Raw genomic sequence first — 57671 nt, forward strand, 5'->3', positions numbered from 1 at the left:
GCCCATTTGTTCAAGCAGCAGGCACATTTCCGAGCGGATGTCTTGCAGACTGTCAACCGGGGGCACCGGGAAATAGCCGCCCTTCACCGACGGGCGGTGGCCCATATTGCCGCCTTCCATCTTATCGCCGGTGGCCCAGGCGGCTTCGTTGGAGTCGATCTTGACGAAGCAGCCCGACATGTCCACATTCCAGCGGACCTGGTCGAAAATGAAAAACTCGGGTTCCGGACCGAAATAGGCGGTATCGCCGATGCCCGATGCTTTCAGATAAGCCTCGGCTTTTTTGGCGATGGAGCGCGGATCGCGGTCGTAGGGTTTGCCGTCACCGGGTTCGAGCACATCGCAGCTCAGCAGCAGCGTGGTTTCTTCGTAGAACGGGTCGATATTGGCGGTGTTCGGGTCGGGCATGAGCAGCATGTCCGAGGCTTCGATGCCCTTCCAGCCAGCGATGGACGAGCCGTCGAAGGCGTGGCCATCGGAGAACTTGCCTTCATCGAAATGCGAGACAGGCACCGTGACGTGCTGCTCTTTGCCGCGGGTGTCGGTGAAACGGAAATCCACGAATTTGACATCGTGCTCTTTCACCAGGCCCATCACGTCGGCGACTGTTTTGCTCATAAAAATCTCCTGTCAGGTTGAAATGCGTTGGGGGTGGTCATCGGCCGTGCTGAAGACGCCACTTGACATCGTTTGCTGCAATGCTCCGCGCAGTGCAGGGAATCTAGCAGAAAGCATGCCCAGATCGTTTGAAACCCAGCTCCTCCCACCAAGAGAAAAGACGGGGTTTGCAGACGGCGAAAAATGCACCAAAAACGTGCCGAAAACTCTCATGCACTTTTTCGGTGCGATTCAGCTTATTTTGGTGCATCTTCCCAACTGCCTTCCGGGAGGTGGGCTCGCAAATAGTTGAAAGCCTCACTTACGGCCGCCGAGTCGCCCTTGACGCCGAGTTCAATGTGCCGCCCCCAAACCGGGTGATCCACGCTAGGGAGGCTGAAAACCTTGATGCCCGCAAACCGCTGCTCGATGTCTTCCATCAAGGGCGTGAGGTCGGACTCCATTGCGTGGCGCACAATCACGGCCCGTTCAACCTGATGACCCTGGCCGTGCAGATGCGCCAGCGGACCATCCAGCGCCCATTCGAGCATCGGCCACGCCATGACCGGAAAGCCCGGGACGAAGTAGTGCTGCCGGATGGAAAAGCCCGGAATGCGGTTGTAAGGGTTGGGAATGATGGCGCTGCCCTGCGGAAACATGCCCATGTTCAAGCGCTGCTGGTTGGCGGGGCTGTCCACATCGCCCAGCCCGGCTTCGATGACCCGCTGCTGAATCAGCGCCTTGGCCTCGGGGTGTAACTCCAGCGGCAGGCCCAGCGCGGCTGCGGCGCTCTGCCGGGTGTGATCGTCTGGCGTGGCACCGATGCCGCCGCAGCTCAGCGCCACATCGCCGCGCCGGAAACTGGCGGCAAATGCCTCGGTCAGCTGGGCGGGATCGTCACCCAGATAGCTCACCCAATCCAACCGCATCTCTCGCGCCTTGAGCAGAGCCAGGATCTGAGGGAAATGTTTGTCCTGCCGCTTTCCCGACAGGATTTCGTCGCCGATGATGTAAAGCCCCAGTCCCATGCTTGTGCTCTGAATTGAAAATTCAAGCATAGCGGGACGCCGTCGCTTTCGCGCCACCAAGCGCCCCAAAAAAATCATACTCTGGCGCTTTCCGTGCGATTGCGGGGTGACGCTTCAGCACACTCCGCCTTTATGCTGAGTTACCTCGTTTTTAATGGACGCTCATGCTGCTTCACCACACTTTCGAGACCACCGCCGCCGAGTTTTCCGAACATCGGGCCATCGTGCGCGAAGGCGTGACGACCCGCTATGGCGAATTGGCCGACCAGGTGGAGGGCATCGCCGCGGCACTGCGAGCTCATGGGGTGCAGCGCGGTGAGCGGGTGGCGCTGTTTCTCGACAACTGCGTGGAAATGATCGCGGCCATGTACGCCGTGCTCAAGATCGGTGCGGTGTTCATGCCGGTCAACACCCTCACCAAGGCCGACAAGCTGGCCTATATCCTCAACGATTCCGAAGCCTGCGCTCTGTTCACCCAGCAGGAACTGGCCGAAACCAGCCGCGCGGCCCTGGCGCTGAACCCCAGCGTGCGTCATTGCTACATGCTCACGGCCTACGCGCAGGGCAAGCCGGACCTCGGCACGCCCGATCCGCGTGAGTGCGCCTTTCCTGCCGCCCTTCCCGGTGCGGCCTGCTCGCCCACGCAACCCGATCTGATCGACCAGGATCTGGCCGCCATCATTTACACCTCGGGATCCACCGGCGATGCCAAAGGGGTGATGCTCACGCATCTCAACATGCTCACCGCGCTGCGCTCGGTGCGCGGCTACCTTGGGCTGCGGCAGGACGACATCATCGTCTGCGCCCTGCCGCTGGCCTTCGACTACGGGCTGTATCAGGTTCTCATGGCCTTCAGCCTGGGCGCCACCGTGCCGCTGGAGCGCTCGTTCACCTTTCCGGTCAAGGTGCTGGCCAATATGGCGCGGGAGCGGGTGACGGTGTTCCCCGGCGTGCCCACCATGTTCACCCTGCTGACCAACCTCAAGGCGCTGCATGAGTTCGACCTCTCGGCGCTGCGGCTGATCACCAATACCGCGGCGGCCTTGCCGCAAACGCAAATTGCGCAGATTCGCGCGCTGTTTCCGCAGGCCACGCTGTTTTCCATGTACGGGCTGACCGAGTGCAAGCGGGTGACCTACCTGCCGCCGGAACAGCTCGATGTGCGCCCCGGCAGCGTCGGGCGCGGCATGCCCAATGAAGAAGTCTGGCTGGCGGACGACGAAGGCCGTCGCCTGCCCAACGGCAGCACCGGCGAGCTGGTCATCCGCGGCAGCCATGTGATGCGCGGCTACTGGCGCAAACCCGAGCAAACCGCGCAGCGCCTGCGGCCGGGGCCGATTCCTGGCGAAATGGTGCTGTATTCGGGCGACCTGTTTCGCACCGACGAAGAAGGCTGGCTGTATTTCGTGGCGCGTCGCGACGACATCATCAAAAGCCGGGGCGAAAAAGTCAGCCCGCGTGAAGTTGAAAACGTGCTGCATTCGCTCGATGGCGTGTTTGAGGCCGCCGTCATCGGCGTGGACGACGCGCTGCTCGGCCAAGCGGTCAAGGCCTTTGTGGTCTGCAAGCCGGGCTACACACTCACCGAGCGCGAAGTGATCAAGCACTGCCTGGCGCACATCGAAAACTTCATGGCCCCCAAATACGTTGAATTTGTCGATGCCCTGCCCCGCACCGACACTGGAAAAATCAAAAAAACCGGCTTGCGCTGAGCCTGCTCCTTCTGCTTTCCTTCCTCATCTTTGCTCTTACCGAGGCTTCATTCCCATGTCTGACATTCAGAAAAGAATTCGCGACTACATCGACAGCAACTTTTTGCTCGGCGCGCGCGACACCAGCTATAGCGACACCGACTCGCTGCTCGATCTGCACATTCTCGACTCTACCGGCGTGCTCGAACTCATCCTCTTCCTCGAAGAGAACTGGGGCATTCAGGTGGCCGACATCGAAATGGTGCCCGACAACCTCGACAGCGTGGCCGCCATCGCCGCCTATGTGCAACGCAAGCAGGCGGCCTGAAAAATGACCCGCCCTGCGCTGACCTCCGACGTTCTCGCCATCGACTGCGAGGCTGAAACCGTCCGCATCGCCGACTTTTTGCTCCACACCCTGCGCGGCTTCAACAAGCGCGGCGTGGTGCTGGGCCTATCCGGCGGCGTCGACAGCTCGGTGTGCGCGGCTCTGGCGGTGCGCGCCCTCGGGCCGCAGCGGGTGTTCGGCCTGCTCATGCCCGAGCGAGATTCGTCGGACAGCAGCGCCAGTCTGGGCGGGCTGGTCGCACAGCAGCTCGGCATCGAATACACGGTGGAAAACATCGCCCCGGCGTTAGAGGCCATCGGCTGCTATCGCTGGCGCGACGATGCCGTGCGCGCGGTGCTGCCTGGCTACGACGCGCAATGGAAGATCAAGCTCGCCATCTCCGGCGGGCTGGCTGGTGGCATCAACCATTTCAAGATCATCGCCCAGGCGCCTGACGGGCAAATGCATGAGGCACGGTTGCCGCTGCGCGAATATCTGCAGATCGTCGCCGCCACCAACCACAAGCAGCGACTGCGCAAAACCCTCGAATATTTCCACGCCGACCGCCTGAACTATGCGGTCATCGGCACCCCCAACCGGCTCGAATACGACCAGGGCTTTTTTGTGAAAAACGGCGATGGCTCCGCCGATCTCAAACCCATCGCCCACCTCTACAAAACTCAGGTCTACGCCCTGGCGCGGCATCTCGGCCTGCCGGATGCCGTGTGCAACGCCGCCCCGACCACCGACACCTACAGCCTGCCGCAGGGCCAGGACGAGTTTTATTTCGCCCTGCCCTGGCACCAAATGGACCTGGCCCTCTGGGCCCGCAATCACGGCTACAGCGCCGCGGAACTGGCCGAGACACTGGCCATTACAGAGGCCCGAGCCGCTGCCGTGCTCAGCGACATCGACGCCAAGCGGCGCACCACCCGCTACCTGCACGCGCGGCCCGCGCTGATCGAGCCCGTTTTTCATCCTTCTCAGGAGAGCGTTTCTTGAATCTCGACGCCGCATCACCGCCCGCACAAACCGCCCCCGATCTGCAAGCCCTTGGGCCGGACGCGCAGGCCGTGTTCGAACAGCGCCTGGCTCGGCTCACTCAGGCCCTCGACATCCTGCCCGACAAGCCGGAAGAGACGCCCGCCTCCGCCCTGCGTGCCCTCTGGCTGCTGGCCGCCGGACGCCCGATGTCTCTGCACGCTGCGGCAGAAACGCCCCTGGTCGCGCTGAGCGCCGCGCAGCTCGAAGCGCTCGACGGGCTGATCGAGCGCCGCGTGGCTGGAGAGCCCATCGCCTATCTCACCGGATGGCAGCGCTTCATGGGGCTCGAACTGCGGGCCTCGCCCGAAGCCCTCATTCCGCGCGCCGAAAGCGAACTGCTCGGCCAGATCGCAGCACAAAAACTGCGTTCGATGGCCGAGGCTACGGCAACGCCCCCTATCGTGATCGATGTGTGTTGCGGCTCGGGCAATCTCGCCCTGGCGCTTGCGCACGCCGTACCGCAGGCGCAGGTGCATGGCGCCGACATTTCCCAAACCGCCATCGACCTGGCCCGCGCCAACACCCAAAATCTCGATCTGGGCCAGCGCGTCAGTCTGCATACCGGCGACCTGCTCGCGCCGTTCGGCGCCGAGTTTCAGGGCAAGGTAGACCTGGTGGTCTCGTTGCCGCCCTACATCTCCACCGCCAAGATGGACACCATGCCGCACGAAATCGTCGGACATGAACCCCATCTCGCCTTCGACGGCGGGCCGTTCGGCGTGCGCATTCTCATGCGGCTGATCCGCGAAGCCCCTCCTCTGCTGCGCCCCGGCGGCTGGCTGGGCATGGAAGTCGGCCTCGGCCAGGGCCCGGCGATGATGCAACTGCTGGAAAAGCATCCGGCTTACGACCGGGTCGAAACCGTTTGCGATGCGCAGGGCGCAGTGCGCGCCGTGCTGGCGCGAGCGGCGGGCTCAACGGTTGATTGATCCGTCGGCTGAAACATTTTGCGGTGTCGCGGCCATGCTCGACGCGCCACTGCGCGGGCGCCCAACAGGTGAGCTACAAACAACAAGGGCAGCAGGCCGCCGGCCAGCAAGTGAGCCACCGCGCTCCAAGCAGCAAGGTTTTCACCTCCGGCGTAATACAGGCCCAGCCCGCTAAGGCTTAGCAAGCCAAAGGCCGCCAGCAGAAGCAGACCGCTGCGCACATTCTCCCGCCTGACCCATCCGGTCCGAATATGGACGGCCCACACCGCCCCGACGAGGCCGAGTATCGAAAGAAAACTCAGCGCATGGCCCGCAGCCACCCAGGTACGCAAACCGCTGGGCAAAGACCAGGGCATGTCCCAATCCAGGCGCATTTTCAGCGCGCCGGGCGTCAGCAACAAGCCCGTCGTCAGCAGTGCGAACAAGGTCGCATACAAGACCGATAGGAAATGACGCGGATAAGTTTTCAAGCGGCTGCATCCTGTACTGAAGCCGTTTCAGGCTGAAGAATGCGGCCATCCAAGCGCGCCACCAATGCTTGCCGCCGCGCCGGGGCCGAGAGCGCCGCCACTTTGGTCAGCGCATCGGCCCGCCAGCAAGTCTCGGCTTGCACCGTCCAAACCCGAGGCGCCGCTGCGTCCCAGTTGCCGTCACCGGGGTGCAAGACACAGCCGGGAAAGTTCTGCTGCGCTGATGGCGCGTGCCCCACCATCGAACTGGCCACAGCCGCGTTGCGCAGCGATCCTGATCGGTACACGGCGCCGCTGGCCAGGCGTATCCCCAAAGGCACGGCGTGGGGGCCAAAAGCCCGCAAATCACCGCCAGCGTTCACCACGGCCTGCTCGATGCCTGCGCGCTGCAAACTCTGGATGGCGAGATCCACCGCATAGCCTTTGGCGATGCCATCGAGCGTCAGCAGTACGGGGCGACGCAACCCCACGCGCCGTCCGGGCCACATCACCAGCGCATCGCTGCCGATGGCTGCTTCAAGCGTGGCAAAGCCATGATCGGGCAGCACGCCACGCTCGACCAGGCGCGCGCCCAAGGTGATGTCGAAGTGGCCTTCGCTGGCCAGCCACAAGGCACGCGCCTTGCGCAGCACATCCCAGGTCCAGGCATCGACGGGCTGAGGCGTATGGTGCGCATGCAGATTGATGCGGCTCAGCACGCTGCCTGGCGCATGAAAACTCATGCGTTGCTGTACCCGGGCGATATGCAAAAAAGCGCTTTTCACGGCCCGCTCTACCCGAGCCGGTCGCCCAGTGGCCTGAATCTCCACCCAGGTTCCCAGCAAGGGCCGAAGCCTGCGCACGGTGATGGATTCGTCTTTCATGTGCCCGCCTGCAGCGCAACTTGTTGCAACACCAGAAGGCGTTTGACTCCGTTCATCACATTGCGGCAAGACAGCGTGGCACCGCTGATATTGGGCACGTCCTTGTCGAGCTTGAACGGGTCGGCCAGCGTTTTGCCTTCCAGCGTCTTTCGCCAACTGGACTGGCGGATCTGATCGCCGTGGGTCTCGCGGTAGATCAGGACCTCGATCCCGCGCACACGCCCCTGTGGCAAGAGCGCGGCCGCGTAGTGAATGAATTCATGCTTGCCCACCACATCATCGACGATGAACCAGCCGAGCAACTTGCCCGCTCGCTCTGCTCGCCAGACCTCCTGCTTGTCCCAGCGCTGCTTCAAGCCGGAGCGCGCCTCGATCGCGGATTTTTGCTCCGCACTCAACTGCACCGGCGCCGCGATGAATCGATCGGCCTCGGGGAATAGCGATTTCTGTGCCTGCTCAACTGTCAGATATTCGGTGGCTCCGACCGGCGCAGCGACCAACGCGGCCAGAGGCATCAATAAATAGGGGTGCCATCCTTGCATGCCTGTTCCTTTCAAAAATGATTCAGGCCTCAGAAGTTGTAGCCAACCTTGAGCCGGATTTCACGCCGCTCATGATCGGCAAGATGCACACCCGTAGCGTTGTTATCCGACTCGTTGGAGCCGCCGATCTGCTGGGCCCAGGTCAGCGTGGCCCACCAAGCCTTACCGCCGTAATGAATGGACGGGCCGGCGAAGAAATCCCAGTGATCGAATTCCCAGGACTGATTCGCGGGTTTGAGAATCTCGGCATCGACCCAGCCTTCGGCGCCAATGAACCAGTTCGGTGCAAAGCGATACGACAGGCCCGTTCGCAGCCGCGGGGCCACCGCATACTCCGTGCCGCCACCAGCGCTGGGCCGCCACGACTCGGCTTCCAGCTCCAGATTGGTGATCCACTGCAACTGGCCGTCGAGATAGGGCCGCTGCAAAATGAGCTTGGTCTCCACCTCATAGCCCTGCCCCTTTTCGCCGGTAATCGGGTCAACGCTGTCGTAGGTCACTTCGCCATACAGCGCAACGCCCAAATCATCCTTGTAGGGGGAGAGCAGCATTTTTTTCAGTTCCAGCGAGAACCCGCTGGACTGCGTCCGGTGGAGACTGCCGGTGATTTCTCCGTCCGCTACCGGCCCGGCGCAGCCTATCGTGCCGCAGTTGTAGCTGTGACGATAGCCGTTGAGGTAGATCGCACCACTCAGGCTGTTGGTGATGCCATATTCGTATTCGGCGCGCAGATACTGTGCCGAATAGCTACCGCGCCGTTTGCCGCTGTGATCAGTGATCCAGAAATAGGCCTCTGCAGTTCCTGCAGGCAGCGTTTCCGCCCCCGCGGTGTAGCCCAGAAGATTCTCGTCGGCCGAAGCGGCGCCCGACGTTGCTGCGAACATCAATCCGACGATCACAGACCGATAGATGGGTTTGATTGCTTTCAAGACACGCTCCGTTATTGATAACGGTTCGCATTCTTGTTTTTATTTCTTTGTGTGTCAAGCGTGTCGGTATGTTTCAGAAAAATGAGCAGCCTGTTCCGAGGCAGATTGGCAAAGTCGCGGGAAAAGGTGGCTTTGTCGGGCTGTCTTCCCACGCAGCGGTGGGATGCGGAGCCGGAATCCATTGCGCCTAACTTGCCGTCATCCAGGTCTTCTCCTGGCGTGTATTTCTGACGTCCGGTGCTTTTTCGGTAAAGGAGTACCCAAGCAGTATTAGCTACGTCTAATACGGCTTCTTAAACGGCAATCAGGGGAATTTCAGGACAGTGCCTGATCTTGCAGCGCCGCTTCGCGCTCCTGCAAGGCGCGCCACTGTACTTTGCCAGTCCCCGACTTGGGCAGCGTGTCGACGAACTCGACAATGCGCGGGCTTTTGTAGGCGGCCATGTGCGCGTGCGACCAATCGACAATGTTTTGTTCGCTCACGCGGCCGCGCGCCTCGGGCTTCAGCACGACATAAGCCTTCACCGTCTCGCCGCGGTGGGCATCTTTCGCTGCCACCACACAGGCCTCGGCAATATCCGGGTGCTGGTACATCAGCATCTCGACCTCAGCCGGCCACACTTTGAAGCCCGACGCATTGATCATGCGCTTGAGCCTGTCGACCATGAAGAAATAGCCCTCTTCGTCCACCCGCCCGAGGTCGCCGGTGCGCAGGAAGCGTTTGCCGTCGATTGTCATGAACGCATCTTCGGTCGCCCTGTCTTGCTTCCAGTAGCCCCGCATCACCTGCGGCCCATGCACGATGATTTCGCCGACCTCGCCCTGCGGTAGTTCCTGCAGGGTTTGGGGGTCGATGATGCGGGCGTCCACGTCGAAAATCGGGATGCCAAGGCATTGCTTCTTTGGTCGATGCAGCGGATTCACATGGGTCGGCGCCATGGTTTCCGTCATGCCATAGCCTTCGATATACGTAATGCCGCACAGTTCCTGCAACTTCTGCGCCACTGCTTCAGGCATGGCTGCGCCACCGCCGCTCATATTCCAGACGCTGGAAAGGTCGTACTCGGCAATGCGCGGGTTCATCAGAAAATCGACCACCATGGCCGCAATCGCCTGCCAGGTGCCCACCTTGTAGCGCTGCACGCATTCGGCCGCAGCCTCGCGGTCCCAGCGCGGCAGCAGCACCAGGGTGTTGCCGTTGTAGAGCGAGCCATTCATGCCGCCCTGCATGCCGGTGACGTGAAAGAAGGGCAGCACTGCAATCCCCACCGAGTCCTTCGGTATGCGCAACCAATCCACACCACCGGCCACCGTGCTCATCACACTGCGATGGGTGTGCATGCAGCCCTTGGGTTTGCCCGTCGTGCCGGATGTGTAGGGCATGACGCAGAGGTCATCCGGGCTGGTGTTGAGCGGCGCTGGAACGCGCTGTCGCTCCAGCATGTCGGCCCAAAGCGTCACTCCTGGTTCAGAGACATTTTCACGTGGAGCTGAGGCAAATGGCGGCACGGTAATGCTCGGTGCGCTGGAGATGTAGTCGCTGTAAGCGGCGACGATGATCTGGCTCAGGCCCTTGCCCAGCAGCGGCCGCATTTGCGCAAATAATTCCTGGCCGACGAAGGCCACAGTCGAACCGCTGTCCTCAACATAGTGGGCCAGTTCCTGCGTCAGATTCATCGGATTGACCGGTACAACCACCGCACCAGCACGCAGAATTCCGTAGTAGGCCAGCACGAATTGCGGACTGTTCTGCATATCGAGCAACACGCGGTCGCCTTTCACGACGCCGCAGTCCTGCTGCAGGAAACCGGCAATCCACTCGGCCTGACGCTTGAACTCGCCGAAGCTCAAGGCCTTGTCGTAAAAGATCAGATAGGGCTTGTCGGGATATCTCGCCGCCGACACTTCGGCGTTGTAAAAAAGGTTGGTGTTTGGAATGGTGAGGTGATGTGGCAATCCCTTGGGCCAGACATCAAAGTGGCGAGTGTTCATGACTTGTCTCCGGGATGATTCGAGTTAGGGTCGACTTGCAAAGTCTGCAGGAACCGCTCAATCGCCGCATTGACCGACGCCGCATGTGTCAGGTTGCTGGCATGCCCGGCCCCGGCGATGATGTCCAGGCGTGAGCCTGCCAGGCGTTTCTGCATATCCACAGCACGGTCCAGCGTGATGGCGATATCGGCATCGCCGTGAATGACCAGCGCGGGAATTCGGATGTCTGCCAGCTTTGCAGAAATATCGTCTCGGTTGACAAGGGCCTGAAAAGAAGCCAGCAGTTTGTTCGGCGTCCAGGTGCGCCATTTGGCTTTCCACACCGCTGCTTGTGGCGCACCAGCCCCAAGGATGATGTCAGCGATGGTGTCGGCAATGGCGTCGGGCAATCCCTGTGCGGTCCAGATGTCGATCATCTGCTTGTAGCCCGGCGTCTTACTTGGGTCTTCCTGTTGCGCCTGGGTGTCAATCAAAATAAGCCCGCGCACCAGCTCGGGGTGGGTGAGCGCCAGGCGCAAGGACAAGTAGCCGCCTTGGCTCATGCCGGCAAACACGGCGCGCTTGATCCCCAGATGCTGCATCAGCGCGGCAAGATCATTGGCCGAGTCGTAGTAGCTGAACGGGGCGATGCGGTCAGTTGCGGTTTGGCCATGGCCGCGTTCATCCCAACAGACACAGCGATAGTGCTGGCGAAAATATTCAACTTGCGGATCGAACATCGTCGCATCCATCAACAAGCCATGCGAGAACACGAGGGCGGGGCCGCTGCCGCCGCTGTCCTCGTAATGAATGCGCTGGTTATTGACTTTGGCAAATGGCATTTTGATCTCCAGTTGCGCCTGTTATTAAAGCCGCTGATTGCTGGCGCTCGTCACCTTGTGGGCAATTCGCGCTTGGGCCGATAGCGTTCCAGTTCCAGTCGCGCGATCTGGTCGCGATGCACCTCGTCCGGGCCATCGGCAAAGCGCAAGGTGCGGGCGTTGGCATAGGCGTAGGCCAGACCGAAGTCGTCGCTCACGCCCCCGCCGCCATGGACCTGCATGGCCCAGTCGATCACCTGGCAGGCCATATTGGGGGCGACCACCTTGATCATGGCGATGTCCTTGCGCGCGGCTTTGTTGCCTTGGCGGTCCATCTTGTCCGCTGCGTTGAACACCAGAAGCCGGGCCTGATCGATGAGAATGCGGGCGTTGGCGATGCGCTCGCGTGTCACGCCCTGATCGGCAACTGGGCGGCCAAAGGCAGTGCGGGTGACGGCGCGTTGGCACATGGACTCCAGCGCCCGCTCCGCCAGGCCGATGAGGCGCATGCAGTGATGGATGCGCCCTGGCCCAAGCCGCCCCTGCGCAATCTCGAACCCCCTGCCCTCGCCCAGCAGCATATTGGCGGCGGGCACGCGCACATCGGTGAACGTAATTTCGGCATGCCCATGCGGTGCGTCGTCGTAGCCGAACACCGGCAGATGACGCAGCACCTGCACGCCGGGCGTGTCCATCGGCACCAGAATCATCGATTGCTGCCGATAGCGGTCCGGGTTGTCGGCATCGGTCTTGCCCATGAAGATGAGAACCTCGCAGCGCGGGTCGTTGGCACCCGACGTCCACCATTTGCGGCCGTTGATGACGTAGTGCTCGCCCTCGCGGCGGATACTGGCCTGAATATTGGTGGCATCGCTCGAGGCGACAGCGGGTTCGGTCATGGCAAAGCCAGAGCGGATGTCGCCGCGCAGCAAAGGCTCCAGCCACTGCATCTTTTGCTGCGGTGTGCCGTAGCGCTCCAGCACTTCCATATTGCCTGTATCGGGCGCCGAGCAGTTGAACGCCTCGGGGGCGATGTGCGAGCGGCCCATGATTTCGCACAATGGGGCGTATTCCAAATTGCTCAAACCGGCGCCACGCTCGGATTCGGGCAGAAACAAATTCCACAAACCGGCCTTGCGCGCCTCGGCCTTGAGCTCCTCGATCACCCGCGTGGGCTGCCAGGCGTTTCCGGCCTTGCGGTTAGCCTCGACTTCAGCCGCGAAGCGCGCTTCATTGGGATAGATGTGCGCATCCATGAAGGCGCTTACGCGATCTTGCAGAGCGCGGACTTTTTCGCTGTGATTGAAGTCCATTCGGATTCCTCGATGGTTGGGTGGTGAAGTCGGCAGAGGATCAATGCCCGAAGACGCGTTCGACCTGCGCCCAGGCCGCTTCAGCTAGCGGACGAGCGCGGCGACCGGCCTCAAGCGCCTGCGCGCTGGAAGCATTGCCCTGCAATGCACGTGCCATGACCCCTTGCAATATGGCGGCGAGGCGGAACAGATTGAAGGCGGCGTAGAATTCCCAGTCACCCGCCGCGACGGGCTCGCGGCCCGTGCGCCTGCAATACTGCGCAACGTAGTCGGCCTCGCTTGGAATGCCGAGGGCCTTCAGATCGCCCCCGACCAGGCCGCGAAACTGCCCCGGCTCAAGCCGCCATGCCATGCAGTGGTAGGCAAAATCGGCCAGCGGGTGGCCCAGGGTCGACAGCTCCCAGTCGAGCACCGCCAGAATACGCGGCTCGGTGGGGTGGAAGACAACGTTGTCCAGCCGGTAGTCGCCATGCACGATCGCTGTCTCTTCCCCTTGCGGAATGTGCTGCGGCAGCCAGTCGATGAGCTGATCCATCGCAGCGATCGGCTCTGTTTCGCTGGCGCGGTATTGCTGCGTCCAGCGCGATATCTGTCGGGCGATGTATTGGCCCGGCTTGCCATAGTCGGCCAGGCCAAGTGCGGCGTAGTCGACGCGGTGCAGCGCCGCGATGACCCGATTCATCTCGTCGAAAATCGCGGTGCGCTCGTCGCGCTGCATGCCGGGCAGCAGCGGATTCCACAGAATCCGGCCTTCGACGAAGTCCATGATGTAGAACGACGTGCCGATGACGCTCTCATCCATGCAAAGCACACGCATCTGCGGCACTGGCACGTCGCTTTCGCCAAGTGACCGCATGACGCGAAATTCGCGGTCCACCGCATGGGCCGAGGGCAGCAGCTTGCCCGGTGGCTTGCGCCGCAGCACATAACGCTGCCCATCGGCTGCGGTAAGTAAATATGTTGGGTTGGACTGGCCCCCTTTGAACTGCGCCACCTGCCACGGCCCTTTTGCCTGCGGCAGGTGCTTGCGCAGATAGTCGGCCAGCGCCGCCTCGTCAAAGGCCAGTGCCGGAACGACGTCGCGAGTGTCGGCTTGCATGGAGCGTCCTATTGTCGAATCGGTCGAATCGGTCGAATCAGCCGGATTAGTCAGACCAGCTTGACCAGTTGCTTGCCGAAATTGCGCCCCTTGAGCATGCCGATGAAGGCCTCGGGCGCATTTTCAAGTCCGTGGGCGATGCTTTCGCGGTAGTGCAGTTTGCCCGCCGCTACCATGCCGCCAAGTTCACGCAGCGCTACTGGCCATTGCTCCATGTGCTCCGAGACGATGAAGCCTTGCAGCTTCAGGCGGTTGATCAGCACTGTGCGCACGTTTTTCATGCAGTAGGGGTCGGTGGTGTTGTAGTCGGCGATCATGCCGCACAGGGCGATCCGAGCAAAGGCGTTGGTGCGCGCCAGCAGCGCGTCGAAAATTTCGCCCCCCACGTTCTCAAACAGGCAGTCAACCCCCCTGGGCAAGGCGGCTTTCAAGTCGTCTTTGAGTTTGCCCGCCTTGTAGTCCACACAGGCGTCGAAGCCCAGTTCTTCCACCACATAGCGGCATTTCTCCGCACCGCCGGCCACGCCAACCGCACGGCAGCCCTTGGCTTTGGCAAGTTGGCCCACCACGCTGCCCACCGCGCCCGAAGCCGCTGTCACCACCACCGTTTCGCCCGCTTTGGGTTCGCAGATGGCGTTCAGCCCGTACCAGGCCGTGACGCCTGGCATGCCCACCGGGCCAAGGTATGCGGCCAGCGGCACGTGCGTGGTCTCAACTTTTTGCAGCATGCGCCCCGGGGCCACTCCATACAACTGCCAACCCATCATGCCGACAACTTGGTCACCCGGCTTGAAATGAGGGTCGCGTGAGGCCACGACTTCACCCGCCGTACCGCCCACCATCACCGCACCAAGTGCCACTGGTTCGGCATAGGACTTGGCGTCCGACATGCGGCCGCGCATATACGGATCGAGCGAGAGCCAGTGGTTGCGCACCAGGACCTCGCCTTCGCCCGGCTCTGGAATGGGTCCTTGTTCAAGCCGGAAATGGCGTGCTTCGACCCAACCCTCCGGGCGCCCGGCGAGCAGTATTTGTTGGTTTTGATCGGTCATGGCAGTTCTCCTGAAAAGTTGTTGCGCGATGCGGCCGCGGCGGGCGAACTCCCGGTTCAAATCGCGCTCGAACCGCCGTCCACCGCGAGGCACTGGCCGGTGATATGGCGTGATGCTTCACTGGCGAAAAAGACTGCCGCGCCCATCAGGTCCTGCTCGCCACCGAGACGTGCCAGCGGGGTCTTCTCAATCACCTGATCGCGCATCGCGTCAAGCAAGCCGGCAGTCATTTTGGACGGAAAGAAGCCGGGCAGAATCGCGTTGACGCGAATGCCGTGCTGCCCCCATTCCGCCGCCAGTGCGCGGGTGAAGTTCACCACCGCACCCTTTGAGGTGTTGTAGGCGATGGTGCGCATGGGCGGCGGGTTGCCGCGCAGCCCCGCGATGGAAGCGATGTTGATGATGCTGCCTCGCCTCGCCGGAATCATGCAGTGCTTGCCGACTTCGCGGCTCAAGAAGAACACCGCGTCGACGTTCAGCCGCATGACCTTGTCCCAGGCTTCGTCCGGGTAGTCCTCCGCCGGGGCTCCCCAGGTCGCGCCGGCGTTATTGACCAGAACATCAATTCCACCCAGCGCCGTATGCACGCTTTGCACCAGCGGGGCGATGACCTCGCGCCGCGACAAATCCGCGGGAAAAATCTGCGCGTCAATTCCAAGTCCACACAAGTGCTTCTGTGCCTGCTCCAACTCACTGGCTTTACGAGCAACGAGTGCCAGCCTGGCCCCCATTTCCCCCAGGGCCTGCGCCATTTGCAGGCCCAGCCCTCGCGATCCGCCCGTGATCAGGGCGCAGCGCCCGCTGAGATCGAATAGTCGGTGCGTAGTGGATGTCATGGTGGCTCCAGATCAGTTGGGTTGATGGCTAGGGCTTAGGGCCGGCTCTAAAACCAGGCATCCTGCATCAGGCGGCAGATGGAATTGCGCTCGGCGGCGACTTGCAGCCAAGCCTGAATTTTTGGCAGTTCATAGGCGTAAAAATAGTGGCATGCCTGCAATTTGCCTTGCAGAAAATCGCGGTGATCCGACTCTTGCAAGGCCGCTTGCGCAGCCAGCGCCACGTCCAGCCAAATCCACGCCAGCACGACATGACCGAAGGCTTGTAGATAGGGCGTGGCGTTGGCCAGGGTTGCAGCCGGGTCGTTGCCCTCCCATGCTGCGCGCGTCGCTACGAGCAAGTCATCCAGCGCAGCATGCAGCGCAGCGCCATGCGGCTGTAGTGGGGGTGAGTTCTCGGCCTGGGTTGCGGTGGCACCCACGCGCGCAGCCAGCAAGGCCAAACCTGCGCCGCCATCCATCACCACCTTGCGACCGAGAAGATCGAGCGCCTGGATGCCGTGCGTGCCCTCGTGAATCATGTTCAGCCGGTTGTCGCGCCAGTATTGCTCCACCGGAAAGTCACGCGTGTAGCCGTAGCCGCCATGCACCTGAATGGCCAGACTGTTGGCTTCCAGGCACCATTCAGACGGCCAGCTCTTGGCAATCGGCGTGAGCACTTCGAGCAGTAATGCCGCTTCGCTCGCCGCGGTTGCACCGCCCGTGCGCTGCTCGTCCACCAGCCGCGCACAGTAGAGCTCCAGCGCCAGTGCGCCTTCTGCATAGGTTTTTTGCGCAAGCAACATGCGCTTCACGTCGGCATGTTCGATGATGGACACCTGTGGTTGGCTCGGATCCTTGCCCGACGGCCCTACCGGGCGCCCTTGCGGGCGCTGGCGGGCGTAGGCCAGTGCTGCTTCATAGCCTGCCATACCGAGCATGGCGGCAGACAGCCCGACACCGATGCGCGCCTCGTTCATCATGTGGAACATGCAACGCAAGCCCTCGCCAGCAGCGCCGACGCGCCAGCCGATGGCGCCCGGCGCACCGCCCGCTGGATACCGGCCATCACCAAAACCGAGCAGGGTGTTGGGCGTGCCGCGCCAGCCACATTTGTGATTCAACCCGGCCAGGGCGATGTCGTTGCGGTGGCCGGTTAGTTGTCCACTGGCGTCGACCAGCATTTTCGGCACGATGAACAGCGAGATGCCGCGCGCACCGGCCACCAGTTTGCCGTCCGCGCCTGGAATCTTGGCCAGAACGAGGTGGACGATGTTGTCGGTGAGTTCGTGCTCACCCGCGGAAATCCACATCTTGCTGCCGAACAGGCGGTAGCGGGGACCCAGTGGGTCGGCCTCGAAATCAGGGCCATCGGGCATGGCACGGGTGGCGATGTCCGACAGGCTGGAGCCCGCTTGCGGTTCGGACAGGCACATCGTCCCGGCCCAGCGACCAGCGAACTCGGCACGGGCAAAGATTTGCTGCTGCCTGGGCGTGCCATGTGCCATGAGCAAATTGGCGTTGCCCACGGTGAGCATTCCCGCACCGATACTGACCGAGGCCTTGGCGAAAAATGCATTGGCCGCGGCTTCCACTGTGTAAGGCAGTTGCATACCGCCGATGGACTCATCCTGCGCTGCGGCCAGCATGCCAGAGTCGGCGTAGGCGCGCCAAGCCGCGTGCGTGGCTTGTGGCAGGATGACGCGGTCACCGCTCTGGCGTGGCTCCTCGGTATCCACCAGCCGGTTAAACGGCGCGTATTTGTCGCGGGCGATGCGCTCGCAGGTGTCAAGCACCTGGGCAAAAGTATCTGCGTTGTGCTCTTTGTAACGCGGCCTGGTGCACAGGCTGGTCACGTCGAGCCAGTCGTGGAGCAGGAAGTCGATGGTTTGGCGCATGGCGCATTGGCTTTAGGCAAACGGGCCTCAGAGCACCTCAAACAACCCCGCAGCGCCCTGACCGCCGCCGATGCACATGGTGACGACCACATATTTCGCTCCGCGGCGCTTGCCCTCGATCAGCGCATGACCCACCAGCCGCGCGCCGGTTACGCCGTATGGATGTCCCACCGCGATGGCACCGCCGTTGACGTTCAGCCGTTCGTCGGGAATGCCGAGCTTGTCGCGGCAATAAATCACCTGCACCGCGAAGGCCTCGTTCAGTTCCCACAGGCCGATGTCGTTCATCTTCAGCCCGGTGCGCTGCAGCAGGCGCGGAATGGCGAACACCGGGCCGATGCCCATTTCGTCGGGCTCGCAACCCGCAACGGCAAACCCGCGGAAAGCGCCCAAGGGCTGGAGTCCGCGCTGCTCGGCCAACTTGGCGTTCATCACCACGCAGGCCGATGCGCCGTCGGAAAACTGGCTGGCGTTACCAGCGGCAATCACCCCGCCCGGCAGGGCCGGACGGATTCGGGATATGCCCTCCAGGGTGGTGTCTGCGCGAATGCCTTCGTCAGCGCTCAGCGTAACTTCCCGCGTCACAAGCTGGCCAGTGGCCTTGTCAGCCATACCGGCGCGTACCGTGATGGGCACGATTTCATCGAGGAACTTGCCTGCGGCCTGCGCCGCTGCTGCGCGCTGCTGGCTGCGGGCGCCGTATTCGTCCTGCAACTGGCGCGAAATGCCGTATCGCTTGGCCACGCATTCCGCCGTTTGCAGCATGCTCCAGTACAGCTCGGGCTTGTGCTGCAGCAGCCAGGGTTCGCGCAGCATGTGCGTATTGGCGCGATCGTTCTGCACGCAGGAAATCGACTCCACGCCACCGGCCACCATCACCGGCACCTGATCCACGATGACGCGCTGCGCTGCAATCGCGATGGCTTGCAGCCCGGAGGAGCAAAAGCGGTTGACGGTGGCGCCGGCCGTGGTGACCGGAAGGCCGGCGCGCAGGGCAATCTGCCGCGCGATATTGCCACCCGATGCGCCTTCCGGATAGGCGCAACCGATGATGCAGTCTTCTACCTCGGCAGCATCGATGCCTGCGCGCTGCACGGCCGCCTGAACGACATGGCCGCCCATGGTGGCGCTGTGCGTGAGGTTGAGCGACCCACGCCACGACTTGGCAAGTGCCGTGCGCGCAGTGGAAACAATGACGGCTTCAGTCATGGAACACTCCGGTGTAAGAGGTTGCAAGCTAGGCGTTGAATCGTGCCGCGCCTGTTGGTTGACGACAGCGTGAACATCGCAATACGGGGCTCAGGCGCCGCTGAATGTCTTTCCTTGCTCGGCCAATTCAGCCAGCAGCGGCGCGGGTTGCCAGAACGCGGCATCGCCCCCGGGTTGCGCTGCGAACTGGCGCATGCGACGTACCACCATGGCGAGGCCGATCTGATCGGCATAGCCCATCGGCCCGCCGCGCCAGGCCGGAAAGCCATAGCCTGCGAGATACACCATGTCGATGTCGGAAGCGCGTTGCGCGATGCCTTCGGCCAGCAGGCGCGCACCTTCGTTGACCAGGGCATAAAGGCAGCGGTCGACGATTTCGGCATCGTCGATTTTCCGTGGCGTCACGCCGATCTCCTGGCGGTAGGCCGTGATCAGCGCATCCACCTCGGGATCGGGTAGCGCGGCACGGTTGCCGGCCTCGTAGCGATACCAGCCCTTACCGGTTTTCTGGCCATAACGACCTTGCTCGCACAGGCGGTCGGCCAGGCGCGAATACATGACGTTGGGTTTTTCCACATAGCGCCGCTTGCGTATGGCCCAGCCGATGTCGTTTCCGGCCAGGTCGCCCATGCGGAACGGCCCCATCGCCATGCCCCAGGCTTCCAGCGCCCGGTCTACTTGCTGCGGGCTGGCGCCCTCCTCCACCAGAAAGTTGGCCATGCGACCGTAATGCTCGATCATGCGGTTGCCGATAAAGCCGTCGCAAACACCAGACACCACCGCCGTCTTGCGTATGGTCTTGGCCAGCTTCATGACGGTGGCCAGCACATCCTTGGCCGTGGCCTTGCCGCGCACGACTTCGAGCAGCTTCATCACATTGGCCGGGCTGAAAAAATGCATGCCGATGACGTCTTGCGGGCGCTTCGTGCAAGCGGCGATGGCGTCGAGGTCCAACGTGGAGGTATTAGAGGCGAGGATGGCACCTGGCTTGGCGATGGCGTCAAGGCGCTCAAATACATCGCGCTTGACCTCCATGGTTTCGAACACGGCTTCGATCACCAGGTCGCAGTCGGCCAGTTGCGCAAAGTCCAGCGTGGGGCGCAGCAAGGCCATGCGCTTGTCGACTTGCTCGGGCTTGAGCTTGCCCTTCTTCGCCGAGTTGTCGTAGTTCTTGTGGATGGTGGCCACACCGCGATCCAGCGCCTCCTGCGTGGTCTCAACCAGAGTGACTGGAATGCCGGCATTGAGAAAGTTCATGCTGATACCGCCGCCCATGGTGCCCGCCCCGATCACGCCCACCCGGGCGATGGGACGAGTCGGCGTGTCGGCTGGCACGTCGCCAATCTTGGAGGCGGCGCGCTCGGCAAAAAACGCATGGCGCAGCGCTTGCGATTCGGGCGTGGCCATGAGCATGGCAAACAAGCTGCGCTCCCGCAGCATGCCTTCGTTAAAGGGTTTGAGCGAACCCGCCACCGCCTCGACGCATTGCAGCCGCGCCGGTTCGTGCGGAAATTGCGCGGCAACTGTGGTGCGAGTGAACTGAATGAAAGCCTCGGCGTTGTCGTGATTGACGGCAAGGTCGCGCACGCGAGGCGTGGGTTTTGTCGATTCGGCTAAATGACGTGCGAATGCAGCCGCGGCGCCCACCACATCGTCTTCGACCACGGCATCGAACAAGGCCGTGGCAGCCAGCATCTTGGCGGGCACAGCCTCGCCGGAAACGATCATGTTCATTGCATGTTCCAGCCCCACTGCGCGCGGCAGGCGTTGCGTACCGCCGGCGCCGGGCAGCAATCCGAGCTTGACTTCCGGCAGTGCGATCAGCGCCGAGGCCAGCGCCACGCGGCCATGGCAGCCCAGTGCGAATTCCAGCCCGCCGCCCATGCAGGTGCCATTGATGGCAGCGACCACCGGCTTGGTACAGGCTTCGGCTACGGCAATGACGTCGAGCAGATGCGGCGACGCCATGGATTCCGGCCTGCCGAACTCGCGAATGTCCGCCCCGCCGGAAAACAGAGCGCCGGCACCTGTGACGACGATGCCGATCACGCCAGAATCGGCTATTGCAGCGTCGATGGCCTCCACCAACAAGCGGCGCTGCTGTCTGCCAAAACCGTTGACGGGCGGGTTATCGAGGGTGAGTACCGCGATGCTGCCAAGGCGCGATGTGTGAACGCTGCTCATTCTGTCTCCTGGAAAGTGAACTTGTCGCCTTGCGGTTCGATTCGGACACGAAGCTCGGTGGGCGCTCGTCACGTATTGTTCCGCTAAGCAGAACTTTGTTTTGATAACGATCAATGCTAGCCTGATGCAAATGAGTTGTAAAGCTACCGTTCATCCGACATCGCCATGCAAAAAATTCATGTTTTACTCACCAAAGAGGAGCTTGATCACCAACGTCTTGAAGGCCGCGTAGTCATCGTGCTGGATGTGCTGTTTGCCACCACCTCGGCGCTCACGGCACTGCAAGCCGGCGCCAGTGCGGTCATCCCCGCGCTCGACGCCGAGCATGCGCGCAGCATCGCCGCCAGTCTTGCTCCCGCCCGCGCGGTGCTAAGCGGCGAACTCGATGCCGAAACCCTGCCCGGCTTCGTCCACCCCACCCCGCTGGCCTTGCTGCGCCAAGACCTGCAAGACCGCATCCTGATTTACAGCACCACCAATGGCACCGTCGCACTGCATAAAGCGCAGCAAGCCGCCGCGCAGGTGTACGCCGCCAGCTTGCGCAACGCCCAGGCAACCATTCAGCATGTGCTGCGCGAACACGCGCACAGCACTGTTTTGGTGGTCTGCGCAGGGTCGAGCGCGCAGTTCAATCTGGAGGATTTCTACGGGGCTGGCCTGCTCGTGCATGGCTTGCAGCAAGCGCCTGGGGCTCGCAGCTATTCCGATGCAGCGTTGGCTGCCGCGTTACTTACGCAAGGCAGCGATGCGCTGCGTTGCTTGCGCGCATCGCGCGTGGGACGCTTGATGACCTCGCGCGGACTCGACGCCGAAGTCGACTACGCCGCGCAATTGCATGCAGATTCAGGCGTTGCGCGGCTGCACAACGGTCGCCTGGTGCGGGTACCTGCGTAGGAAACCGTTCGACCTCGACCATCAACACAAGGAGCCTTGCTTGTTGCAACACCACGATGTGATCCTGTCTGACGGCCAGCGGCTGCACGTCGCCAGTAGCGGCAAAGTTGGGCGACCTCTGCTGCTGTTCGCGCACGGCTTCCCCGAATGCTGGGCGGCCTGGCAAACCCAGCTGGCCGCTTTTGGCCAGGATCACTTTTGTCTCGCACCAGACCTGCGTGGCTACAACTTGTCCGGCAAGCCCGAGGGTATTGCCGCCTACCGGGTGCAACCGCTGATGGACGATTTTCTCGGTCTGATGCGGCACTTCGGCTATGAGCAATGTGTGCTGGTAGCGCATGACTGGGGCGGCGCCGTAGCCTGGAGTCTGGCAGCGCGTGAGCCAAGGAGTCTGTCCAAGCTCGTCATCATCAACTCGCCTCACCCCATTCCCTTCGCCCGCGCCCTTGCCCACAACCCAAAACAACAGGCTGCCAGCCAATACATGCTGCGCTTTCGCGAAGCCGATGCTGCGGAATTCCTGTTGCAAGACGATTGCGCCCGCTTGCTCGCGCTCTTCCGCCATCCCATCACGGGGAAATCAGCGCTGGATGAAACCGAAATTGCGCTCTACAAACAGGCCTGGAATCGGCCCGGGGCAATGGACGCGATGCTCAACTATTACCGCGCATCTCCCTTGGTGCCGCCCACTGCCGGGCAGGCTGGAGCCGCGGGCTTGAAGCTTGACCCTGAGGATTTTCTCGTGCCCATGCCCACGCTCGTCATTTGGGGTGAGCAAGATCAGGCGCTGCTGCCCGTGCTACTCGAAGATCTTGGAGCCGTGGTGCCCGACTTGCATATTTACCGCGTGCCGGGTGCTTCGCACTGGGTGGTGCATGAGGAACCCGATGCGGTTGAGGCCGCCATACGCTGTTTTCTGGCGGCAACCTGAGCTGCTACTTGCTCAGGTCGAACTGACTTAGCGGGTCGCCAAACCTTCCAGATGCTGCACTATGGCGAGGAGTTTGGGGCGCACCTCATTGAGCAGAAAATCGGGTGTCAACTGGAACGCCGGGCCACCGCAATTCATTGCCATTAGCGGCATGCCATTGCCGGGGTCAAAACCCACGGCAATGGCGTTCACGTCTGGCTGCCAGTCGCCGAACGAGCAGGCCACACCGAGGTTGCGATAGTCGCTCAGCGCCCTGTCGATACCGCGCTTGAGCGTCGGCCACGCCAACTCATCAAGCGCAGCGAGGTCGTCGAAAATGGCCGCACGCTCACGCTCGCCAGCCACGGCAAGGTAAGCGCGCCCCATGGCCGTGGTGGCAATAGGGATACGCGAGCCCACGTCCAGACTCAGGGTCAGCGCCGAAACGCTGCGGCAGTTTTCCACGTAAATCAGCGAGAGCCGGTCGCGGGTTCCCAGCGACACCATGCCCTTGGATGCATCGGCCAGTTCCTGCATCAGGGGCCTGGCGATTTGGCGAATGTCCATGCGTGCCAGTACCGTGCTGCCCAGCGATAGCGTCGCGGCCCCGAGTCGGTACTTGCCGCTGTCTGCGTCTTGCGTCAAGTAGCCCAATCGCGTGAGCGTATAGGTCAGGCGCGAAACCGTGGACTTGGGCAGCTTGCAGCGCTGGGCGATATCCAGATTGCCCAGCGCCTTGTCGCGTGAGCGAAAGCTCGACAGCACCTCCAGGCCGCGCGCTAGGGCAGTGACGAACTGCCGCTCGTCCTTGGGTACGGTGTCGGCAGGGGCTGCTGCCTGAATTGACTCGGTGTTGATGCGGCGCGCGTTCATGAGCTGTGTGGGTGTTGTGCTGTCTCGATGGTCGTTGCCACGCCGAGCGGTGTCTGGTGATGCGAGTCATCGCGCACGAAGCATCGTCGAGTGCATCGTGATGAACTGACCCCAGCCTTGACACGCCGGAAGGCAAGTTGAACAATCGGCATCATATTTCATGGAACATTGTTCCGCACAGCGGTTTTTACATTGATTCGACTTTCATCAAATTTTCATACTTTTTTATGGTCAGCCCGCCATTTTCATGGGGACGATTCCTTGCACCTGGAGTTGCAAATCTCGGTCGACAAGCGTGCTGTGCATGGTGCCGCGCCCGAGTTTTGTGCACGAGAACTTGCCCCAAGATGTTGCAGGCCGTCCGCCATGAAACCAACGACCCTGGGCTGTTCCACGCCTTTGGCGACATGGGATTGCCGGATTCCCCGCTACCGCCAATTTACGGCAAGGCAAAAATCGGCTCTTTCGGCCTGTCGGAGATTGAATACGGCTCCGATCCTGACGGCCTGCAAACTCGCACACAAGAAGAGATGCACGCACTAATCCAATGGTGCGCGCAGACCGGCATTCAGGCATTTACGACCTAGACAGGTACGCCAGATGAACATGGATTTCGAACCCGATTTCACTCCGGAATACGCACCGTTTCGCGCTGAAGTTCGTGCATTCCTTCATGACAAACTGCCCGCATCGCTACGCCACAAGGTTCTGCATGGCTTACGTTTGAACAAAGACGATTTTGTTCTCTGGCAACGCATCCTCCACGCCCATGGATGGGGCGCGCCCAACTGGCCGTTGCAGTATGGCGGCACCTCGTGGAACGCCGTGCAGCAAGCCATTTTCGATGAGGAATGTGCCCGGGCCGGAGCGCCGCGACAACTGCCATTCGGCCTCAAGATGCTGGCCCCTGTACTGATGCGTTTTGGTACGGAGACGCAGCGCAAGACGCTGCTACCTGGCATTGTCAGTGGAGATGTGTGGTGGTGTCAGGGCTATTCCGAACCAGGCGCTGGCTCGGATCTGGCATCGCTCAAAACCCGCGCAGTGCGTGATGATGACGACTATATCGTTACCGGCCAGAAGACCTGGACCACGCTTGGGCAATACGCAGACTGGATGTTCTGTCTGGTACGCACCGACACGGCAGCCAAGCCACAGCAGGGTATTTCCTTCTTGCTGATCAACATGCGTTCGCCCGGCGTCAGCGTGCGTCCCATCATCACTCTGGACGGTGAGCACGAGGTGAACGAAGTCTGGCTCGACGCCGTGCGCGTGCCTGTTGCCAACCGTGTCGGCGATGAAAACCAGGGTTGGACCATTGCCAAATATCTGCTGGGGCATGAGCGCAGCAATATTGCCGGAGTCGGCATCGCCAAGCGGGAACTGTCGCGGCTGACAGATCTGGTAGCGCGTGAATCGAAGCCAGGGAGAACGCTGCAGGATGATCCGCTGTTCGCGTCACGCATTGCCCAACTGGAGATCGACCTGTTGGCGCTGGAAATCACGCAACTGCGCATGCTGCAACGCGAAGGCCCACCGGGACCGGAAAGCTCGATGCTCAAGGTGCTGGGCAGTGAGTTGCAACAGCGTGTGGCTGAGCTGCTGATGCACGCCGCGGGTCATCGCGCCCTGTCCTTCGAATTCCAAACGCCGGATTCCGGGAACAAAGACGAGGACGAGAGTGGCAGGCTGGCCGCGCAATACGCCAATTGGCGCAAGCTTTCCATCTTTGGTGGCAGCAACGAAATTCAAAACGGCATCCTGGCGCGTGCGCTGGGCCTGTGAGGAGGCGCACCATGCAGTGGCACGCAACGGAACAACAAAGCCAACTGGCTGACGCCCTGGAGCGCTTCATGCAGCGCGACTACAGCTTCGAACAGCGCCGCGCGCTTGCGGCTGGCGCGGGTTTCAGTCCGCAGTCCTGGGCCCTGCTGGCCGAGCTTGGCATAACCGCGCTGCTGGTGCCCGAGACCTTCGGCGGCCTGGGCGCAAGTGTGCAGGACGGCCTGCATGCGCTGCAGACCCTGGCGCCTGCGCTGCCCCTGGAGCCCGTGGTCGCAAGCAGCCTCCTGGCCACGCATCTGCTGAGCGGGTGCAGCGAAACGGCAGCAGCGCGTGCCTGGTTGCCGCGTATGGCTGAAGGCCGAGCGATTGCCACGCCTGCGCACTTCGAGGCCGAGCAAGGCTTCGCCACCGAGCAACCGCAAACCCAGGCGCGACACGACGGCGATGGCTGGCTGCTACACGGCGCAAAGAGTTTGGTGCTGCAGGCGCAGTTTGCCGATGTGCTGCTGGTCTCGGCAACTGCTGATGATGGACAAATGGCTTGGTTCGCAGTGGAGCCAGGCAGCAGCGGCGTGCATCTCCGCGCCTATCCCCTGCTCGATGGCCAGCGTGCCGCCAACGTGACGTTCGACGGCGTACGCCTGCTTGCTGCAGCCCGCATAGACCGGCCCGGCCAGGGCGCTGCGCTATACGGCGCCATGCGCGATGTCTGGCTCGCCGCACTGTGCGCCGAGGCCGTCGGCATCCTTCAAGCCACGCTGGACGCCACAGTGACTTACCTCAACACACGCCAACAATTCGGCCAGCCCATAGGCCGCTTTCAGGTGCTGCAACACCGCGCCGTGCGCATGTGGATGGAACTTGAGCAGGCACGATCCATGGCCTTGCTTGCCGCCGATGTCTGCACACAGGGCGACGCCGTGCAACGCACCCGACTGCTGGCAGCCGCCAAAGCCCGTGTCGGCCAGGCTTGCAGCTATGTGTCGCAACAGGCCGTGCAATTGCACGGCGGCATGGGCATGACCGACGAGATGCAGGTGAGCCATTGGTTCAAGCGACTCACCGTCATCGAACTCTGGCTACACGATAGCGACAGCCATTTGCAGCGCTACGCCAACAGCCTGCGCGCAGCCTGACGCACTCTGGAGTCCAGCCATGCCCGTACGCAATGCCCGCGCCGTTGTCTGCCGTGGACCGGATCGGCCGTTTGAAGTTGAGACCATCCGCGTCGAGCCGCCGCGCCGCAACGAAGTCACCATCCGCCTAGCCGCTTGTGGGGTGTGCCACAGCGACCTCTCGGCGACGAATGGCACCATTCCCATGCCACCGCCTTTGGTGCTGGGGCACGAGGGCGCAGGCGTCGTCGTCGAGATCGGCGAAGGCGTGACCGAGCTTGCCGTTGGCGATTCCGTGGTGACTTCCTTCGTCAGCATGTGTGGCCACTGCCGCTATTGTCAGACCGGTCGGCCGCAATTATGTGATCAGGCTGCCAGAACCTTGACCACGCTGCCCGATGGCAGCGTACGCAGCTTCGACACGGACAACCAGCCGCTTTCGGTGTTCTCAGGTTGCGGCGTGATGGCTGAATTCGCCACACTGCATGTTGACAACGTGGTGAAAATCGAGGCCGCCATGCCGCTGGAACCAGCCTGTTTGATTGCATGTGGCGTGATGACTGGCGTGGGCGCGGCCTTCAACACCGCACGGGTGGAGGCCGGCTCCAGCGTGGTCGTGTTTGGCTGCGGTGGTGTGGGTTTGAGCGCCATTCAAGGCAGTTCCATCGCAGGAGCCGCAAGCATCATCGCCGTGGACACCATGGCGCACAAGCTTGAATTCGCCCGCCTGTTCGGCGCCACGCTCACCATCGACGCCAGCACCGATTCGAATGTGGTCAAGACCATCAAGAAGCTCACAGGCGGCGGCGTGGACTACGCCTTCGAGTGTGTCGGTTCGGGCGTGCTTGTCGCGCAAGCCTACGCCAGCTTGCGCAAAGGCGGAACTGCCGTGGTGGTCGGTGTGGCGGCGCAGGCCGACACCACCAGCGTGCGCACCGCCAGCCTGACCTTTGAGGAAAAAACCCTCACCGGCAGCATGTATGGCTCGGCGCGACCGCGCCAGGACTTTCCGCGGCTGATTGCGCTCTACCGCTGCGGACGGCTGAAGCTCGACGAACTCATCACCCAGCGCTACGCCATCGAACAAGCCGCGCAAGCCTTCGCCGACTTGCAAGCCGGGCACAACGCCCGTGGCGTCATCGTGTTCGACCCCGACTGAACGTCAGGCTGCTCCTGAAACCCACTCACAAAACCACCATGCAAATCTACCAAGACAACATTGCTGTCATTACCGGGGCCGCCGGTGGTATTGGTCTCGCCCTGGCGCGGCAGGCGGCCAGGCGCAATATGAAGCTGGTGCTGACCGACCTCGACACCGAACGCTTGCACCACGCTGCAGCGAGCCTCGACCTGCCGCCCGAGCGCCTGCTGTTGCATGCCGCCGATGTCAGCCGCGAGGCCGATGTGGCAGCCCTGGCCGATGCCAGTTTTGCCCGCTTCGGCGCTGTGCACCTGCTGTGCAACAACGCTGGCGTGGGCTACAGCCGCTTGACCACCGAGCACAGCACCGCCGACTGGGACTGGGTGCTGGGCGTCAACCTGATGAGCGTGGTTCACGGCATTCGCCATTTCGTGCCGCGCATGCAACGGCAAAGCGAGCCCAGCCATGTGGTGAACACCGCCTCCGCAGCAGGCTTGGTGTCCAGTCCCGGCATGGCAGCTTATAACGTGAGCAAGCACGGCGTGGTCACCTTGTCGGAAACCTTGTATGCGGAGCTTACCGAGCAGGCATCGCAGGTCGGTGTTTCGGTGCTTTGTCCGGCCTGGGTACCCACCGGCATCAACCAGAGTGCGCGCCACCGCCAGCCGCGTTTCGGCACCGAACCCGAGTTGACGCCGCAATCGGCCGCCTATGCCCAGCGCATGGCCCAAGCGGTGCAGTCCAGCAAGCTCACGCCTGACGACATTGCGGGCATCACCTTCGCGGCCATAGAGCATGGCCAGTTCTACATCGTGCCGCACCGCAAAATTCTGCAGGCGGTGGAGTTGCGCGCTCAGGACATGGTGCTGGGCCGTAACCCCACACCACTCACCCCGCCTGCCGCGTCTAGGCCAAGCAAGGCAGCGGAGGCGTCACGATGAAAGCCTTGCTCTGCACAGCCTATGGCCCGATTGATACCTTGCGGCTGCAAGATGCCCCTGATCCAGTGCCGGCAGCTGGCGAGGTGGTGGTTGCAGTGCGTGCCTGCGCACTGAATTTCCCTGATGCGCTCATCGTCCAGGGCCTTTACCAAGCCAAGCCTGCCCTACCTTTTTCACCCGGCGCCGAGTTCTCCGGAATCATCCTCCAGGTGGGCGCAGACGTGACGGCCTACAAACCTGGCGATGCCGTCATCGCCTTCGCCGGTCACGGCGGCCTGGCCGAGCGCTGCGCAGTGGATGCGCAGCGCATCATGCCTTTGCCGTCCGGCATGTCGTTCGAGCAGGGCGCGGCGTTCATGCTGACTTACGGCACCTGCATCCATGCGCTTAAAGACGTCGCACAGTTGCAACCCGGCGAGACCTTGGCCGTGCTGGGTGCGGGTGGCGGCGTGGGGTTGGCCGCAGTCGACATTGCCAAGGCCATGGGTGCGCGGGTGATCGCCGCAGCTTCGACCAAGGCCAAGCTGGAATTGGCGCAGCAGCATGGCGCTGACACGCTGCTGGACTATGCCAGCGAGGATCTGCGGCAACGCCTGATGGGACTGACCGAAGGCAAAGGCGCCGACGTGGTGCTGGATCCTGTGGGTGGCGTTTACGCCGAAGCCGCGCTGCGCGCCACGGCTTGGCGTGGCCGCTACCTGGTGGTGGGTTTCGCTGCGGGCGACATTCCCCGCATCCCTCTGAATCTGGCGCTACTGAAGGAGCGTCAGATTCTCGGCGTGTACTGGGGCGAGGCCGTGCAGCGCAACCCCAGGCAGCATGCCGCCAACGTGCGGCAATTGCTGCAGTGGTTTGTGGCTGGGAGTGTGCGCCCGGAAATCACGGAACAGCTGGGTTTGGAGCAGGCCACGCAAGCCCTTCTGCGGCTCAGCCAGCGCGAGGCCAAGGGCAAGATCGTGGTGCGCATCATGGCCGAATCCGGGGTCTGAATCAACTGCCGTTCGGCATGTGAGGTTAGGTTTCATTCGCCCCTCAGAGCCACACCCCTTTTTGAGAATAATGCAGCCATAGGCGCGCAGCTTTCCAGTCGCAACGATCGCAAAGGCTACACGCGATCGCACTTAGAAAGCATGACGATCAATGCCTGCCATTTGAATCGGAGCTGTTGGCGCCGATCGGCAGCTCGTCCCGTAGCGCAGCAATTTGCCGCCCCGAATCGGAGCCAAGACGATGCAACTTAATTCAAATGGTTTGACCATCGGCGCCGTCGCCAAGGCGGTCGGAGTCAACGTCGAAACCATCCGGTTCTACCAGCGCAAGGGCTTGCTGGGTGAACCCGAGCGAACCCAGGGAAGCTTCCGTCATTACGGGCCCGGTGACGTTGCCCGCCTGCGTTTCATCAAATCGGCCCAAGGTCTGGGCTTCAGCCTCGACGAGATTGCCGGTCTGCTGCAGCTCGATGACGGCATGCACTGCGACCAGGCGCGTGAGCTCGGTGAGCGCAAGCTCCGCGATGTGCGCACCAAGCTCGACAACCTCAGGCGCATCGAGGTGGCGCTGGCCGAGATGATTCGCGCCTGCGCCTGCAGCGATGGCTCCATGTCCTGCCCCCTGATCGACGCGCTCCACGGCGAGGTTCACGCTCCCTGACCAGCCAGGTTCCAGCGGCCGTGCGTCGGCTGAACGGCAAAGGCCATGCCGCCTTGTCAACCAAGGCGCGATGCTGCTTGACTCCGTACTTTGGTACGGCTCTACAGTGCCGACATCGTCCACTCCATGGAGTTTCGGCATGTCGCAATCCAGACCACCACACGCGCCCACCGGGCGCGGCGCGCTGTTTGCCGGCGGGCTCGCGGCCATCCTGGCCTCGACCTGTTGCCTGGGCCCGCTGATCCTGCTGTCGCTGGGCATCAGCGGCGCGTGGATCGGCAATCTGACCCTGCTTGAACCGTATCGGCCGATTTTCATCGGCGCGGCTCTCATCGCCCTGTTCTTCGCCTGGCGCCGCCTGTTCAGAGCGCCTGCAGCCTGCAGACCGGGCGAGGTCTGCGCCATTCCCCAGGTCAACGCCACCTACCGGCTGCTGTTCTGGATCGTCGCCGCGCTGATCGTCGTGGCGCTGTCGTTTCCCTATGTCGCTCCCCTGTTTTATTGAATCGAAAGGAATCCTCATGAACAAGCTCCTGACTGCTATTGCCGCCGCCTGCGTTTTCAGTGCCCCTGCCTGGGCTGCAGAGCAGACCGTGACCCTCGCCGTGCCGGGCATGACCTGCGGGGTCTGCCCGATCACCGTGCACAAAGCGCTGACCGCCGTTCCCGGCGTGGAAAAAGTCAGCGTGGATGAGATGAAAAAAGACGCCGTGGTCACCTTCGACAATGCCAAGACCAACGTCAAGACCCTGATCAAAGCCACCACCGATGCGGGCTATCCCTCGACGGTCGTGCAATAAGCCGTCTGTGATGAGCCGATCGCGCTTTGCTGCGGCCGCAGCGCACGCGACCGGCCGATCTGAACCGGCCCCCTCCAACCCGAAGAGAAGCCCATGGAAATCCTGAGCATCAGCGGCATGACCTGCAACGCCTGCGCCACCCACGTCAAAAGCACCCTGGAGAGCCTGCCGGGCGTGAAGTCCGCGCAGGTGTCGTACCCGCTGGGGACGGCCGAAGTCGTGACCGATGACAGCATCTCGTTCGAGGCGATGGCTGCGGCCGTGGCCAAGGCGGGCTACGCGGCAAAGCAGGCGGATCGTGCGCCGACACCATCGTACGGTTCGACCGACTCGGCCCGTTCTACCCATCCTGCCCGCGGTGACGCCAGCGATCTGCGCATCGCCGTCATCGGCAGCGGCGGCGCGGCCATGGCGGCGGCGATCAAGGCGGCCGACAGCGGCGCGCGCGTCACGCTGATCGAACGCGGGGTGATCGGCGGCACCTGCGTCAACGTCGGCTGTGTGCCGTCCAAGATCATGATCCGCGCCGCGCACATCGCCCAGTTGCGCCGCCGCAGCCCGTTCGACGCGGGCCTCCCACCCACCTCGCCCGCCATCCTGCGCGACAGGCTGCTCGCCCAGCAGCAGGCGCGGGTGGACGAGCTGCGCCACGCCAAATACGAAAGCATCCTCGAGGGTCAGCCCGCCATCGCCACCCTGCGCGGCACCGCCCGATTCTTGGACGACCGAACGCTGGCCGTGACCCTGCACGACGGCAACACACGCCAGGTGCGCTTCGATCGCTGCCTCATCGCCACCGGCGCCAGCGCGTCCATTCCTCCGATTGCGGGACTGAAGGGCACGCCGTACTGGACGTCGACCGAGGCGCTGGAAAGTGACACGATTCCGCCGCGCCTGGCGGTCATCGGCTCCTCGGTCGTCGCGCTGGAGCTGGCCCAGGCCTACTCCCGCCTAGGCAGCCAGGTCACCCTGCTTGCACGCAACACCCTGCTGTCGCGCGACGACCCGGCCATCGGCGAGACCCTCACCGCCGCGCTGCGCGAAGAGGGCCTCACCGTGCTGACTCACGCCCAAGTCAGCACGGTAACCTATGCCGACGGCTGCTTCGCGCTGAGCACGAACCAAGGCGAGATCCGCGCCGAGCGCCTGCTGGTGGCCACGGGTCGCGCGCCCAATACGGCTGAGTTGCATCTGCAAGCCGCGGGCGTCGAGTGCGATGCGCGCGGCGCCATCGTGGTCGATGACCATTTGCGCACCAATGTGCCGCACATTTACGCCGCGGGCGACTGCACCGATCAGCCGCAATTCGTCTATGTGGCCGCAGCCGGGGGCACGCGTGCGGCCATCAACATGACCGGCGGCGAGGCGACGCTCGACCTCTCGGCCATGCCGGCCGTGGTGTTCACCGACCCGCAAGTGGCCACGGTGGGGCTGACCGAGGCGCAGGCGCAGCGACAAGGCATCCAGACCGACAGCCGCACGCTGAGCCTGGACAACGTCCCCCGCGCCCTGGCCAACTTCGATACGCGCGGCTTCATCAAGCTGGTCGCCGAGGCGCAAAGCGGACGCCTGCTCGGCGTCCAGGCGGTGGCCGCCGAAGCTGGCGAACTCATCCAGACGGCCGCGCTCGCCATTCGCAACCGCATGACGGTGCAGCAACTGGCCGACCAACTCTTCCCCTACCTGACCATGGTCGAAGGCCTGAAGCTGGCCGCACAGACCTTCACCAAGGATGTGACGCAACTGTCATGCTGCGCGGGGTGAGCCGATCGAAGCAGAGACCTTGCCCCTGTTCGACGTAGTCCAAAGCCACCTGGTTACGCGGCTTGTTTTGACTGGCCCGCGTGCCAGTTTGCTTCGAACTTCATCGGGCTGGCCCACAGGCTCTCGGTCGGCGCATGATCCCAGCCGTTGCCCTTGCGACTCATCGAACAGCTTCGCGCGCTCTTTGGACTTGAGTTTGCCGCGCAGCGCCGAACGCCACCCATTTGGCGTGGTCTGCGGAAGATCGCCGGAATCCGGGCGGTAGTCCCAGGCCGCCCTCAATTCCTTGCAGCATCGCCGCCTGCACTGGGATGTGGTCGAATCGCTGAGATGAACTGATGCGACCTTGCGGGTGACTGTGGCGGCATCGTGGTCGGCAATGCCTGCGCGCATCAAATCGAACGTCCGACGAATCTCCACCCTCCTCTTTTCGGCTCGATTCTTGATGTGCCCTCTCAGATAGATATCGCAAACATCGCGTACCGTTGGGCTCTGGCATTTACCCGGTGTGGGCGCCATGAGCTTTCCCGGAAAGAGCATGAGAGCAGCGAGCGTCAAACTCCATAATTGGCACAAAGGTCAGCGTAAGTTTTTCTGGGAGGCGAAATTTTTGGCGTAACTTTTTTATCAACGCCCAAAAAGCTATGCCTTAATCATGAGTGCAGAGATGTGGCGCAGGGCGATGTTCCGATTTCTCAGGCTCTCGCCACGCGCTCGATATGCTGAAAATACCTATTATCAACAATAACTTAGAAAATTTTATCAAGGAAATCAATTGAGTAGCATTTCCGCGCACACCCCGCTGATGCAGCAATACCTGCGCATGAAGGCGGAGCATCCCGGCACGCTGCTGTTGTGTCGCATGGGCGATTTCTACGAACTGTTTTACGACGACGCCGAGAAGGCCGCGCGGCTGCTCGACATCACGCTGACCCGGCGCGGTCAGTCGGCGGGCGAGCCGGTCATCATGGCTGGGGTGCCGGCGCAGGCGCTCGATGGCTATCTGGCCAAACTCGTCAAGCTCGGTGAGTCAGCGGCGATCTGTGAGCAGATCGGCGATCCGGCGCAGGCCAAGGGGCTGGTCGAACGCCGTGTGGTGCGGGTGGTCACACCGGGCACGCTCACCGAACAGACGCTGCTCGACGACAAGCGCGACGCCATTCTGCTGGCCGTTGCGCCGCCGAAATCGGCGCGTGGCGAATGGGGGCTGGCGTGGATGGCGCTGACCGGCGGCGGCCTCACTCTGGCGCAATGCGAAGCGGCCGCCCTGCCCGACTGGCTGGCCCGCATCGCGCCTGCCGAGGTGTTGTGGCCGCAACACCAAAGCCTGCCGAACGAACCTCGTTGGCCCCATACGACCGAGCGACCGGAATGGCATTTCGACGCCGCGCTCGGTCTGCGCAAGCTCTGCGCGCAATTGCAGGTGGCGCATCTCGACGGGTTCGGCGCGCAAGCCCTGGGCGCGGCACACGCCGCCGCTGCCGCCTTGTTGACCTACGCCGAGCAGACCCAGGGCGGCACGCTGCCCCTGCTGGCCGATCTGCGCGTTGAGCGAGCCGAGCACAGTCTGCGGCTGGACGCCGTGGCCCGCCGGAATCTGGAGATTCTGCAACCCTTGCGCGGCGAAGACAGCCCCACGCTGCTTTCCCATCTCGACAGTTGTCAGACTGCGGCGGGCAGCCGCTTGCTGCGCGACTGGTTGCAGGCGCCACCGCGTGACGCCAACGTCGCCCGCGCGCGCCACGCCGCTTTGCAGGCACTGATCGACGGCGACTTGGCGGCATTGCGTGGCAGCCTGCGCGGCATGGCCGATCTGGAGCGCATTGCCGCGCGCATCGCGCTGAAGCAGGCCAAGCCGCGCGAACTGTCGGCGTTGCGCGACGGCCTGCAGCGCCTGCCTGCACTGCGTCGCCAGGCGGCCGCGTTCGAACGCTGCGCCTTGCTGCAAACCATCGATGCGCAGCTTGATTTGCCGCCCGAACCCACCGCCTTGCTGCAACGCGCCATCGCGGCCGAACCGGCGCTGAATCTGCGCGATGGCGGTGTGATCGCGGCCGATTTCGATGCCGAACTCGACGAACTCCGCGCCATCGACACCGACTGCGGCAGCTTTCTCATGGAGTTGGAACAGCGCGAGCGCGCGCGCACCGGCATCGCCAATCTGCGGGTGCAATACAACAAGGTTCATGGGTTTTTCATCGAAGTCACTCACGGCCAAACCGACAAAGTGCCCGACGACTACCGCCGCCGGCAAACGCTCAAAGGCGCCGAGCGCTACATCACCCCGGAACTTAAGGCCTTCGAAGACAAGGCGCTTTCCGCGCAGGATCGCGCACTGGCACGTGAGAAAGTCTTGTTCGAGGGCGTCGTCGAAGCGCTGCAACCCGCGCTGGCCGATATCCGCCGCGCCGCACAGGCCGTCGCCCTGCTCGACACCCTGGCCGCCCTAGCCGAGCGCGCGAGCACCTTCGGCTGGGTCTGCCCCGAGTTCGTCGAGGTGCCGGGCATCGACATCGTGGGTGGCCGCCATCCGGTCATCGAGAGCCGGGTCGACCGCTTCATTCCCAACGATTGCCAGCTCGACGAACAGCGCCGCCTGCTCATTCTCACCGGGCCGAACATGGGCGGCAAATCCACCTATATGCGGCAGACCGCGCTGATCGCCCTGCTCGCCTATCTCGGCAGCTATGTCCCGGCCCGCAGCGCTCGCATCGGCCCGCTGGACGCGATTTTCACCCGCATCGGCGCCTCCGACGATCTGGCCGGCGGGCAATCGACCTTCATGGTCGAATTGGCCGAAACCGCAGCGATTCTGCGGCAAGCCACACCGCACAGCCTGGTGTTGATGGACGAGGTCGGGCGCGGCACCTCCACTTTCGACGGCCTCGCGCTGGCCGCAGCCATTGCGGCGCAGTTGCACGACCGCAACCGCAGCCTCACCCTGTTCGCCACGCATTACTTCGAGTTGACGGACATGGTGTTGCGCCACCCGCAGGCCGCCAATGTGCATGTGGGCGCAGCGGAAACGCCGCAGGGCATTGTGTTTCTGCACGAGGTGCGCGAAGGGCCGGCCAGCCGCAGCTATGGCGTGCAGGTCGCCCAGTTGGCGGGGGTGCCGCCTGCCGTCATCCGCGACGCCCGCAAGCGGCTCGACGCGCTGGAACGCCAGCATCAGCAACAGGAAGCGCAGCTCGATTTGTTTGCCGCGTGTGCAGAAATCGATGAAGCAGAGCCAGCGCCAGCCCCCACGCACGAAGCGGTGATCGAGGCGCTCGATGACATCGATCCCGACACCCTCACGCCACGCCAGGCGCTTGAAACCCTCTACCGTCTCAAGGCCTTGCGCGAGCTCGCATGACGCCGCTCAAACCCGCTCGATCAGCGCGTAGGCCGAGTGATTGTGGATGGACTCAAAGTTCTCCGCCTCGGCCACGTAATGCCCGATACGCGGATCGGCATTGAGCCGGGCGGCGACATCACGCACCAGATCCTCGACGAATTTGGGATTTTCGTAGGCGTGCTCGGTGACATATTTTTCGTCCGGGCGCTTGAGCAAGCCCCAGATCTCGCACGACGCCTCTTCCTCGGCAATGCGGATGAGTTCTTCCAGCGCCACGGGCTGAAGCAATTCGGCCGTGATGGTGATGTGCGAGCGCTGGTTGTGCGCGCCGTAATCCGAGATTTCCTTCGAACACGGGCACAGCGATTTCACCGGCACCATGACCTTGGCGGTCAGCTTGAGCTGATCGCCGCGCGCTTCGGCGATCCACCCCGCTTCGTAGTCGAGCAGGCTTTGCACGCCCGAGACCGGCGCGGTCTTGCGCAGAAACAGGGTGAAGGCGAATTCCAGACGCCCCGCCGTGGCATTCAGCTTGGGCAGCATCTGACGGGTGAGCGCGGCAAACGCCTGCGCGTCCATCGCCTCGGGCATAGCCTCGAGCAGTTCGACGAAGCGCGACATATGCGTGCCCTTTTTCTCGGCGGGCAGCGCCACATCGGCCGTTACCTGGGCGATGCTCGGGTGAATGCTGCCGTCGCGCAGACGCACATTGAGCGGATAGCGCAAACCCTTGACCCCGACCCGCTGGATCGCGATATGGCGCTCGTCCGCAGTGCTCTGGATATCCGGAATGGCTTCAAAGGGTTTGTTCATGGAATGACGGGTGGGGCTGCGCCGATGGGATTTGGCATCGCCCGCCCGGGGCATAGTTGAGAAAAGTTCTCGGATTATCCCGGACAGCGCACATCCTTGTCCGGTCTGCGGAAATGGCGGCGCCAGAGGGTGTGAATGAATCCGGCGTGGCCGAGCAGCGCGCCCAAAGGGTTCCAATCAAGGCGCAAAGCACAGCCGTGCCCGTCGGCACGGCGCGCATTTGCAACGCCGAGTGGGACGATTTGGGCGCGATGAGCGGGCATGGCGGATTTGTTCACACCCTCTCAGCCGCGCTGCGGGAGCACCCGCAGCAGCAGAAACAGCAGCGCCGCCGCGACCACCATGGCCGGGCCCGAGGGCAGGTCGGAATGCAGTGAGGCCAGCAGCCCCAGCAGGACGGCGACTGCACCGATTGCGGCCGCGCCCAGCGCCATCTGCACCGGCGTGCGCGCCAGTCGCCGCGCCGCCGCCGCCGGAATGATGAGCATGGCAACGGTGAGCAAAATACCCACGAGCTTCATCGCCAGCGCGACGAAAACCGCCAGCACCAGCATGAACGCCAGTTGCAGCCATTTCACCCGCCGCCCCTCGACGGCGGCGAGTTCTTCATGCACGGTGAGCGCCAGCAAGCCCTGCCACAACCAAGCCAGCAAAGACAGGCCCACGACGTCGATCAGGAGGATCCAGCCCAAATCCGCCGCCCTGAGCGCCAGGATGTCGCCGAACAGGTAAGAGAACAAATCGACGCGCACGTCCTCCATGAAGGCCAGCACCACCAAGCCCAGCGCCAGACTGGTGTGCGCCAGCAGGCCGAGCAGCGTGTCTTCGGCAATGCCTTCAGCCGGTTGTCGCCGCGCCAGAACGAGGGCGATGACCACGCTCACCGCCAGCACGCCAAAGACCGGATCGAGGTGCAGCAGCAGCCCCAGCGCCACCCCCAGAAAGGCCGAGTGCGCCAGCGTTTCGCCGAAGTAGGCCATGCGGCGCCACACCACAAAACAACCGAGCGGCCCTGCCAGCAGCGCCACGCCCACGCCGCCGATCAAGGCGCGCCAGACGAAATCAGGCAGCAGGAATTCAGTCATGGTGCGCCCGTCCTTCGGCTTCATCGGACACGATATTGCCGTGCAGGTCGTGATGATGATCGTGGTGATGACGATAGACCGCCAGCCCGGTCAGATCGCGCCCGAAAAGTCGCAGGTACTCCGGATGTACGCTGATGTCTTCGGGCCGCCCCACGCAGCACACATGGCGCTCCAGGCAAACCACCTCGTCGGTGGCGGCCATGACCAGATGCAGATCGTGCGAAATCAGCAGCACGCCACAACCGGATGCGTCACGCAGGCGGGCGATCAACGCATAGAACTCCTGCTGACCCTGCACATCGAGCCCTTGCGCCGGTTCGTCGAGCACCAGCAAATCGGGCTTGCGCAGCATCGCCCGGGCGAGCAGAACCCGCTGCATTTCCCCGCCGGAAAGCGCCCGCAGCGGTCGTCGCAGCAGATCGCCGGCGCCGTTATCGTCCAGCCGCTGCTCGCGCTGCGGCTCGGTACTCGGGCCCGCCAGACGCAGAAAACCGTCCACATCCATCGGCAGGCTGGGCGGCGGGGTGAAACGCTGCGGAACATAGCCCACGCGCAGACCGCTACGCCCCCGCACGGCGCCGCGATCCGCGGTCATCAAGCCGAGCAGCACGCGCACCAGCGTGGTCTTTCCCGCACCATTCGGGCCGACCAGCGTCACGATCTGGCGCGGCAGCACGCGTAGGCTGACGTCGGTGAGCAGCGCGTTACCGTGGCGTTGCACATGGATGCCCTCGACGGCGATAAGGGGTTCTGTGGGAGACAAGGGCGTTATTTTCTGTTGCAAGTGTTATATTGTAACTAATTACTTTCTCCACGTCATCGTTCAAAATGATCTTCCTACGACGCCTCTTATCCCTTTCGGCTTTGCTCGCTGCCACCCTGACCCCGCTGGGGGCGCAGGCTGAAACGCCGCGGGTCGCGGTGAGTATCAAACCCGTGGCCGATCTGGTGGCGGCCGTCATGGCCGGGGTGGGCAAACCCACGGTGCTGATTCCGCCGGGAAATTCGCCCCACACCTATGCGTTAAAGCCCTCGGAGCGAGCCAGCGCCGAACAGGCGCAGCTTCTGTTCTGGATCGGGCCGGACGTCGAGCCTGCGCTGACCAAGATCATCAAGGCGCTGCCCAAATCGACCCAGGTGGTCACTCTTTCCACCCAGCCCGGCATGGACTTGCTGCCCGCGCGCACGGGCGGCGACTGGGAGCGCAAGCGCCCTGCCCCGAAGCTGGCGGTGTCGCACGACCACGGCGACGAGCATGAACACGGTGTCGAACATGACCCTGTGCACACCGGCAGCTTCGATGGCCATCTCTGGCTGTCGCCCACCAATGCCAAGGTCATCGTGCGCAGCGCAGCCCGCGCGCTGGCGGCGAAAGACCCGCAACATGCGGCGCAATACCAAGCCAATGCAGAGCAAGCGGTGCAGCGTATCGATGCCATGACGGCGGAACTCACCGCGCAACTCGTCCCGGTCAAAAGCAAGCCCTTCATCGTGTTTCACGACGCTTATCAATACTTCGAACATGCCTTCGGGCTGCGTGCGGTCGGCTCGATTCTGGTCAGCCCCGACGCCATGGCCAATGCGCGACGCGTGAGTCAGATGCGCGACAAGATCAAGTCGCTGGGCGTGGTCTGCGTGTTTGCCGAGCCTCAGTTCGAACCGCGTCTGGTGCAGACCTTGATCGAAGGAACCCGGGCGCGAGTCGGCACACTCGACCCGCTCGGCGCCAAGGGCCCGCTGGGCCTGGAAGGCTATACCCAGCTGATGCGCAATCTGGCGAATAACCTCGGCCAGTGCCTCAGCGCACCGTGAGGTTTTATTCGTTGGCCGCGCGCTGACGTCCTGCGGGATGTAGCAAGGCGCCAAAGCGTTTGCGCACGCTCGCGGCAATGCCCGCGGCGTCCAGGCCGATGTCAGTGGTGATTTGCGCGGGGTCGCCATGTTCGAGCCAGGCGTCGGGCAGACCGAGGTTGAGCACCGGAATCTGAACGCCCGCTGCCTGCAATGCCTCCAGACAGGCCGAGCCCGCCCCGCCACTGACCACCCCTTCTTCCACGGTGACCAGAGCATCGTGACTACTTGCAGCGGCCAGCAGCGCCGCCGCATCGAGCGGTTTCACAAAGCGCATATTGATCACGCTGGCGTCGAACTCTTCAGCCGCCTGTAACGCGGCGTAGAGCACCGGGCCGAAAGCGAGTATGGCGATGCGCTGTCCCGGCTTGGCGGCACTGGCGCGCCGCGGCTGCGATTTCCCCCAGGGCAATTCGGTGAGTGCGGTCTGCACGGACACGCCGGCACCGCTGCCGCGCGGGTAGCGCACGGCCGCAGGGCCATCGTGGCGGTAGGCCGTGGTGAGCAATTGCCGGCATTCGTTTTCGTCGGCCGGGGCGAGCACGCTGAGATTGGGCACGCAGCGCAGGAAGGGGATGTCGAAGGCGCCGGTATGCGTCGCCCCGTCAGCCCCCACCACACCGGCCCGGTCCACCGCGAACATCACCGGCAGATTCTGAATGGCCACATCGTGAATCACCTGGTCGTAGCCGCGCTGCAGGAAGGTGGAGTAGATCGCTACCACCGGCTTCATGCCTTCGCAAGCCAGACCGGCAGCAAAGGTGACTGCGTGCTGCTCGGCAATGCCGACATCGAAATAACGCTGCGGAAAGCGCTCGGCAAACTCAACTAGGCCGGAGCCCTCGCGCATGGCCGGCGTGATGCCCACCAGACGCGCGTCGGCCTGCGCCATGTCGCACAGCCACTGACCGAACACCTGAGTGAAGGTGGGGGCCTTGCCCGGTTTGCCGGGCGCCAGCCCCACGGCCGGATCGAACCGCCCCGGCCCGTGATAGGCCACCGGATCGGCCTCGGCCAGCTTGTAGCCCTGCCCCTTCTTGGTCACCACATGCAGCAGGATGGGCCCGTGCATGTCGCGCAGATTGTGCAGGGTGGGAATGAGCGCGTCGAGGTCGTGCCCGTCGATCGGGCCGAAATACTTCACCCCGAGCTCTTCGAACAAAGGCGAAGGCGCCACCAGCCCCTTGGCATATTCCTCCAGGCGGCGCGCCAGACCCAGCAAAGGCGGCGCGGCGCTGAGCACCTGCTTGGCGGTGCTGCGCGCGGCGGTGAACAGTCCGCCCGACAGCAGGCCGGTGAGGTGGCGATTGAGCGCGCCCACCGGCGGAGAGATCGACATGTCGTTGTCGTTGAGCACGATGAGCAGATCGGCCTCGGGATGCACGCCGGCGTTGTTGAGCGCCTCGAAAGCCATGCCCCCCGTGAGCGCTCCATCGCCGATCACGGCGACCACGCGCCGCGATTCGCCTTTGCGCTGCGCGGCCAGCGCCATGCCCAGCGCGGCCGAAATCGAGGTGGACGAATGGGCGGTGCCGAAGGCATCGAACGGCGATTCGTCACGGCGCGGAAAGCCGGATATGCCGCCCTTCTGCCGCAAGCCGCGCATGCCTTCGCGGCGTCCGGTGAGAATTTTGTGGGCGTAGGTCTGATGCCCGACATCCCACACCAGTCGGTCATGCGGGGTGTTGAACACGGCGTGCAAGGCAATGGTCAATTCCACGGTGCCGAGGTTCGACGACAGATGCCCGCCAGTGCGCGACACCGATTGCAGAATGAATTCACGCAGCTCAACCGCCAGTTGCCGCAGGTGCGCGCGGTCGAGCGCACGCAGGTCTTCAGGCGAGGCGATGCGGTTCAGCAGAGAAAACGAAGCAGTCATAAGGGGCGAAGCGTGGAACCACGCGTGGAGCGGCGCCTGAGTCAGCGTGTTGGGGGAGAAGCGCGACGCCACATCGCGGCGACCAGCAGGGCAGACGCCAAAACGAATCCGGCCGCAGACCAGAACGGCAGCGCCAAACCGAACACCGAAGGGGTATCGGCGCAAAGCCCATCTGCGCGAAACATCCACGGCGCCCACTGCGTAACCGGCCAGTGGTTGATCACGGCAGCCAGCGGATCGAGGCCGCAGAGCTGCCCCGGGTGCAAAACCAGCCAGATATGCCGGGCGGCAAAACCCAGCCCGACAAGGCCGCTGAGCACTCCGAAGCCCAACACGACACGCGCGGCAAGCTGAGCATTCGAGCGGATCAGGCTGATGGCGGAAAGCGAAAAAATCAACACACCCAGATAAGCCATGCGCTGCAGAATGCACAGCGGACAGGGGGCAAACCCCTTGCGCTGCAGCCAGAGCGCCCCGCCCAGCGAGCCCAGCGCAGTGGCTGCAGCGAGAGCCGGGAGCGCGCCACCTTGGCGTTGATTCATAGCGACTGTCTCTTGAGTAGATGGGGAAATCGAGATGTGGCCAGGTCAATGCTCGCGCAACACGATCAGATCGGCCAGTTCGCGCAAGCGCTGGCTGGCCGCGCGTTGCGGCGGCGGCAGGGTGTCGAGTGCGGCCTGCGCCTTGTCACGCAGACCATGCGCCAGTTTGCGCGCGGCGTCGAGACCCAGCGCCGAGACGTAGGTGGACTTGTTTTGCTGCGCGTCTTTGCCCGCGGTTTTTCCGAGGGTGTGTGAATCGGCGGTGACATCCAGAATGTCATCTACCACCTGAAAGGCAAGGCCCACGGCGTCGCCATAGGTTTCCAGAGCCGTATACGTTTGCGCCGGATGCGCCGTATCGAACCCGCCGCAGGCTGCGCCCATCAGAACGCTGGCCTTGAGCAAGGCGCCGGTCTTGCGGCTGTGCATATGCATCAGATCGTCACCGCTGACCGCACCTCCGGTCGCAAGAATATCGAGCGTTTGGCCACCGGCCATGCCGTCCGCGCCGGAAGCCCGCGCCAGCAACGCACACAGCCGCGCCTGCAGCGCCGGGGCGATGTCTGCCTCGGGCGTCAGCACTTCGTAGGCCAGGGCTTGCAAGGCATCTCCGGCTAGCAGCGCCAGGGCTTCACCAAATCGCACATGGGTTGTGGGTTGGCCGCGCCGCAGCACGTCGTCGTCCATGCAGGGCAGATCGTCGTGCACCAGCGAATAGGCATGCACCAGTTCCACCGCGCAGGCGGCACGGTCGAGCGCCTGATCGTCGGCCTGCACACACTCGCCCGCAGCCCACACCAGCAAGGGCCGAACCCTCTTGCCCCCCATGGCTGCGGCATAGTGCATGGCCTCGTGCAACTGCGGCACCAGCGGATGCTCCGGCGGCACGAAGCGCTCGATCAACTGCTGGGCCCGAGCCTGGTGCTGGTGCAGCCAGTGATCGAAGGAGTGGTTGAGCGGCAGCAAGCCCGGTTCGGTGGAACCCGGTGGCACGCTCTCCAACTGCAGCACCTCAGACACGGTCATCCTCCTCATCGGGTTCCGTGCGCAAGGGTTTGAGCTGCTCGCCATCGAGCACTTGAACCTGCTGCTCCACCGCCTGCAGCTTGCTGCGGCAGAACTGCAGCAGCAGATTGCCACGCTTGTAGGAAGACAGCGTGTCGTCGAGGCTGAGCTGCCCTCCTTCCATGGCCTGCACGATCTGCTCCAACTCGGCCAGCGCCTGTTCGTAGCTGGCTGGGGCCTGATCGGCATGGCGGGCAGTTTTGGCGGCGGGCATCTTGTGGCGAAGGGATGAAAGGCACCCATTTTAGGCGCGGCATCGCGGCTCGGCGTGAAGCATGGACTCTACAATCGGCCGCTGCATTAGGTAGGGGTTCTTTTCAACGAATTGTGGAGGTGCATCGCCATCATGTCCGATCTGAGCATTCGTCTGTCGCAAGATCATTTGCAATTGCCGGTTTCAACCTATTTCGATGACGACTTGTTCAAGCTGGAGCAGGAACAGATATTCCGCTCCGGCCCGCGCTATCTCGGACATGAACTCACGGTACCCAAGATCGGCGACTACGCCGCGCTCGCCCAGGAAGGTGAAGGCCGCGCGCTGATTCACGGGCCTGAAGGCATTGAACTGCTCTCCAACATCTGCCGCCACCGACAGGCCGTGATGCTGCGCGGCATGGGCAGCACGGGCAAGAACATCGTCTGCCCGCTGCACCGCTGGACCTACGGTCTCGACGGTCAACTCGTCGGCGCCCCGCACTTCGAGCAAGACCCCTGCCTGCATCTGCAAACCTACCCGCTGCAGCGCTGGAACGGCATGCTGTTCGAGGACAACGGCTATCCCGTGGCCCAGACCATGGCGCAACTGGCCGTGCTCAAGGAGTTCGACTTCACCGGCTTTGTGCACGACCACACCGAAATGCACGTGTGCAACTACAACTGGAAGACCTTCATCGAGGTCTATCTGGAGGACTACCACGTCGTGCCCTTCCATCCCGGGCTGGGCAAATTCGTCGATTGCAACGTGCTGCAATGGCAGTTCGCGCCGCAGTGGAGCGTGCAGACCGTGGGCGTTCATGAAGGTCTGCAGCACCCGGGCAGCGCGGTGTACAGCAAATGGCATCAGGCGGTACTCAACTTCCGCTCCGACAAAAAGCTGCCCGAACACGGCGCCATCTGGCTCACCCTCTACCCCAACATCATGCTGGAGTGGTATCCGCACGTACTCGTGGTGTCCACGCTCTACCCGCTGGGCCCACAGAAGACCCTGAACATGGTGGAGTTTTTCTACCCGGAAGAAATCGCAGCGTTCGAGCGCGAGTTCATCATGGCCGAGCGTGCGGCCTATATGGAAACCTGTGCAGAAGACGACGAGATCGCCGAGCGCATGGACGCTGGCCGCAAAGCGCTGTTTGAGCGCGGTGACGATCAGCACGGCCCCTACCAGTCGCCGATGGAAGACGGCATGCGCCACTTCCACGCCTGGTACCGCGACAAACTGCAGGTTCCAGCCTGAGCGGGCTGCAGACCCGTTTCAACCCGCATTGGAAGCCACCATGCGGGTTTTTGCTTTATGGTTTCGCATCCCCTGCTTCAGAACAGACGCTACGCACCATGTCCTCACCCTACACCACCCTGATTACCGCCTCCGAACTGGCCTCACTGCGTGACGCCTTCATCGTCGACTGCAGTCATGACCTCGCCCAGCCCGAAGCGGGCCAGCAGGCCTATGACCAGGCTCATATTCCTAGCGCGATCTTTCTGCACCTCGACCGCGATCTGTCCTCGCCAAAAAGCGGGCACAACGGTCGGCACCCTCTGCCTGATGCCGACGCCTTCGCAGCCCGACTCGCCCAACTCGGCCTGCGCCAAAACCAGCAGGTCGTCGCCTACGACCGAACCGGAGGCAGCTTTGCCGTGCGCCTGTGGTGGATGCTGCGCTGGCTCGGCCACGACGCGGTGGCCGTGCTCGACGGCGGCTGGCAGGCCTGGACGGCCGCTGGCGGCGCGAGCGAGGGCGCGGCGCCAGCGGCTCGGGCCCCGGGTGACTTCAGCCGCCGCCCCGCGCTGGTGGGCGCCGTACCTGCGCGCGGTGTGCTCGACAACCTGCACAGTGGCAAGCACCTCGTTCTGGACGCGCGCGCGCCGGAGCGATATGCAGGCGAAGTCGAGCCGATCGATCCAGTCGGCGGGCATATTCCCGGGGCGAAAAACCGCTTCTTCCAGACCAATCTGCAGCCCGACGGCACCTTCAAATCGCGCGAGCAATTGCGCGAAGAATTCACCGCGCTCCTCGAAGACTGGGACCCGCGCGATGTGATCCATCATTGCGGCTCCGGCGTCACGGGCTGCCACAATCTGCTGGCGATGACCTACGCCGGCATGGACGGCAGCCTGCTCTACCCCGGCTCCTGGAGCGAGTGGTGCGCCGATCCCGCACGCCCCGTGGCAACCGGGCGCACACCCGGCAAGGTTTGATCTGCAACAAGCCCGCCAATACATTCGAGGAGCAGCATATGGATAGTGATTGAGGCTTCTATCCACCGCAATCCCGATCAGTTCACCTACAGCTCACCTACTCTAAACGGAGATCGATATGTATAAAAAAATACTCGTCCCCACCGACGGTTCCGACACCGGGGCCAAAGTGATTCCCCATGCGGTAGCTTTAGCCAAAAGCTGTGGCGCTGCGGTGGTGGGCCTCAACGTCACCGACCCGTATCCCTACTCCGGCCTGGCCGAAACCGTGCCCATCACGGCGGACCAGTACCGCGTGCACGTCACGCAAGAGGCAGAAGACGCCCTCAAGCCCCTGCAGGACGCCTGCAAGGGCGCTGATCTGGCCTTCGAGCCCATCATTGCCGAAGACATCCACCCCTGGAAAGCCATGCTCGACGTGGCCAAGGAGCGCGGTTGCGATCTGGTGGTGATCGCCTCCCACGGACGCCGCGGCATGCAAGCCCTGCTACTGGGCAGCGAAACCCAGAAGCTGCTGACCCATTCCACCATTCCGGTACTGGTCCTGCGCTGACCAGCCTTTCAAAAGGAGCACTCCCATGTTCAACCATCTACTCTTGTCCACCGATGGCTCAGAGCTAGCGGACAAAGCGCTGCCCTACACCATCGAGCTAGCGAAAAAATTCGGCTCCAAAATCACCGTCTGCTCGGTCATCGATCTGTATCCGTACATCGGCGCGATCGAAGTCATGCCCGTCGGCATGGACCAGTGGCAGGACGAAGTGCGCAAACAGGCCAATGTGGCGCTGCAGCACATGAGCGAGCGCATCAATGCGGCCGGGCTGAGTTGCGACACCGTGGTGGAAGAAGACGCCCAAGCCTGGCGCGGCCTGCTCGCCGCCGCCGAAAAGCAGGGCTGCGACGCCATCGTCATTGCCTCGCACGGCCGCAGCGGCATGACCTCGGCCATGCTGGGCAGCCAGACTTCACGGGTGCTGTCGCATTCCAAACTGCCGGTGCTGGTCGTTCGCTGAGGGCGTAGGCACCCCAAAAACCACCTCAGCCGCTGAGCAGTTTGTCCACCGGAAAAGTCTGCGGAAACCCTCGTTCCGTCTGACACATGCCGTCCTGCGGCGGCTCGTCGGCGGCGGCTACGGCAACCACCTGGTGCTGACGCAGCCAGGCCAGCGCCCGGTTCCAGCCGTCCTGGGCGTCCTTGGCGTTGTAGCTGGGCCGGTAGTCCGCGTGAAAACCGTGACCGGCGTCGGGATACACCACGATTTCGGACGCCTTGGCCGCAGCGCTGCCGTCGGCAAGCGCCTTGCGCATCTGCTCGACTGACTCCTGCGTAATGCCCTGATCTTTGCCGCCGTAAAGACCGAGCACGGGCGCCTTGAGTTCCTTGACGATATCCACCGGGTTCTTGGGCGCCAAGTCAGAAGGCGTGCCGACCAGGCGGCCATACCAGGCCACTCCCGCCTGTACCGGCGCATGCGCGCAGTAAAGCCAGACCATGCGCCCGCCCCAGCAGAACCCGGTGATGCCGACATGGTCCGCCTTGCCGCCATTGGCCAGCGCCCAGTTTCGGCAGGCGTCCAGATCCTGCATCACCTGGGCATCGGGGACTTTGGAGATGACCTTGCTCATCACCTCGGCGATGCTGCCATAGGCCATCGGGTCGCCCTGCCGCACGAACAGATCGGGCGCCAGCGCCAGATAACCCTGATGCGCGAAGCGCCTGGCGACATCGGCGATGTACTCGTGCACCCCGAAAATCTCCGACACCACCAGCACCACGGGCAGATCGGTCTTGCCCTTGGGCTGCGCCTGGTAGACCGGAATCTTCTGGCCGCCGGATTCGATCCGCACCTCTCCAGCGAGCAGGCCGTCCGCCGAGGTTTGCACCACGGTCTGCGCGATAACCGGCCCTGCCGCTGCGGCGAAACCCACCCCCAGCGCGGTACGCACGAAATCACGCCGGGACAACTCGCCGTCGGGACGGCCCGGTGCGAGACTCTGGAATTGCGCCTTCAGATCTTCGTTCCACATCGCTGTCTCCTCACGTCGAAATGTGAGCAAATGCTACAGCGAGCCAATCCAGTGATGCAGATGGGGATAAATTGACCTACCCCGCCCCGCTCCGACATTGCGCCAGCAAGGCCGCGATGCCCTGCTTGCCGAGACGGCGCATCGTCGCCCGGTTGGCCTGGTAGATGGCGGCCGCTTCGGGAAAAGCGGCCACCGCGCGGTCGATGCTGGATTCACGGATGAGATGCAGCATGGGAAACGGCGAGCGATTGGTCGCGTTGGTCACGTCGTTCGGGCGGGCTCCGGCAAACCGATACTGCGGGTGAAAGCTGGCGATCTGCAGGATGCCGCGCAGGCCGAGTTGTTCCACCCGTGCATCGGCCTCGTCGAGAAAGGCGTTGTACTGTACGAAATGTGCGAGCGTGTGCGGGTGGATGAGCAAAGTGGTTTCCACCTCGTCCGGCGCGGTACGCATCAGCAGTTGCAGCTCATCGCCGAGGCTGCTCAGCAAGTCCTCGGGCGTCGTGGCCTCGCAGTGCACATAGCGGATGCGGCCTTTCACCTGCGGCGCCTTGGCAAAGGGGCACAGATTCAGCCCGATCACCATGCGGTCAACCCAGGCGCGGGTCTGCGCCACGACGGGATCGTTGAGCAATTGCGGGCGGTTCATGCCGTGCGTCAGGCGGCTTGTCGCCACTGCGCATCGAGCTGCGCGATCCACAGCGCCTTGTCGCCATTGGCGGCGAAGCTCGCTTCGAGGCTGTTGCGCAGCAGCGCGTAGGCCTGCGGCGCACCCAAGGCGGGTTGCGCGGCGAACAGCTCGGTCAGATTGTCGTTGATATACCCGCCGAAATACGCCGGATCGTCGGAATTGACCGTGACTTTCAGCCCAGCGGCAAGCAGCTGCGGCAGGTTGTGCTGTGCCAAGTCGGGCACCACGCACAGCCGCACATTCGACAGCGGGCAGACGGTGAGCGGCATCTGCTCACGGGCCAGACGCTGCATCAAGGCCGGGTCTTCGCTGGCGCGCACACCATGGTCGATGCGCTCGACTTTCAGCACGTCGAGCGCGCCCAGCACATAGGCCGGCGGGCCTTCTTCACCGGCATGCGCCACGGCGTGCAGCCCCATTTCGCGGGCGCGGGCGAACACGCGGGCGAACTTCTCGGGCGGATTGCCGCGCTCGGACGAATCGAGTCCGATGCCGATGAGATGGTCGAGCCAGGGCTGCGCGGCGTCGAGCGTCTGCAAGGCGTCTTCTTCGGGCAGGTGGCGCAGCACGCTCACAATCCAGCCGACACTCAGCCCGAGTTCGTCCTGCGCCCGCTGCGCCGCCTGGATGAAGGCCGGCATGAACACCTCGAAGCCGACGCCGCGCACGGTATGGCTCTGCGGATCGAAAAACGGCTCCACGCGCACCACATGATCGCGCGCGGCACGCTGGAAATAAGCCCAGGCCAGATCGAAAAAATCCTGCTCGGTGCGCAGCACATCGCACCCGGCGTAATACAGATCGAGGAAGGACTGGAGGTCGCTGAAGGCATAGGCCTTGCGCAGCGCCTGGACATCGGCATACGGCAGCGACACGCCGTTGCGCTGCGCCAGCGCAAAGATCAACTCCGGCTCCAGCGTTCCCTCGATATGCACATGCAATTCAGCCTTCGGGCTGACGCGCAGCAAATGGGCAACGCGCTCCGCAGGCAAGGCGGCGATGTCTGGACGGGACATGATGGGGATCTCTGAAATCAATCGCTTAGTTTAGAGGCAAGGCGCCGGAAATGCAGACGTCTCCTGCCGAATTGCTGCCCTGCAAACCCCCTCCCCTTGCACTATGTTGTGCCTTACAAATCCATCTTCCAACAGGAGCACGGCATGATCGAACGCAGACCGTTTGAACAACTCGGCGGCGACCGCCTCGAATGGCTGGACACGCGGCACCACTTTTCATTTGCCGGGTATCACGACCCTCAGCGCATGAACTGGGGGGCGCTGCGCGTCTGGAACGACGACACCATCGCGCCATCGACCGGGTTTGCACCGCATCCCCACGCCGACATGGAAATCATCACTTATGTCCGCGAGGGCGCCATCACGCATGAAGACAGCCTCGGCAATCGCGGGCGCACCGAAGCGGGTGACGTGCAGGTGATGAGTGCCGGTACAGGAATCCGGCATTCCGAATTCAACCGGGAAGCCGTCCCGACGACCCTCTTTCAGATCTGGATTCTGCCCAACCGTCGCGGCGTGCCGCCAGCCTGGGGCGCCAAGCCTTTTCCGAAAACCGACCGATCCGGCCGGTTCATCGCCCTGGCCAGTGGCATGAAAGACGACGCCGAAGCGCTGCCGATCCGTGCCGATGCCCGAGTGCTGGGCGCAACGCTCAAGGCAGGCGACTCGGTCGAGTACGCGCTAGGCGCAGGCCGCAGGGCCTATCTCGTTCCTGCACGGGGAAAGGTGGAGGTCAATGGCGTGAGTCTGCAAGCTCGCGACGGTGCAGCCATCCGCGACGAAAACCTGCTGCGTCTGACTGCCCTCGAAGAGGCGGAGGTCGTGCTGGTCGATGCCGCGGCCTGAATGAAAACGGGCCGGCTCATGCAGTCTCCGGCCCGTTTTCAGCCAGCAAAACTCGGGTGACTCACCGCCCGGGAACCTGGCCTTCCACACCCTTCACATAGAACGTGATGCCGTGGAGGAATTTGTCGTCGGCCACCTGGCCCGCCGCCACCATCGTCTTGCCGGACTGATCGACGATGGGGCCCTTCCAGATACTGAAGCTGCCGTTCTTCAGACCGGCCTCGCGCTCAAGCACGGTCTTTTTCAGCGCCTCCGGCACGGCGGGACTGATGTCCTGCAGTTGAATGGTGTCGTGCTTCATGCCCCACCAGTATTGCGCGGGTTTCCAGTCGCCCTTGAGCACTTCGGCGGTGAGCATTTCATACAGCGGCGCCCAGTTGATCGTGGCCGAGGCCAGATGCGATTTGCCGCCAAACTTGCTCATATTGCTGTCCCAGCCAAAACCGTATTTGCCCATTTTGGCCGCGGTCTGCAGCACGGCGGGCGAGTCGGTGTTCTGGAACAGCACGTCGGCGCCCTGGTTGATGAGCGAGGTGGCGGCCTCGGTTTCCTTCGGCGGATCGAACCATTTGTTCACCCAGACGACCTTGGTCTTGATCTTCGGATTGACCGATTGCGCCCCGAGGGTGAAGGAGTCGATGTTGCGAATCACTTCTGGAATGGGCACCGAACCCACCACGCCCAGGACATTGGTCTTGGTCATGCCGCCAGCGAGCACCCCGGCCAGGTAAGCGCCTTCGTAGGTGCGGGCGTCGTAGGTGCCGACGTTCTTGGCGGTTTTATAGCCGGTGGCGTGCTCGAACTTGATGTTCGGAAAGTCTTTGGCCACGCGCAGCACCGATTCCATATAGCCAAAGCTGGTGGCGAAAATCAGGCCGTCGCCCTGCTGAGCCAGATCGCGGAACACGCGGGCCGAATCCGGGCCTTCGGGCACGCTCTCCACGAACTGCGTCTTGATCTTGTCGCCGAACTTGGCCTGCAGCGCCAGGCGAGCCTGGTTGTGCGCAAAGCTCCAGCCGGCATCGCCCACCGGGCCGACGTAGACGAAGCCGACCTTCAGCGGGTCGGTGGCCTGCGCGGGCGCCGCGCTCATCGCCAGCACACTGGCCGCGGCCGCAAGCGCGACCAGCGGTTTTTTCAACATTGTTTTCAACATGGAGTCCTCCATAAAAGTGATGTAAAACTGTATACAAAAATCGGGCCCGCGTGCGCGAAAAGCTCAGCCTCCAGGAGTGAACGGCTTGCCGATGGACGAAGGCATGTTGATGCGGATCCACAGCGGGTTGCGCGACATCAGCGCCAGCACCACGATGGTGGCAATGTAGGGCAACATCGACAGGAATTGCGACGGAATCTGCACCCCGCTGCCCTGAAAAAAGAACTGCAGCATGGTCACGCCACCGAACAGATACGCGCCGAGCAGCACCCGCGCCGGGCGCCAGGTGGCGAAGGTGGTCAGCGCGAGCGCGATCCAGCCGCGCCCCGCCGTCATGCCCTGCACCCACAAGGGCGTGTAGATCACGGAAAGATAAGCCCCCGCCACGCCCACCAGCGCGCCGCCGCACATCAGCGCCAGCAAACGGATGCGCCGCACCGGGTAGCCCAGGGCATGCGCCGATTCGGGGGACTCGCCCACCGCGCGCAGCACCAGGCCGGCGCGGGTGCGGTCGAAAAACCAGATCAGACCAAGCGCCAGCAGCACCGTGAGATACACCATAAGGTGATGACGAAACAGCGCCGGGCCGATGAAGGGCAGATTGCTCAGCCCCGGAATGTCCCACGGCTGAAAGTTGGGCAGGGTCTTGCCCACATAGTCAATGCCGATAAAGGCCGACAGCCCGGCACCAAACAGCGTGAGCGCCAGCCCGGTGGCGTATTGATTGGTGTTGAGCCAGATCACCAGCAGCCCCAAGGCGCCAGCCATCAGCGCGCCGACCGCGGCCCCCGCGCCGAAGGCGGCCCACTGATTGCCGGTGTGCAGCGCCACGGCAAAGCCGATGACTGCGGCCATCAGCATCATGCCCTCGGCACCGAGGTTGACCACGCCCGACTTTTCGTTGATCAACAGGCCGAGCGAAGCCAGCGCCAGCGGCGTGCCCGCGCTCAAGGTGGTGGCGATGAGAGAAGCGGCCATATCCATGCGTGATGTCCTTCAGCGCTTGAAACGGATGCGGTTGTAGATCAAGGTATCGCAGGCGAGCAGCGAAAACAGCAGCAGGCCCTGGAACACGCCCGTCATCGCATTGGGCAAGCCCAGACGCGACTGCGCCAGTTCGCCGCCGATGTAGAACATCGCCATCAGCGCGCCCGACAGCACGATACCCACCGGATTGAGCCGCCCGACGAAGGCCACGATGATGGCCGCGAAACCATAGCCCTGCGACACCTGTGGCGTGAGTTGCTGCAGCGGGCCGATGGCGTCGAGCGCCCCGGCCAGACCGGCGAACCCGCCCGACATCAGCAGCACCGTCCACAGCGCCTTGCGCGAGGAATACCCGGCGTAGCGCGCCGCGCCCGGCGCCAACCCGCCCACCTGCAAGCGAAATCCGGCCACGCTGCGAAACAAAAACAGCCACACCAGCGCCACCGCGACCAGCGCGATGGGGAAACCCCAGTTCAGCCGCGTGCCTTCAATCAAGTGGCCCAGCAGCGTGGGGTCGGCAAACATCTTGGTCTGCGGAAAGTTGTAGCCCTCTGGGTCCTTCCACGGGCCGTACACCAGATAGTCAAGCAGATATTGCGCGACATACACCAGCATCAGGCTGACCAGGATTTCGTTGGCGTTGAACCAGTCGCGCAGTGCCGCCACCAGCGCCGCCCACACCATGCCGCCCAGAATGCCGGCGAGCAGAATGGGCAGCACGATGACATGCGAGGTGTGGTCGCCCGCCAGCAGCGCCACGCCGCCGCCGAAAATCGCACCGAGGATGTACTGCCCTTCGGCGCCGATATTCCACACATTGCTGCGATAACAGGCCGCGAGCCCCAGGCCGATGAGAATGAGCGGCGTGGCCTTGAGCGCCAGTTCCGACAGGTTGTAGGCGCTCTTGACCGGCTCCCAGAAAAACATGCTCAGGCCGTGGACCGGGTTCTTGCCCATGGCCAGAAAAATGCCCACGCCGAACGCCACGGTAATGCCCAGAGCCAACAGCGGCGACAGCCACACCATCCACCTTGAAGGCACGCCACGGGGCTCAAGCCGCAACATGCGCCACCTCCGTTGCGGTTTGCGTGATGGTGGCCGGGCCTTGCGGCCACAGCCCGCTCATCCACATACCGATCTGCTCGACCGTGGCGTCGGCGCGGGCGATGGAGGGCGACAGCTTGCCGCGCGCCATCACCTGCAACCGATCGGCAATTTCGAACAGTTCGTCGAGTTCTTCCGAGATGACCAGCACGGCGCAGCCCCCGTCGCGCAACGCCAGCAGCTCGGCGCGGATCTGCGCCGCCGCACCCACGTCCACGCCCCAGGTCGGCTGCGCAACGATCAGCACGCGGGGACGACCGAGTATTTCGCGACCCACGATGTATTTCTGCAGATTGCCACCCGACAGACTGCGCGCCGCGGCCTGCGGCCCGCTGGCCTTGACGCCAAAGCGCTGAATGACCGCCTGCGCCTGCTCGCGCAGGGTCTGGCGGCGGATCAGGCCCCGCGTCGTCGCCTCGGCGGGGCGCGCGGTCAGCAGCATGTTCTGCTCCAGCGACAGCACCGGCACCGTGGCTCTTCCCAAGCGTTCTTCCGGGATGAAATGCAGCCCGCGCTTGCGGCGCTGCCCCGGCCCTAGCGTGCCCACCGGCTCGCCCGCCAGCAGCACGGCCGCGGGGCGGGCGCGCCGGTCTTCACCCGACAGCGCGGCGAGCAATTCCTGCTGGCCATTGCCCGACACCCCGGCGATGCCCAGGATCTCTCCGGCCCGCACCTGCAGCGAGAGGTGGTCGATGGCCACGCTGAACTCGCCATCGCCCGGCAGGGCCAGATCGTCCACCTTCAGCAGCACCTCGCCCGCCTGCGACGGGCGGTGCTGCAGCTCGGGCGGATCGGCGCCGATCATCAGCCGCGACAGGCTGGCCTCGGTTTCCTGGGCCGGATCGACACGGCCGCTCACCCTGCCCGCGCGCAGCACGGTGCAGTTGTGGCAGAGGCTGCGAATTTCGTCGAGCTTGTGGCTGATGTAGAGAATGCTGCAGCCGTCTGCCGCAAGCTGGCGCAGCACCACGAACAGTTTTTCGACCGCCTGCGGCGTGAGCACCGAAGTCGGCTCGTCGAGGATGAGCAGCTTGGGATCGGCCAGCAGACAGCGAATGATCTCCACCCGCTGGCGCTCACCGACCGACAGGGTGTGCACGGGGCGGCGCGGCGCGCAGTCCAGCCCGTAACGCGCCGAGATGTCCGCAATGCGGGTTTCGATTTCCGCCAGACTGACACCGCGCCCCAGTCCCAGCCAGATGTTCTCGGCGGCGGTGAGGGTGTCGAACAGCGAAAAGTGCTGATACACCATGGCGATGCCCAGCTCGCGGGCCATGCCGGGGTTTTTCATGCGAACGGACGCGCCGTTCCACACGATACTCCCGGCATCGGGCTGCACCGCGCCGTAGATGATTTTCATCAGCGTGGACTTGCCCGCACCGTTCTCGCCCAGCACCGCATGGATTTCCCCGGGCTGCACCGCCAGGCTGATGTCGTCGTTGGCCTTGACGCCTGGATAGGACTTGCTGATGTGTTCGAGCGCGAGCCGCATGGGGAAATCGAATGAAGCGGAAAGACGGAATGTCGGATTGTCCTATACCTGACCTTGCGCAGATGCGGCCCGCAGCCCCAAACGATGCTGGCCTGATGCTGGCCTGATGCTGGCCTGATGCTGGCTCTATCCCGGCCGGTATCGCAACTGCCCCAGCACATAGGTGGCCGCGACATTGCGTTCGTCGGCCAGTAGCATCCACGCGAACAAACGCTCATGCAAGCTGCGTGCCATGTCTTGCCGCCGCTGCTGCACGGCACCCTCGGCCCAGCGCCACACCACCACGTCCGCCGCGGTGCCGGGGGCGAAGTGGCCGATTTCGTGCTCGAGATCGAGGGCGCGCGCCGCGCCCCGGGTGGCGGCGTAAAGCCCCTGCCAGGCCGTCATACGCTGGCCCTGCAGCGCCAGCACCTTGTAGCCATCGGCCAGGGTGCGCAACTGGCACAGACTGGTGCCGCCGCCCACATCGCTCGCCGGGGCCACGCCCACCCCCGCAGCCTCGGCTTTGGCCCAGTCGAACAGGCCGCTGCCCAGAAACAGGTTGGACGAAGGTGAAAAGGCGATACTGCTGCCGGTCTGCGCCATGCGCTCGCGGTCGGTATCGTCGAGCCAGATGCCATGCGCCAGAATGCTGCGGCGGGTGAGCAGGCCGCAGCGGTCGTACACGTCGAGGTAGCTGCGGCTGTCGGGAAACAACTCGGCGATCCAGCGCACCTCGTCGCGGTTCTCAGCCACATGCGTCTGCATATACAGCCCCCCGGCGCGCTGGGCGTAGCGTTGCAGCAATCCACCGGCCATGGTCAGTTGGGCAGCGCTGCTGGTGGCGGCGAAGCGCGGGGTCACGGCGTAGGCCAGGCGGTCGACACCATGCCAGCGCTCGATCAGGTCGATGCAGTCCTGCTCGGCCTGCACCACATCGTCGCGCAGGTCGGCCGGGCAGTTGCTGTCCATCAGCACCTTGCCGGTGATGAGCCGCATGCCCAGCCGCTGACCGACTGCGAACAGCGCCTCGCTGCTGGCCTTGTGCACCGTGGCGAACACCAGCGCCGACGTGGTGCCGTGCGCCAGCAGCGCGTGCAAAAAGCGCTCCGCCCCGAGGCGGCTCTGTTCGGGGTCGGCGTAGCGCGCTTCGGCCGGGAAGGTGTAGCGCTCCAGCCAGTCGAGCAGCGCCGCGCCGAAGGAGGTGATGACATCGAGCTGCGGCGCGTGCACATGCGGGTCGATGAAGCCCGGCAACACCAGATGGCCGCGCCAGTCCTGCCGCGCCCAGCTCGCGTCGGGCGGCTCGTCGGCGGGCCGCACCGCATGCACGCGGCCTTGCTCGATCAGCAGCCAGCCGTCGGGCTCGAAGCGCACGGCGCCGGTGGCGTCTTCGCTCCAGCCGGGGTCGCGCAGGAAGTAGAGAATGTCGCCGCGCAAGGCCACGCGAGCTGGGCCGGGGGCGACGGTAGAGGCCAAAGTGTCCACAGCAGTCATCAATCGTCAGTCAGAGGGAAACAGCGCGTAGCGCAGCAGAAACAACCCCGCCACCACCCACAGGGCCGGATGCACCTCGCGTGCCCGCCCGGTCAGCAGCTTGAGCGCGGCGTACATGATGAAGCCGAACGCCAGGCCGTTGGCGATGGAATAGGTGAAGGGCATGATCAGCGCCGCCAGCGCCGAGGGTACCGATTCGGTAATGTCGCTCCAGTCGATCTCCAGCAGCTCGCGCATCATCAGCCCGGCAACGTAGAGCAAAGCCGGGGCCGTGGCGTAAGCGGGCACGACGGCGGCCAGCGGCGCGATGAACAGCGCAGCGAGAAACAGCACGCCCACGGTGAGTGCCGTGAGCCCGGTTCGGCCACCCGCCTGCACGCCGGAAGCGCTTTCGATATAAGCCGTGGTGCTGCTGGTACCGAGCAGCGAGCCGGAGAAAATGGCCAGGCTGTCGGCGAACAGCGCGCGGCCCAGACCGCTCTGGCCGTCCTTGGCACCGTCTTTCAGCAGCCCGGCCTTGCGGGCGATGCCGGTGAGCGTGCCGGTGGCGTCAAAAATTTCCACCAGCACGAACACCAGAATGATGTGAAAAAACCCGGCATGCAGCGCGCCCAGAATGTCGAGCTTGAACAAGGTCGGTGCAATGCTCGGCGGCATCGACACGATGCCGTGATATTGGGTCAGCCCCAGCGCCATGCTCGCCAGCGTCACCGCCACAATGCCGATGAGAATGGCGCCGCGCACCCGCCAGTAGTCGAGCAGCGCAATCAGCAGAAAGCCGCCGGCTGCCAGCACCACCGGCAGCGAGGCCAGATTGCCCAGCCCCACCTTGGTGGCCGGATTCGCCACCACGACCCCCGCGTTCGACAGCGCGATGATCGCCAGGAACATGCCGATCCCTGCCGCAATGGCGCTACGCAGCGACTTCGGAATACCCGCCACCAGCCAGGATCGCACGCCGGTGATGGTCAGCAGAATGAAGATGCAGCCGGAGATGAAAACCGCCCCGAGCGCCTGCTCCCAGGTGAAGCCCATCCCCTTGACCACGGTGAAGGCGAAGAAGGCGTTCAGCCCCATGCCCGGCGCCAGCCCGATGGGCCAGTTGGCGACGAAGGCCATGATGAAAGTGCCCAGGGCGGCCGCCAGACAGGTGGCGACGAACACGGCGCTGGCGTCCATGCCCGTGGTCGACAGAATCGACGGGTTGACGAAGATGATGTACGACATGG

55 protein-coding genes (1 of these 55 running past the window's edge) are annotated in these 57671 nt (G+C 63.4%); 23 read left to right on the top strand and 32 right to left on the bottom strand.

All coding sequences use genetic code 11. The features are described 5' to 3' along the window. Together ABT24_RS03025 and ABT24_RS03030 are read right to left on the bottom strand one after the other, a co-directional pair. Positions 1-618, bottom strand: a 618-nt coding sequence (locus tag ABT24_RS03025) for a glutamine synthetase beta-grasp domain-containing protein (RefSeq protein ID WP_286737330.1), incomplete at its 3' end; no start/stop codon positions are given. Positions 619-854: 236 nt separating this feature from the next. After that, entirely contained in the window at positions 855-1625 is a 771-nt protein-coding gene (locus ABT24_RS03030; RefSeq protein ID WP_276728390.1) for a competence/damage-inducible protein A, read from the bottom strand. A 164-nt stretch (positions 1626-1789) separates the two neighbouring features. Here ABT24_RS03030 and ABT24_RS03035 point away from each other — a divergent pair, with 164 nt between their 5' ends. From ABT24_RS03035 to prmC, 4 genes are read left to right on the top strand one after another with little or no spacing between them, the layout of a single operon-like run. Further along, positions 1790-3337 (top strand): class I adenylate-forming enzyme family protein, encoded by a 1548-nt coding sequence (locus tag ABT24_RS03035; RefSeq protein ID WP_276728395.1) that lies wholly within the window; start codon positions 1790-1792, stop codon positions 3335-3337. A gap of 55 nt (positions 3338-3392) precedes the next feature. Beyond that, entirely contained in the window at positions 3393-3644 is a 252-nt protein-coding gene (locus ABT24_RS03040) for an acyl carrier protein (protein ID WP_276709803.1), read from the top strand. 3 nt (positions 3645-3647) lie between these two features. Beyond that, on the top strand, positions 3648-4646 hold the full coding sequence (nadE, locus tag ABT24_RS03045; RefSeq protein WP_276728399.1) for an NAD(+) synthase: 999 nt from the start codon (positions 3648-3650) through the stop codon (positions 4644-4646). Then, on the top strand, positions 4643-5617 hold the full coding sequence (gene prmC, locus ABT24_RS03050; protein ID WP_276728402.1) for a peptide chain release factor N(5)-glutamine methyltransferase: 975 nt from the start codon (positions 4643-4645) through the stop codon (positions 5615-5617). Before nadE ends, prmC begins: the two co-directional genes overlap by 4 nt. On the opposite strand, the gene ABT24_RS03055 is transcribed toward prmC, so the two are convergent. From ABT24_RS03055 to ABT24_RS03115, 13 genes are all read right to left on the bottom strand, one after another. Continuing rightward, entirely contained in the window at positions 5533-6087 is a 555-nt protein-coding gene (locus ABT24_RS03055; protein ID WP_276728405.1) for a hypothetical protein, read from the bottom strand. The genes prmC and ABT24_RS03055 overlap by 85 nt on opposite strands. Then, a complete protein-coding gene (locus tag ABT24_RS03060; protein ID WP_276728409.1) occupies positions 6084-6950 on the bottom strand; it encodes an FAD:protein FMN transferase in 867 nt (288 codons plus the stop codon). The genes ABT24_RS03055 and ABT24_RS03060 overlap by 4 nt, the downstream gene beginning before the upstream one ends. After that, positions 6947-7507 carry an FMN-binding protein gene (locus ABT24_RS03065; protein ID WP_276728411.1) on the bottom strand — a complete coding sequence of 187 codons (561 nt, stop codon included), beginning with the start codon at positions 7505-7507 and terminating at the stop codon, positions 6947-6949. The genes ABT24_RS03060 and ABT24_RS03065 overlap by 4 nt, the downstream gene beginning before the upstream one ends. Before the next feature lie 14 nt (positions 7508-7521). After that, positions 7522-8421, bottom strand: a complete 900-nt coding sequence (locus ABT24_RS03070) for a DUF6662 family protein (protein WP_276728413.1) — start codon at positions 8419-8421, stop codon at positions 7522-7524. A 315-nt stretch (positions 8422-8736) separates the two neighbouring features. Continuing rightward, positions 8737-10413: a long-chain fatty acid--CoA ligase gene (locus ABT24_RS03075; RefSeq protein ID WP_276728415.1), complete on the bottom strand. Its 1677-nt coding sequence runs from the start codon at positions 10411-10413 to the stop codon at positions 8737-8739. Beyond that, positions 10410-11234: an alpha/beta fold hydrolase gene (locus ABT24_RS03080; protein ID WP_276728417.1), complete on the bottom strand. Its 825-nt coding sequence runs from the start codon at positions 11232-11234 to the stop codon at positions 10410-10412. Before ABT24_RS03080 ends, ABT24_RS03075 begins: the two co-directional genes overlap by 4 nt. 50 nt (positions 11235-11284) lie before the next feature. After that, a complete protein-coding gene (locus ABT24_RS03085) occupies positions 11285-12526 on the bottom strand; it encodes an acyl-CoA dehydrogenase family protein (RefSeq protein WP_276728420.1) in 1242 nt (413 codons plus the stop codon). Between the two features lie 40 nt (positions 12527-12566). Next, entirely contained in the window at positions 12567-13625 is a 1059-nt protein-coding gene (locus tag ABT24_RS03090) for a phosphotransferase (protein WP_276728422.1), read from the bottom strand. Between the two features lie 50 nt (positions 13626-13675). Beyond that, positions 13676-14677 carry an NADP-dependent oxidoreductase gene (locus ABT24_RS03095; RefSeq protein ID WP_276728425.1) on the bottom strand — a complete coding sequence of 334 codons (1002 nt, stop codon included), beginning with the start codon at positions 14675-14677 and terminating at the stop codon, positions 13676-13678. Between the two features lie 56 nt (positions 14678-14733). Continuing rightward, complete coding sequence (locus tag ABT24_RS03100; protein ID WP_276728428.1) at positions 14734-15513, bottom strand: SDR family oxidoreductase; 780 nt, start codon at positions 15511-15513, stop codon at positions 14734-14736. A 47-nt stretch (positions 15514-15560) separates the two neighbouring features. After that, entirely contained in the window at positions 15561-17390 is a 1830-nt protein-coding gene (locus ABT24_RS03105; protein ID WP_276728431.1) for an acyl-CoA dehydrogenase, read from the bottom strand. A 27-nt stretch (positions 17391-17417) separates the two neighbouring features. Continuing rightward, on the bottom strand, positions 17418-18599 hold the full coding sequence (locus tag ABT24_RS03110) for an acetyl-CoA C-acyltransferase (RefSeq protein WP_276708632.1): 1182 nt from the start codon (positions 18597-18599) through the stop codon (positions 17418-17420). 90 nt (positions 18600-18689) lie between these two features. Continuing rightward, positions 18690-20783: a 3-hydroxyacyl-CoA dehydrogenase NAD-binding domain-containing protein gene (locus tag ABT24_RS03115; RefSeq protein WP_276728433.1), complete on the bottom strand. Its 2094-nt coding sequence runs from the start codon at positions 20781-20783 to the stop codon at positions 18690-18692. A 165-nt stretch (positions 20784-20948) separates the two neighbouring features. Between ABT24_RS03115 and ABT24_RS03120 the strand changes: the two genes are divergently transcribed. Next, positions 20949-21677 (top strand): 2-phosphosulfolactate phosphatase, encoded by a 729-nt coding sequence (locus ABT24_RS03120; protein WP_276728436.1) that lies wholly within the window; start codon positions 20949-20951, stop codon positions 21675-21677. Between the two features lie 40 nt (positions 21678-21717). Then, entirely contained in the window at positions 21718-22608 is an 891-nt protein-coding gene (locus ABT24_RS03125) for an alpha/beta fold hydrolase (RefSeq protein WP_276728439.1), read from the top strand. Between the two features lie 27 nt (positions 22609-22635). Here ABT24_RS03125 and ABT24_RS03130 read toward each other — a convergent pair whose 3' ends face one another. Continuing rightward, positions 22636-23460, bottom strand: a complete 825-nt coding sequence (locus tag ABT24_RS03130) for an IclR family transcriptional regulator (RefSeq protein ID WP_013123228.1) — start codon at positions 23458-23460, stop codon at positions 22636-22638. A gap of 347 nt (positions 23461-23807) precedes the next feature. On the opposite strand from ABT24_RS03130, the gene ABT24_RS03135 reads away from it, so the two are divergent. The 11 genes from ABT24_RS03135 to mutS all read left to right on the top strand — a co-directional run bounded on the left by ABT24_RS03135 (position 23808) and on the right by mutS (position 36014). Continuing rightward, the gene (locus ABT24_RS03135; protein ID WP_041608407.1) at positions 23808-24047 is read left to right on the top strand and encodes a hypothetical protein; all 240 of its coding nucleotides are present in this window, start codon (positions 23808-23810) and stop codon (positions 24045-24047) included. A 13-nt stretch (positions 24048-24060) separates the two neighbouring features. Continuing rightward, positions 24061-25245: an acyl-CoA dehydrogenase family protein gene (locus ABT24_RS03140; protein ID WP_276728443.1), complete on the top strand. Its 1185-nt coding sequence runs from the start codon at positions 24061-24063 to the stop codon at positions 25243-25245. 11 nt (positions 25246-25256) lie between these two features. Then, positions 25257-26381, top strand: coding sequence for an acyl-CoA dehydrogenase family protein (locus ABT24_RS03145; RefSeq protein ID WP_276728445.1), 1125 nt, complete (start codon positions 25257-25259; stop codon positions 26379-26381). Between the two features lie 19 nt (positions 26382-26400). After that, a complete protein-coding gene (locus tag ABT24_RS03150) occupies positions 26401-27519 on the top strand; it encodes a zinc-binding dehydrogenase (RefSeq protein WP_276728448.1) in 1119 nt (372 codons plus the stop codon). Between the two features lie 38 nt (positions 27520-27557). Further along, positions 27558-28442: an SDR family NAD(P)-dependent oxidoreductase gene (locus ABT24_RS03155; RefSeq protein WP_276728451.1), complete on the top strand. Its 885-nt coding sequence runs from the start codon at positions 27558-27560 to the stop codon at positions 28440-28442. Continuing rightward, positions 28439-29431, top strand: coding sequence for an NADPH:quinone oxidoreductase family protein (locus ABT24_RS03160; protein WP_276708646.1), 993 nt, complete (start codon positions 28439-28441; stop codon positions 29429-29431). The genes ABT24_RS03155 and ABT24_RS03160 overlap by 4 nt, the downstream gene beginning before the upstream one ends. Positions 29432-29672: 241 nt before the next feature. Continuing rightward, entirely contained in the window at positions 29673-30092 is a 420-nt protein-coding gene (gene merR, locus ABT24_RS03165) for a mercury resistance transcriptional regulator MerR (RefSeq protein ID WP_276728454.1), read from the top strand. A 139-nt stretch (positions 30093-30231) separates the two neighbouring features. After that, entirely contained in the window at positions 30232-30597 is a 366-nt protein-coding gene (gene merT / locus ABT24_RS03170) for a mercuric ion transporter MerT (protein ID WP_276708647.1), read from the top strand. A 16-nt stretch (positions 30598-30613) separates the two neighbouring features. Beyond that, the gene (gene merP, locus ABT24_RS03175; protein ID WP_013123236.1) at positions 30614-30892 is read left to right on the top strand and encodes a mercury resistance system periplasmic binding protein MerP; all 279 of its coding nucleotides are present in this window, start codon (positions 30614-30616) and stop codon (positions 30890-30892) included. A 93-nt stretch (positions 30893-30985) separates the two neighbouring features. Beyond that, a complete protein-coding gene (gene merA, locus ABT24_RS03180; RefSeq protein ID WP_276728457.1) occupies positions 30986-32656 on the top strand; it encodes a mercury(II) reductase in 1671 nt (556 codons plus the stop codon). 805 nt (positions 32657-33461) lie between these two features. Next, positions 33462-36014 carry a DNA mismatch repair protein MutS gene (gene mutS, locus ABT24_RS03185; protein ID WP_286737336.1) on the top strand — a complete coding sequence of 851 codons (2553 nt, stop codon included), beginning with the start codon at positions 33462-33464 and terminating at the stop codon, positions 36012-36014. A 6-nt stretch (positions 36015-36020) separates the two neighbouring features. Here the strand turns inward: mutS and folE2 are convergent, their stop codons facing one another. From folE2 to ABT24_RS03200, 3 genes are all read right to left on the bottom strand, one after another. Beyond that, positions 36021-36809, bottom strand: coding sequence for a GTP cyclohydrolase FolE2 (folE2, locus tag ABT24_RS03190; RefSeq protein ID WP_276728460.1), 789 nt, complete (start codon positions 36807-36809; stop codon positions 36021-36023). A 284-nt stretch (positions 36810-37093) separates the two neighbouring features. Continuing rightward, the gene (locus ABT24_RS03195; protein ID WP_276728464.1) at positions 37094-37894 is read right to left on the bottom strand and encodes a metal ABC transporter permease; all 801 of its coding nucleotides are present in this window, start codon (positions 37892-37894) and stop codon (positions 37094-37096) included. Continuing rightward, on the bottom strand, positions 37887-38657 hold the full coding sequence (locus tag ABT24_RS03200) for an ATP-binding cassette domain-containing protein (protein WP_276728467.1): 771 nt from the start codon (positions 38655-38657) through the stop codon (positions 37887-37889). Before ABT24_RS03200 ends, ABT24_RS03195 begins: the two co-directional genes overlap by 8 nt. A gap of 101 nt (positions 38658-38758) precedes the next feature. Here ABT24_RS03200 and ABT24_RS03205 point away from each other — a divergent pair, with 101 nt between their 5' ends. Beyond that, positions 38759-39706: a zinc ABC transporter substrate-binding protein gene (locus ABT24_RS03205; RefSeq protein ID WP_276728470.1), complete on the top strand. Its 948-nt coding sequence runs from the start codon at positions 38759-38761 to the stop codon at positions 39704-39706. 4 nt (positions 39707-39710) lie between these two features. Here ABT24_RS03205 and dxs read toward each other — a convergent pair whose 3' ends face one another. The 4 genes from dxs to ABT24_RS03225 are packed head-to-tail and all read right to left on the bottom strand — an operon-like array spanning position 39711 to position 43445. Then, positions 39711-41624 (bottom strand): 1-deoxy-D-xylulose-5-phosphate synthase, encoded by a 1914-nt coding sequence (dxs, locus tag ABT24_RS03210; RefSeq protein WP_276728472.1) that lies wholly within the window; start codon positions 41622-41624, stop codon positions 39711-39713. A 41-nt stretch (positions 41625-41665) separates the two neighbouring features. Further along, positions 41666-42166: a disulfide bond formation protein B gene (locus ABT24_RS03215; protein WP_276728475.1), complete on the bottom strand. Its 501-nt coding sequence runs from the start codon at positions 42164-42166 to the stop codon at positions 41666-41668. A 45-nt stretch (positions 42167-42211) separates the two neighbouring features. Next, positions 42212-43192: a polyprenyl synthetase family protein gene (locus ABT24_RS03220; protein ID WP_276728479.1), complete on the bottom strand. Its 981-nt coding sequence runs from the start codon at positions 43190-43192 to the stop codon at positions 42212-42214. Next, positions 43179-43445, bottom strand: coding sequence for an exodeoxyribonuclease VII small subunit (locus tag ABT24_RS03225; RefSeq protein ID WP_156052637.1), 267 nt, complete (start codon positions 43443-43445; stop codon positions 43179-43181). The genes ABT24_RS03220 and ABT24_RS03225 overlap by 14 nt, the downstream gene beginning before the upstream one ends. Before the next feature lie 132 nt (positions 43446-43577). Here ABT24_RS03225 and ABT24_RS03230 point away from each other — a divergent pair, with 132 nt between their 5' ends. From ABT24_RS03230 to ABT24_RS03245, 4 genes are all read left to right on the top strand, one after another. After that, positions 43578-44684 carry an aromatic ring-hydroxylating oxygenase subunit alpha gene (locus tag ABT24_RS03230; RefSeq protein WP_013105781.1) on the top strand — a complete coding sequence of 369 codons (1107 nt, stop codon included), beginning with the start codon at positions 43578-43580 and terminating at the stop codon, positions 44682-44684. Positions 44685-44782: 98 nt separating this feature from the next. Next, positions 44783-45646 (top strand): sulfurtransferase, encoded by an 864-nt coding sequence (locus ABT24_RS03235; protein ID WP_276728483.1) that lies wholly within the window; start codon positions 44783-44785, stop codon positions 45644-45646. A 118-nt stretch (positions 45647-45764) separates the two neighbouring features. Next, complete coding sequence (locus ABT24_RS03240) at positions 45765-46199, top strand: universal stress protein (RefSeq protein ID WP_276728486.1); 435 nt, start codon at positions 45765-45767, stop codon at positions 46197-46199. Between the two features lie 25 nt (positions 46200-46224). Further along, entirely contained in the window at positions 46225-46659 is a 435-nt protein-coding gene (locus tag ABT24_RS03245) for a universal stress protein (protein WP_013105777.1), read from the top strand. A 25-nt stretch (positions 46660-46684) separates the two neighbouring features. Here the strand turns inward: ABT24_RS03245 and ABT24_RS03250 are convergent, their stop codons facing one another. From ABT24_RS03250 to ABT24_RS03260, 3 genes are all read right to left on the bottom strand, one after another. Continuing rightward, a complete protein-coding gene (locus tag ABT24_RS03250; RefSeq protein WP_276728490.1) occupies positions 46685-47674 on the bottom strand; it encodes a dienelactone hydrolase family protein in 990 nt (329 codons plus the stop codon). A gap of 76 nt (positions 47675-47750) precedes the next feature. After that, the gene (locus tag ABT24_RS03255) at positions 47751-48323 is read right to left on the bottom strand and encodes a DUF1415 domain-containing protein (protein WP_276728493.1); all 573 of its coding nucleotides are present in this window, start codon (positions 48321-48323) and stop codon (positions 47751-47753) included. 8 nt (positions 48324-48331) lie between these two features. Further along, positions 48332-49381 carry an adenosine deaminase gene (locus tag ABT24_RS03260; protein WP_276728496.1) on the bottom strand — a complete coding sequence of 350 codons (1050 nt, stop codon included), beginning with the start codon at positions 49379-49381 and terminating at the stop codon, positions 48332-48334. Between the two features lie 144 nt (positions 49382-49525). On the opposite strand from ABT24_RS03260, the gene ABT24_RS03265 reads away from it, so the two are divergent. After that, complete coding sequence (locus ABT24_RS03265) at positions 49526-50227, top strand: pirin family protein (protein ID WP_276728498.1); 702 nt, start codon at positions 49526-49528, stop codon at positions 50225-50227. Positions 50228-50288: 61 nt separating this feature from the next. Here ABT24_RS03265 and ABT24_RS03270 read toward each other — a convergent pair whose 3' ends face one another. The 6 genes from ABT24_RS03270 to ABT24_RS03295 form a co-directional block, all read right to left on the bottom strand. Continuing rightward, the gene (locus ABT24_RS03270) at positions 50289-51383 is read right to left on the bottom strand and encodes a BMP family ABC transporter substrate-binding protein (protein ID WP_276728501.1); all 1095 of its coding nucleotides are present in this window, start codon (positions 51381-51383) and stop codon (positions 50289-50291) included. Positions 51384-51446: 63 nt separating this feature from the next. Then, complete coding sequence (locus tag ABT24_RS03275; RefSeq protein WP_276728503.1) at positions 51447-52367, bottom strand: ABC transporter permease; 921 nt, start codon at positions 52365-52367, stop codon at positions 51447-51449. A 12-nt stretch (positions 52368-52379) separates the two neighbouring features. After that, complete coding sequence (locus ABT24_RS03280; protein WP_276728506.1) at positions 52380-53435, bottom strand: ABC transporter permease; 1056 nt, start codon at positions 53433-53435, stop codon at positions 52380-52382. After that, positions 53422-54966 carry an ABC transporter ATP-binding protein gene (locus ABT24_RS03285; RefSeq protein WP_276728508.1) on the bottom strand — a complete coding sequence of 515 codons (1545 nt, stop codon included), beginning with the start codon at positions 54964-54966 and terminating at the stop codon, positions 53422-53424. Before ABT24_RS03285 ends, ABT24_RS03280 begins: the two co-directional genes overlap by 14 nt. A gap of 126 nt (positions 54967-55092) precedes the next feature. Next, complete coding sequence (gene guaD, locus ABT24_RS03290) at positions 55093-56442, bottom strand: guanine deaminase (protein WP_276728510.1); 1350 nt, start codon at positions 56440-56442, stop codon at positions 55093-55095. A gap of 6 nt (positions 56443-56448) precedes the next feature. Further along, positions 56449-57671, bottom strand: the 3' portion of a protein-coding gene (locus ABT24_RS03295; protein ID WP_276728513.1) for an NCS2 family permease. It continues 85 nt past the right edge of the window; only the last 1223 of its 1308 coding nucleotides appear in the window; its start codon lies beyond the right edge, outside the window — the gene reads right to left on this strand; it ends in the stop codon at positions 56449-56451.

This window comes from Thiomonas sp. SCN 64-16, from assembly GCF_001725585.1.
Classification (GTDB): Bacteria; Pseudomonadota; Gammaproteobacteria; order Burkholderiales; family Burkholderiaceae_C; genus Thiomonas; species Thiomonas arsenitoxydans.

Coding starts and splice junctions, on each gene's coding strand:
- ABT24_RS03035 (WP_276728395.1), top strand. CDS start 1,790: ATGCTGCTTCACCACACTTTCGAGACCACCGCCGCCGAGTTTTCCGAA.
- ABT24_RS03030 (WP_276728390.1), bottom strand. CDS start 1,625: ATGGGACTGGGGCTTTACATCATCGGCGACGAAATCCTGTCGGGAAAG.
- merP (WP_013123236.1), top strand. CDS start 30,614: ATGAACAAGCTCCTGACTGCTATTGCCGCCGCCTGCGTTTTCAGTGCC.
- ABT24_RS03115 (WP_276728433.1), bottom strand. CDS start 20,783: ATGAGCAGCGTTCACACATCGCGCCTTGGCAGCATCGCGGTACTCACC.
- ABT24_RS03140 (WP_276728443.1), top strand. CDS start 24,061: ATGAACATGGATTTCGAACCCGATTTCACTCCGGAATACGCACCGTTT.
- ABT24_RS03250 (WP_276728490.1), bottom strand. CDS start 47,674: ATGTGGAACGAAGATCTGAAGGCGCAATTCCAGAGTCTCGCACCGGGC.
- ABT24_RS03100 (WP_276728428.1), bottom strand. CDS start 15,513: ATGACATCCACTACGCACCGACTATTCGATCTCAGCGGGCGCTGCGCC.
- ABT24_RS03240 (WP_276728486.1), top strand. CDS start 45,765: ATGTATAAAAAAATACTCGTCCCCACCGACGGTTCCGACACCGGGGCC.
- ABT24_RS03245 (WP_013105777.1), top strand. CDS start 46,225: ATGTTCAACCATCTACTCTTGTCCACCGATGGCTCAGAGCTAGCGGAC.
- ABT24_RS03085 (WP_276728420.1), bottom strand. CDS start 12,526: ATGGACTTCAATCACAGCGAAAAAGTCCGCGCTCTGCAAGATCGCGTA.
- mutS (WP_286737336.1), top strand. CDS start 33,462: ATGCAGCAATACCTGCGCATGAAGGCGGAGCATCCCGGCACGCTGCTG.
- ABT24_RS03260 (WP_276728496.1), bottom strand. CDS start 49,381: ATGTCCCGTCCAGACATCGCCGCCTTGCCTGCGGAGCGCGTTGCCCAT.
- ABT24_RS03230 (WP_013105781.1), top strand. CDS start 43,578: ATGTCCGATCTGAGCATTCGTCTGTCGCAAGATCATTTGCAATTGCCG.
- ABT24_RS03155 (WP_276728451.1), top strand. CDS start 27,558: ATGCAAATCTACCAAGACAACATTGCTGTCATTACCGGGGCCGCCGGT.
- ABT24_RS03235 (WP_276728483.1), top strand. CDS start 44,783: ATGTCCTCACCCTACACCACCCTGATTACCGCCTCCGAACTGGCCTCA.
- ABT24_RS03195 (WP_276728464.1), bottom strand. CDS start 37,894: ATGACTGAATTCCTGCTGCCTGATTTCGTCTGGCGCGCCTTGATCGGC.
- ABT24_RS03270 (WP_276728501.1), bottom strand. CDS start 51,383: ATGTTGAAAACAATGTTGAAAAAACCGCTGGTCGCGCTTGCGGCCGCG.
- ABT24_RS03280 (WP_276728506.1), bottom strand. CDS start 53,435: ATGTTGCGGCTTGAGCCCCGTGGCGTGCCTTCAAGGTGGATGGTGTGG.
- nadE (WP_276728399.1), top strand. CDS start 3,648: ATGACCCGCCCTGCGCTGACCTCCGACGTTCTCGCCATCGACTGCGAG.
- ABT24_RS03120 (WP_276728436.1), top strand. CDS start 20,949: ATGCAAAAAATTCATGTTTTACTCACCAAAGAGGAGCTTGATCACCAA.
- ABT24_RS03265 (WP_276728498.1), top strand. CDS start 49,526: ATGATCGAACGCAGACCGTTTGAACAACTCGGCGGCGACCGCCTCGAA.
- ABT24_RS03090 (WP_276728422.1), bottom strand. CDS start 13,625: ATGCAAGCCGACACTCGCGACGTCGTTCCGGCACTGGCCTTTGACGAG.
- ABT24_RS03285 (WP_276728508.1), bottom strand. CDS start 54,966: ATGCGGCTCGCGCTCGAACACATCAGCAAGTCCTATCCAGGCGTCAAG.
- ABT24_RS03255 (WP_276728493.1), bottom strand. CDS start 48,323: ATGAACCGCCCGCAATTGCTCAACGATCCCGTCGTGGCGCAGACCCGC.
- ABT24_RS03160 (WP_276708646.1), top strand. CDS start 28,439: ATGAAAGCCTTGCTCTGCACAGCCTATGGCCCGATTGATACCTTGCGG.
- ABT24_RS03110 (WP_276708632.1), bottom strand. CDS start 18,599: ATGACTGAAGCCGTCATTGTTTCCACTGCGCGCACGGCACTTGCCAAG.
- dxs (WP_276728472.1), bottom strand. CDS start 41,624: ATGACTGCTTCGTTTTCTCTGCTGAACCGCATCGCCTCGCCTGAAGAC.
- ABT24_RS03130 (WP_013123228.1), bottom strand. CDS start 23,460: ATGAACGCGCGCCGCATCAACACCGAGTCAATTCAGGCAGCAGCCCCT.
- ABT24_RS03215 (WP_276728475.1), bottom strand. CDS start 42,166: ATGAATCAACGCCAAGGTGGCGCGCTCCCGGCTCTCGCTGCAGCCACT.
- ABT24_RS03275 (WP_276728503.1), bottom strand. CDS start 52,367: ATGGATATGGCCGCTTCTCTCATCGCCACCACCTTGAGCGCGGGCACG.
- ABT24_RS03220 (WP_276728479.1), bottom strand. CDS start 43,192: ATGACCGTGTCTGAGGTGCTGCAGTTGGAGAGCGTGCCACCGGGTTCC.
- ABT24_RS03145 (WP_276728445.1), top strand. CDS start 25,257: ATGCAGTGGCACGCAACGGAACAACAAAGCCAACTGGCTGACGCCCTG.
- ABT24_RS03135 (WP_041608407.1), top strand. CDS start 23,808: ATGTTGCAGGCCGTCCGCCATGAAACCAACGACCCTGGGCTGTTCCAC.
- ABT24_RS03225 (WP_156052637.1), bottom strand. CDS start 43,445: ATGCCCGCCGCCAAAACTGCCCGCCATGCCGATCAGGCCCCAGCCAGC.
- ABT24_RS03080 (WP_276728417.1), bottom strand. CDS start 11,234: ATGCCATTTGCCAAAGTCAATAACCAGCGCATTCATTACGAGGACAGC.
- ABT24_RS03040 (WP_276709803.1), top strand. CDS start 3,393: ATGTCTGACATTCAGAAAAGAATTCGCGACTACATCGACAGCAACTTT.
- ABT24_RS03075 (WP_276728415.1), bottom strand. CDS start 10,413: ATGAACACTCGCCACTTTGATGTCTGGCCCAAGGGATTGCCACATCAC.
- guaD (WP_276728510.1), bottom strand. CDS start 56,442: ATGACTGCTGTGGACACTTTGGCCTCTACCGTCGCCCCCGGCCCAGCT.
- ABT24_RS03095 (WP_276728425.1), bottom strand. CDS start 14,677: ATGACCGATCAAAACCAACAAATACTGCTCGCCGGGCGCCCGGAGGGT.
- merR (WP_276728454.1), top strand. CDS start 29,673: ATGCAACTTAATTCAAATGGTTTGACCATCGGCGCCGTCGCCAAGGCG.
- ABT24_RS03150 (WP_276728448.1), top strand. CDS start 26,401: ATGCCCGTACGCAATGCCCGCGCCGTTGTCTGCCGTGGACCGGATCGG.
- ABT24_RS03060 (WP_276728409.1), bottom strand. CDS start 6,950: ATGAAAGACGAATCCATCACCGTGCGCAGGCTTCGGCCCTTGCTGGGA.
- folE2 (WP_276728460.1), bottom strand. CDS start 36,809: ATGAACAAACCCTTTGAAGCCATTCCGGATATCCAGAGCACTGCGGAC.
- merT (WP_276708647.1), top strand. CDS start 30,232: ATGTCGCAATCCAGACCACCACACGCGCCCACCGGGCGCGGCGCGCTG.
- merA (WP_276728457.1), top strand. CDS start 30,986: ATGGAAATCCTGAGCATCAGCGGCATGACCTGCAACGCCTGCGCCACC.
- ABT24_RS03105 (WP_276728431.1), bottom strand. CDS start 17,390: ATGCGCCAAACCATCGACTTCCTGCTCCACGACTGGCTCGACGTGACC.